This is a genomic window from Novosphingobium acidiphilum DSM 19966, from assembly GCF_000429005.1.
GTDB classification, from domain to species: domain Bacteria; phylum Pseudomonadota; class Alphaproteobacteria; order Sphingomonadales; family Sphingomonadaceae; genus Novosphingobium; species Novosphingobium acidiphilum.
Genome location: NZ_AUBA01000017.1, coordinates 1 through 56696 on the forward strand (window position 1 = coordinate 1; position 56696 = coordinate 56696).

Genomic DNA, 56696 nt, shown 5'->3' on the forward strand with positions numbered 1-56696 from the left:
GCCTACATGACGTTCCCCAAGGAACATCGGGCCAAGTTGCACAGCACGAATCCCATCGAACGCCTGAATGGCGAGATCAAACGCCGCACCGAAGTGGTCGGGATCTTCCCCAACGAAGGCGCGATCACCCGCCTGATCGGCGCCATCCTCATGGAGCAATCCGACGAATGGGCCGTCCAGCGCGCACGCTACATGACGCTTGAAACAATGGCGCCACTCAGCGACAATCCCATCGTCATGCTATCGGCTGTGCCCGGCGCATGATCGGCTCAAACTGACGCCGAAATCGGTGGTGGCCCCAATAAGCTACACCACGCCGTGGGACACGATCCAAATGTCCGTGTGATCGGTCATTGTGACTGCGCTGTGATTTCAAGCATCTGACACCGTCTCAAAACGCTGGTTTCCCAGCTGTCTTGAACCGTCTCAACCACTCCCTTCTCAGGTGTGTGGTCCGTTTGATTTTCAGTGTGTTAGACAACAAAAAACCCCGCCGGAGCGGGGTTTTTCAAGCGATGGTGGGCGTAGCAAGGATTGAACTTGCGACCCCTACGATGTCAACATAGTGCTCTACCACTGAGCTATACGCCCGGCACCATCGGCAGGTCCGGCACGGGTTGCGTGCCGGGAGCGGTCCTTTAGCCACGCCTTCACGGGCTGGCAAGGGGGATTCGTCGGGGCCTGGCTATCACATCGGGCGCGTGTTGCCCGCCACCGGATGATCTTCGAACAGGCGTTCGACTTCGAGCACCAGATCCTTGAGATGGAACGGCTTTGACAAGACCCGGGCCTGCGGCGCCTCGCGGTTGGCCTTCAGCGTAACCGCGGCAAAGCCGGTGATGAACATGACTTTGGTCGCCGGACTGATCTCGGCACAGCGCTGCGCCAGTTCGATCCCGTCCATTTCGGGCATCACGATATCCGACAGCAACAGGTCAAACCGCCGCTGTTCGAGAAAGGGCACGGCCGCGGTGCCCCGATCCACCGCAATCACTTCGAACCCGGCGTTTTCCAGCGCGCGCGACAGATAGGCGCGCATGGCTTCGTCGTCTTCGGCCAGCAGAATGCGAATCATGATCACCTTCTTGTTTTTCTTGCAGTTTTACAGGTCCGGTGGCGGCCGGTAACCGCACCGGCATGATCTCTATCACGCCGATCGCCCGATCATACGTCAGCCGGGTTAAAAAATGCGACCCGCAAGACCCGGCATGTCACCGTAACGAAACGAAATGCGGCCCGGCCATGGGGGTGCGCTGTCGCCGTTGCGGATTTGGTTCACACTTTGACACAGCCGCCGTTCGGTTGCAGCTTTTGTTTCATGTCGGGTTCCTGCGATCTTTCTGCCGATTCGCCAGGCCTTGCCGCGTGTGTGCGCGGCGGGACGATCCCTGGCGTGCCGGGCGTTGCGGCGTTTCGCGGCCGCGCGCCGGATCCGGCCTCGATCCCGGTGGTGCTGGCTGCGCCGCATGGCGGCCGGCGCTATCCCGATGCGGTCCTGTCCGCGCTGCGCGCGCCCGAACACGTGCTGCTGCGGCTGGAAGACCGGCTGGTCGACCAACTGGCCGAGGCGGTTGCGCGCGAAACCGGGGCCGCCTTCCTGGTGGCCGAGGCGCCGCGCGCGATGATCGACCTGAACCGCTCGGTTGAAGACCTGGACTGGGACATGCTGGCCAACCCGCCGCGACCGCTGCCGCATCGGTTTGGCGCGGCGCATGCGCGCGGGCCGGGGCATGGCGGCCATTCGGCGCATCGCGCGCGCAGCGGGCTGGGCCTGGTGCCGCGCCGGCTGCCGGGTATCGGCGAACTGTGGAAGGGACGCCTTGATTATGCCGATCTGGGACAACGGATTGCCCAGATCCACCAGCCCTATCACGAAACGCTGGCCGCAATGGTCGAACGCGTGCGGCAACAGTGGGGCGCGGTGTTGCTGATCGATCTGCATTCGATGCCGCCACTGCCAACCAACGGCGGCCCTGCGGCGCAGTTCGTGGTTGGCGACCGGTTTGGCACCGCGTGCGATGGCGAACTGGTGGCCGCGCTGTTTTCGTATCTTGCCGCGGCGCGGCGGCTGGTCGCGCACAACCGTCCTTATGCGGGCGGTTTCGTGCTCGACCGCCATGCCAGGCGGACGGCGGGTATCCATGCCGTGCAGATCGAGATCGATCGCACGGCCTATCTCGATGCCGCGATGGACCAGCCGGGCCCCGGATTCGAATCGGTCGTGTCGCTGCTGGTGGGTATGGTTCGCCAACTGGCCGATGATGTCGCGGGGCTGGGCCGCGATCGTCTGCGCTGGCGCACTGCGGCCGAATAGAACCCGCGCACTTCGGTGCAAAATGGCCACAGTCTTCGAAAAAACAGCCCATAAAAAACCACCTGGAGCAAAACTCCAGGTGGCCAAGGTTCAGGGAGGAGGTGCACCCAAGGGCGCACCAGCTGCTTCGGGCCATGAGGGGAGCACCGGAGCAGCCCACAAATAATAAGCAACTGCGCGCCTTTGCGCAAGATTTTTTGCGTGAACGGGGCAAAACCTGTCGTTCATCAGCGCGCAAGGTCTGACTGCCGGCAGATGCGGCAGTGATGCAAACCGGTTACAGGGCAAGAAAAAAGGGGCCGCCGACACTGTCGGCAGCCCCTTTGGCATTCCGGTGCGATCGGGCCGCGATCAGAATGTCGGCAGCGGCGGCACAGCGGCCTGCGGGCCCTTGCCCTGCTGCACCGCTTGCGCAAACACGCCGCTCATCAGTTCAAGCGAGAACATGTGGGCATAGATCAGCGGCAGCAGGCCGCTCTGTGCCCAGCCGCGCAGGACATCGCCGCGGATGTTGCGCAGCTTTTCCTGGTCGACCATCTGGAAGCCGCGATAGACGAACGGCTGCCCGCCATCCTGCGGCTGGATCGAAACTTCGCCTTCCATCAGCAGGTCATGCTTTTTCAGTTCTTCGACGAAGGCCTGCGTGCGCTGGCCGGCCTGTTCGAACTGTTCGCAGAACTGCAGCACGTTCTTGGTGGTTTCGCTGGCGGCGTCACCGTCGAACAGCGCCTGGCCGTCTTCGTATTCGCCAATCAGGCCCGAGCTGGGATCAAAGCACAAAGACAGCTCTTCCGAAGTGGGCTGCAGCTTGGCCAGCATGAACGGATAACGGCGGGCATAGGCCGGCAGATAGACGCTGTTCAGCACGGTGCCTTCGGCGTCGACGAACACGTTGACGCCCTCGTTCAGGCCCATCAGCGCAAGCGGGACAGTGTTGTCGCCGCTGGCAAACACGATGGGAAAATGACGCCCGGCCTGCGGAAATTCCTCGACCGTCAACGGCACAGCGTGCTGATTGACCAGCCACGGTGCCTTGTCGACACTGCGCGCACGCCAGGTGGCATGGTCGCGCGTGTTGAGCGGAACGAGGTCGTTGTAGAACAAGGGCAGGTTGGAAGGCGCGCTGGCCATCGGTTACTCTCCGTAAAACGCGGGCAAGGCATCCGTGCCCCCCGGCATAAGGGGGGCGTTTAGGGGACTGCGCAAGGTGGCGCAAGACCACCTCAACAGGTCAGTCAAGCACAATGCACGTTGCAAACCTGGTGTTCAGACCAGTTTGCCGGGGTTGAACAGTCCTTGCGGGTCCAGCGCAGCCTTGATCGCGCGCAACACGTGCAGCGCCGCCGGATCACCCAGCCGCGCCAGTTCGTCGCGTTTCAGCTGTCCGATGCCGTGTTCGGCAGAAATCGATCCGCCCCATTGCGTCACCAGATCGTGCACGCGGTGGCTGATCGCCTTGCCTTCGCCGCGTTCCCAGGCGGCGGCTTCGACGCCTTTGGGGGCGAGCACGTGGAAATGGATATTGCCATCGCCCAGGTGGCCAAAGCCGACTGCGGTGGTGCCGGGAAATTCGCGTTCGAACAGCGGTGCGGCAAAATCGATGAAATCGGCCATGCGATCGACCGGCACGCTGATATCGTGCTGCATCGCCGGGCCCTGTGCCCGTTCGGCGGGCGCAACCGAATCGCGCAGCCACCAGAATGCTTCGGCCTGCGCCTCATTGGCGGCAATCGTGGCATCGGCGACCAGGCCGGCTTCGAACGCGCTGACCAGCAGCGCCTCGGCCAGATCGGGCAGCGCATCAGCGCCACCGGCATCGGCCACCAGTTCGATCAGCACGTGCCAGGCATGATCGCCCTCCAACGGCGCGCGCGCCGTGGGCAGATAGTCCAGCACCGCATGCAACGAATGATGCGGCACCACTTCAAAACCTTCGAGCGCAGAGCCCGCCTTGTCCTGCGCGTGCAACAGCAGTGCGCGCGCGGTCTGCACCGAATCCACACCCGCCCACAGCACCGCGCGCGCCGCGATAGCCGGTTCAAGCTGCAGCGTGGCCGCGGTAACAATGCCCAGCGTGCCTTCCGATCCGATCAGCAGCTGTTTGAGATCAAAGCCACGGTTGTCTTTCTTCAAGGGCACCAGCTGGTTCAGCACCGAACCGTCGGGCAGCACCGCCTCCAGCCCCAACACCTGCGCGCGCATCACGCCATGGCGCAGCACTTGCGTGCCCCCGGCGTTGGTCGAAATCAGGCCGCCGACCGTGGCCGAGCCCTTGCCACCCAGCGTCAGGGGAAAACGCAGGCCTTCACGCTCTACCGCCTCATGCAGCGTCTGCAGGATGACCCCGGCTTCGCATTCGACCTGCCGTCCGGCGCGGTCGATGCGGCGGATGGCGTCCATGCGGCGCGTGTTGATCAGCACGGCATGGCCGCTGTCGTCGGGGGTGGCGCCGCCGCACATGCCGCTGTTGCCCCCTTGCGGTACGATCGGCACGCCATGGTCACCGCAAAGCCGCACCAGTGCCGCGATTTCTGCGGTGTTGGCCGGTGTGGCCAGGCCCAGCGCGCGCCCGAAATAGCGCCCGCGCCAATCGGTCAGCCAGGGGCCGACGATGTCGGGGTCGGTGGTAAAGCCCTTGGGGCCGAGCAGGGCGGTTGCAGCAGCAACAAAGTCTGCCGGGGCACCGCCGGAGCGCGCGGATTCGGGCGCCGGGATCGTTTCGGTGGTCATGATCGATCGCTACTGCCGCGTCCGGACCGGGGCAATGCATTTTTGCGGGTTATTTTTGGGACACAGGCGGGTTAAGCGGTCGTTCAATCGCGCCCGGCGACAAGGGGCATCGGGATTCGCTATCGTCCAGCAGTTGCCCATACCCTGGACCGGGAGATACACGACAATGCCATGCCCTGCGGACACAAGGTTTGCCAACCGTTGCAGGTTTCGACCCGCGCGGCGCGCAACCGCCGCCGGCGCGGCGCGCGCTGCGGATTGCGCATGAAGATCACCGGGTCATGAAGCGTACGGTATGGGGTCTGATTGCGGCGGGGCTGGCGGTGGCCGCGGTGCCCGTGGGGGCATGGGCGGTGGGAAGCTTGTATATTCCGATGGCGCAAACCGCGCACGATCTTGGCCATGACCTGTCGGGCGATGATTGGCACCAGGTGCGGATCGAACAGCACATCATCATTCGCATCACCCCGGGCGATCCTGCGATGATGCGCGACATGCCGCCTGCGCCCCAGCCTTTGCCCGAACGCCTGCGCGAACGGCGCATGCCGCCGTGCCTGCCGGTCGCGGCGGTGGCCGGGGTGCGGCCGCTGGCGGCCAACCGCCTGATGTTTTTCACGCGCGACCATCGCATGATCGGGGCCGACCTGTCGCGCAACTGCGCGGCGCGCGATTTCTATCTTGGCTTTTACGTCACCCCGACCAGCGACGGGATGCTGTGTGCCGGGCGCGACACGATCCATTCGCGCGCGGGTACGACCTGCATGATCGCGCAACTGCGCGAATTGGTCCCTGCCAACTGAACCCTGCGCGCCACGCGACAGAGCTTGGGCATTTCTTGACTTTGGCACGGATATCGGCTTAGCGCGGGTCAGGTTTCGGCCAGCCCTGTTTCGTGCCGGTCGGCACGGGCCGGGCAGGCCGGTTTGCGGGAGCGGTGAAAGCCGCATTCGGCCGGTTTTTCGAATGCATGTTCGAACGGCATTGCCGCCATCCCGCGAGCCGATCCATCCGGAACGGCTGCACCGAATTTGACTCCACATCTGCCGCAACAGGAATATCGTTTCGCATGAAATTCGCCGATCTCGGCCTGTCTGACGAACTGCTCCAGTCGGTGCTTGATGCCGGCTATGACGAGCCGACTCCGATCCAGGCGCAGGCCATCCCGTCGGTGCTGATGATGCGCGACATCATCGGCATTGCGCAGACCGGCACGGGCAAGACCGCCGGTTTCGTGCTGCCGATGATCGACATTCTGGCGCATGGCCGCCGTCGCGCGCTGATGCCGCGGTCGCTGATTCTCGAACCGACCCGCGAACTGGCCGCGCAAGTTGCCGAAAACTTCGAAAAGTACGGCAAGAACCACGATCTGCGCATGGCGTTGCTGATCGGCGGGGTCCAGATGGGCGATCAGGTCAAGGCGTTGTCCGATGGCGTCGACGTGCTGATCGCCACGCCCGGACGCCTGATGGATCTGTTCGAACGCGGCAAGATCCTGCTGACCGGATGCGAACTGCTGGTGATCGACGAAGCCGATCGCATGCTCGACATGGGGTTCATCCCCGATATCGAAACGATCTGCAGCAAATTGCCCGCCACGCGCCAGACACTGCTGTTTTCGGCAACGATGCCGCCGCCGATCAAGAAACTGGCCGACCGGTTCCTGTCGAACCCGAAATATATCGAGGTGGCGCGGCCGGCCAGCGCGAACATCAATATCGCCCAGTTCAAGGTGCGCGTGCCGGCACGCGCCAAGCGCGACGCGCTGCGCCAGATCCTGCGCAAGGATGACGTGACCACCGCGATCATTTTTGCCAATCGCAAGACCACGGTGCGCGATCTGGCCAAAAGCCTGAAGCAGGCGGGTTTTTCGGCGGGCGAGATCCATGGCGACATGGATCAGCCCGCGCGCAATGCCGAACTGCAGCGGTTCAAGGATGGCCATATCAACATCCTGTGCGCGTCCGACGTGGCCGCGCGCGGACTTGATATCAAGGGCGTCAGCCACGTGATCAATTTCGACACGCCCTGGCATCCCGACGATTACGTGCACCGCATCGGCCGCACCGGGCGCGGGGGCGCCACGGGCCAGGCCTTCACGCTGGTGTCCGACGAAGATGCCGAAGCGATTGCCAACGTCGAAAAGTTGACCGGAATGAAGATTCCGGAAATCACCTTGACGACCGGTGACGATGCCCGTGCCGATGTGCCGCGCGACAGCGCTGCGCGCGAACGGCCCGTGCGTGAACGCGGACGCAAGCGTGCCAAGGACAGCGAAGCCGCAGACGTGCGCGCCGACAGCGAAGGCGACACCGCCTTGGACACGGCACCGGCCGAGCCCGCACCCGCCAAACGCCCGGCACGCCGCGCGGCCGCAGCACCTGCAGCGCAACCCGCACCCGCACCCGCACCCGCTCCTGCTGTCCAGCGCCAGCCGGCGGCGGGTTCGCATGGCGATGCAGACCCCTGGAACGGACCGATTCCGGGCTTTTTGCACGTGTCGGCGCTGTCCGAGGCGGCCTGACCCGATCAAACTCGATCGGGGGTTAATGAATCTTTTGTAATCTTGTGCGAAATCCCCACCATGGATGGTAAGGGAAAGCCCAAGCGATGTCTGATATCTTGAAAGGTCTGAGGTCGATCCTGCGCGATCAGGCCGGTGCAACCGCGATCGAATATGGCCTGATGGCGGCACTGATTTCGGTGGCGGCCATTACCGCGATGGGGTCGCTGGGCAATTCGCTGGTCAACACCTTCAACTATGTGTCGAACCAGGAAACTGCGGCGCAGGCGGGCAAGCTTTGATCGTGTGTCGATCGGGGTCTTTCATGACCAATCGGCAATTAATCTGATATTTGCGTTTTATAAGTATGTTCCCTTAGCGGGGCCTGCCGGGGCGGGCGCGTGGGGACCATGACATGATCGAGCTGAATGCATTCTTGAACCAGCTGCGCCGCGATGACAGCGGTGCCACGGCGATCGAATACGGGCTGATGGCGGCGCTGATCTCGGTGGCGGCGATCACGGCCATGGGCGCACTTGGCAATTCGCTGGCGAACACATTCAACTTTGTCGAATCGCAGGAAGTTGCGGCGCAGAACGGCCAGTTGTAAACGGCGCGCCGATCGTCTGAAACGCGCCGCCTGCGCGTCTGGCAACAGCCGGGCGCTCAGGCCGGTTTGACGAAGCTGTCAATCACGCGTTTGCGGCCGGCGCTGTCGAAATCGATTTCCAGCTTGTTGCCGTCCTGTTCGGCCACCACGCCATACCCGAACTTTTCGTGGAACACGCGCAGGCCCACTGCAAGATCGGCGCGCGGCTTGGCCGCAAAGCTGGCTGCGCTGCGCGATGGTTCGGCAATCCGCCGCGGGATCACGTCGATGGGGGCGGCCGCAGCCCGTTGCCAGCCCGGCCCGCGGCTGGCAACGCGCGACGGATTGGTGCGCACGGCATCGGCAAAGGGATCGGCATGTTCGGACCAGTGCGCGCGCCACAACGACGCGCCTCCGGCCAGCGTGGTCTCTTCTTCCACATGATCGGCGGGCAATTCGCCGACAAAGCGTGACGGGATCGAACTGGTCCACTGGCCATAGATGCGCCGGTTGGCCGCGTGCAGGATGGTGCAGCGGCGGCGTGCGCGCGTGATCGCAACATAGGCCAGGCGCCGTTCCTCTTCCAGACTGGCCAGCCCGCCTTCGTCGAGCGACCGTTGCGAAGGAAACACGCCTTCTTCCCAGCCGGGCAGGAACACCTGGTCAAACTCCAGGCCTTTGGCCGCGTGCATCGTCATCAGCGTGATCTTGGCCTCGTCGGCATTGGCCTCGTTGTCCATCACCAGGCTGACATGTTCCAGGAAATCGGTCAGCGATTCATAGTCTTCCAGCGCGCGCACGAGTTCCGACAGGTTTTCCAGCCGGCCATTGGCCTCGGTGGTCTTTTCCGCCTGCAGCGCTGCGGTATAGCCGCTTTCATCCAGCACCGTGCGGGCCAGTTCGGCCGGGGTCATGGTGGACGCCGTGTCGCGCCAGCGGGCAAAATCGCGCACCAGCGCGATCAGCGTGGTGCGCGCGCGCGTGGGCAGTTCGTCGGTTTCGGCAATGTCATGCGCGGCGCGCAGCATCGGCATCGCCTGCGCGCGGGCAAAGCGGTGCAGCTTTTCCATGGTCTTGTCACCCAGGCCGCGCTTGGGCGTATTCCAGATCCGCTCGAACGCCAGATCGTCGTTGGGCGATGCAATCAGCCGCAGATAGGCCAGTGCATCGCGCACTTCGGCGCGTTCGTAAAAGCGGAAACCCCCGACGATGCGATAGGCCAGCCCGATCTGCAAAAACCGGTCTTCGAATTCGCGGGTCTGGAACTGCGCGCGCACCAGAATGGCAATGGCATCCAGCGGACACCCTTCGCGTTCCAGTCGCTCGATCTCTTCGCCCACGCGGCGTGCCTCTTCGGGGCCATCCCAGATGCCGACCACCCGGACGCGGTCGCCACCGTCGCGTTCGGTCCACAATGTCTTGCCCAGCCGTTCGGAATTTTCCGCGATCAGCCCCGATGCGGCGGCCAGGATATGCGGCGTAGAGCGATAGTTCTGTTCCAGCCGGATCACTTTGGCGCCTGGAAAATCTTTCTCAAATCGCAGGATATTGGCGACTTCCGCCCCGCGCCAGGAATAGATCGACTGATCGTCGTCGCCCACCACGCACAAGTTGCGCCGGTCTTGCGCCAGCAGCCGCAACCACAGGTACTGCACCGCGTTGGTGTCCTGGTATTCGTCGACCATGATATAGCGGAACCGGGTTTGCCACGATGCCAGAACATCGCGCTCACGACGAAAGATGTTGAGCATGTGCAGCAACAGATCGCCGAAATCGCAGGCATTGAGCGTGCGCAGCCGGTCCTGGTACAGCGTATAGAACCGTTGCCCCTTGCCATTGGCCCAGGCTTCGTTTTCCAGCGCGTCGAGATCGGCGGGGTTCAGCCCGCGGTTCTTCCATTTGTCGATCAGCCCGGCCAATTGCCGCGCAGGCCAGCGCTTGTCATCCAGACCTTCTGCCTGGATCAGCTGTTTCAGCAGGCGCAGCTGGTCATCGGTGTCGATGATCGTGAACGTCGCGGTCAGGCCGACCAGTTCGGCATGGCGGCGCAGCATCTTGGCCGCAATCGCATGGAATGTGCCCAGCCAGGGCATGCCTTCAACCGCCGGCCCTACCACCACGCCGACGCGTTCGCGCATTTCGCGCGCCGCGCGGTTGGTAAAGGTTACGCACAGGATCTCGCTCGGCCAGGCCAGCCGCTGGCGCAACAGCCATCCCAGGCGCGCGGTCAACGCCGCGGTCTTGCCGGTGCCGGCGCCCGCCAGCATCAGGACCGGGCCATCGGTGGTCAGCACCGCCTCGCGCTGCGGCGGATTGAGCCGTTCGATCCAGTCAGGCAGCGTTGCGGAGTCGCGCGAAGCGGGGGGGAGGGTTGCAGTCACCCGGAACAAGTAGGGAACTTGGCGCCGCTAGGCAACCGTTAGAACTCGCTCCAGTCATCGCTTGGGGTGGCCTTTACCGCCAGATTGCCCTGGCTGGCCGCAACCGCCCGGGCGCGCGGCACTGGCACTGCTGCAGGCGCGGTCCGTTGCGCGGACGGGCGTTCGGTCAGGCGGAACCGGGAAACATTGCCCGCCAGGCGTCCGGCCTGATCCGCCAGGCTTTGTGCGGCGGCGTTGCTTTGTTCGACCATCGCCGCGTTCTGCTGTGTCATGATGTCCATCTGCGTCACGGTGGTCGAAACCCCGGACAGCATGTCGACCTGCGTCTGCGCCGATTGGGCGATGGATTGCACCAGGTTGGACACTTCGCCCACGCGCGTGACGATCTGGCCCAGCGCCTTGCCCGTGGCGCCGACCAGATCGACGCCTTGTCCGACATGCTGGCTGCTGGTGTTGATCAGATCCTTGATCTCGCGCGCGGCGTCCGCGCTGCGCTGCGCCAGCGCACGCACTTCGTTGGCAACCACGGCAAACCCTCGGCCGGCATCGCCTGCGCGCGCGGCCTCGACCCCGGCGTTCAGCGCCAGCAGATTGGTCTGGAACGCGATGCCATCGATCACGCTGATGATCTGGCTGATTTCCTGCGAAGAATGCTGGATCTTGGTCATCGCGACCACCGCATCGTCGACAATCTGCCCGCCCTGGGATGCCTGCTTGTGGGTTTCGGCAATCGACTGGTTGACCTCGATGACGAAGGTGGTGTTGCGTTCGACCAGCGCGGTCACGTTCTTCATCGCGCTGTTGGCATCCTGGATGGCGGCGGCCTGCTGTTCGGTCCGCTGCGCCAGGTCGTGCGAGGCAGAGCGGATCTCGGCCGAAGCGTTGGCGATCGAATGCGACGTCTGCGCAACCACGGCCAAGGTGTCCGCAAGCGTGGAAACCGCCTGGTTGAATTGCTGGCGCAAGGCTTCTGCCTGGCCCGGCAGCTGTTCCGACATGCGATAGGTCATGTCCGAATCGGCCAGGCGCGACAGGGCGACGTCCAGTGCGCCGACGATATGTTCCTGTTCAGACCGGATTTTCGCCACGGCCAGGGCATTGGCGCGAAACACATCCATGGCCCGGACCATCCGCCCGACACAATCGGTATGTTCGCCAAAGGCAGTCGGGCTGTCGAGATCGCCGGCAGCCAGCCCCTCCATGCGCATGACGGTACTGACATAAGGATCGCAGATCATCCGCGCGGCGCCAGTCATGGTGATCAGCGCACCGACCAAGGCCAGCCCGGCCAGAACCTCAGGCACTATGGCGCCGCCGCCATGGCTTGCCCAGACCGTTGCTGCCAGGGCGAAGGCCGCCCAAATTCCCATTATCAGTCGCAGAGCGAAGAACTTTTCGCGGATCGGGGCGTGCTGCCCAAACCAGTCAAACATGATTGCGAGCCTTTGGCGTGATCGGGGGTCGTGTGGTTCCTTGTCGGTAAAACCGCTTAAGTCAGGGCTCTTTGCAATCGTTGAACCGGCGATTAGGTACCAGTGCGGATGACCTTGTGCATGGCGCGCAGGCCCACACGACGACAGTGAACGGAAAGGTCCGGGGGACAACCATGACAGCGCAGCGGACCCATCCCGTGCGGCAACACGCGCGCATCCTGATTGCCAGCCTGGTGGGCACGGGGGTCGAATTCTATGACTTCTACATTTACGCCACCGCCTCGGCGCTGGTGATCGGGCCGCTGTTCTTTCCCGCGCAATCGGCAACCGCGCAGACGCTGCTGGCGTTCATGACCTTCGGCCTGGCCTTTGTCGCGCGGCCGGTGGGTGCCATCGCCTTTGGCCATTTCGGCGATCGCATCGGGCGCAAGTCCACGCTGGTCGCATCGCTGATGCTGATGGGGGCATCGACGCTGCTGATCGCATTTTTGCCGACGTATGCCGTGGCCGGGCCGATCGCGCCCGCGCTGCTGTGCATTTTGCGGTTTGGCCAGGGCTTTGGCCTGGGCGGCGAATGGGGCGGGGCAAGCCTGCTGGCCGTGGAAAACGCGCCGCAAGGGTGGGAGGCGCGGTTTGGCGCCGCGCCGCAGCTGGGTGCGCCGATCGGTTTTCTGTTTGCCAACGGATTGTTCCTGATCCTGGCCTATGCGCTGTCGCCTGCGGCGTTTACCGCGTGGGGCTGGCGTATTCCGTTCCTGGCGAGTTCGGTGCTGGTGTTGCTGGGTCTGTGGGTGCGGCTGAAAATCGGCGAAACCGCCGCGTATCGCGCCGCAATCGAGGCTGCGCCGCCGCCGCGCGTGCCGGTCGGGCGGCTGATCGCCGATCATCCCGGCGCGGTCGTGGCGGGCATGGCCGGTGTCGTGGCGTGCTTTGCGATCTTTTACCTGTCGACCACGTTCGCCTTGTCGTTTTCGGGCAAGCTTGGGTATTCGCGGCAAAGCTTTCTGGCGGTGCAGCTGATCGCCAATTTCGCGCTGGCGGCGGGGATCGTGGTGGCGGGATATTGGGCCGATCGCTCCAGCGTGGCGCGCGTGCTGGGCACGGGTGCCGCGTTGACCATGGTGTTCGGGCTGGTGTTCGGCAGCGGGCTGGCCTCGGGCGCTTTGCCGCTGGTGCTGCTGACGCTGGCGGTGGGCCTGTTCGTAATGGGGCTGACTTATGGGCCGCTGGGGGCATGGCTGCCCACGCTGTTTCCGACGCCGGTGCGCTATACCGGGATATCGATCGCGTTCAACGGCGGGGCGATACTGGGCGGGGCGCTGGCACCGTTTGCCGCCAGTTCGCTCGCGCTGGCGGGCGGGGTGGCCTATGTCGGGCTGTTCCTGACGGTGGCGGGCGCGGTCACGCTCGCCGGGGTCAGGCTGGCTCCGCGTCTGCGCTGACGTCAAGCCGCAGCAGGGTCAGCCGGGCCTTGCCCACCTTGCGGGTTGCATCGATCACGAAGCGCTGGATTGCGACATCTTCGTTGCCGGCGGTTTCCAGGCTGATCCAGGTGGCCGGGCCGATCCAGCCCAGCCGGGCCAGCTTGTCGAGCGCGACAATGCCCGCACCCGTGCGATAAGGCGGGTCGATCAGCAACAGGTCGAGCGGGCTTCGCGCCGGGCCCAGCGCCAGCACCGATCCGGCGCGCACCGTGGCGCGAGCCCCGGCATCGAGCGTGCGGGCGTTGGCGCGGATCGCGTCCAGCGCCTTGGCATCCTGTTCGACAAACAGCGCGGTGGCCGCGCCGCGCGAGAGCGCCTCGAACCCCAACGCGCCCGAACCGGCAAACAGATCGCCCACGGCCAGGCCTTCGAAACTGCCCAGCCGGCTGGTCAGCATCGAAAACAGCGTTTCGCGGGTGCGGTCGGCGGTGGGCCGGGTGGTATCGCCAGCCGGCGCGACCAGTTTGCGGCCGCGCCAGGCGCCGGAAATGATCCTCATTTCTTCAGCGCTTTGCGAAAGGTTTCGACATCGCTCTGGCGCACTTCGATCACGGCGCCACGCGGGATATCGCCAAGCGGGAACGGGCCATAGGCGGTGCGGATCAGGCGCGAGGTCTGCAGGCCCAGGTGTTCAAGCACGCGCCGCACTTCGCGGTTCTTGCCTTCGGTCAGCGTCAGTTCGATCCACTGGTTGCGCCCGGTGCGGCGTTCCATGTTGGCGTTGATCGGGCCATAGCGCAGCCCCTCGATCTCGATCCCCTGCATCAGTTCCTCGAGCCGGGGCTGGCTGATGTCGCCGAACGTGCGTGCGCGATAGGTGCGCGGAATACCCGTTGCGGGCAGTTCCATCGCCCGTTTCAGTTCGCCGTCGTTGGTCAGCAGCAAAAGACCTTCGGTGTTGAGGTCAAGCCGCCCGATCGGCATCACGCGCGGCGTGCCCGCGGGCAGTGCATTGACCAGCGCATTATAGATGGTCGGCCGGCCGGCGGGGTCGCGCTCGGCGGTGATCAGGCCCTCGGGCTTGTGAAACCGGAACAGGCGCGGCGGAGCGGCGGCACCCACCGCTTTGCCGTCGACCGTCAGGCCCCTGAGGTTTTTGAGCACGGTTGCGGGCGTGGTGACGACCACGCCGTCGATGCTGACGCGCCCTTCGGCGATGATCCGTTCGACTTCGCGGCGGCTGGCAACACCGGCGCGCGCAAGCAGCTTGGCAATGCGTTCGCCTTCGCGCGGCGGCGCGTCGGAACTGGGGGTGGCGGGTACGCGCGGACGCGGTGCGTGGTTAGCGGCGGGCCGTCGCGGGGGGCTGCTACCAGGTTTCAGGGGTCGAGACATTGCGCGCCCATACGCTGCATGGGGCCGCGCGTCACCCCCCGCTTGCAAAGAGGCTGGCGCTGGGTGTGGGGGCCGCCTAGGAACGGGATCGACGGGGCCAGGACAAAACAGGGCGACAATGGCGGAAAAACTCAAAGGCTGGCGGCTGTTGCGCGTGGCATTGGCCAGCCGCAAGGCGGGGATCATGCTGGCGCTGGGGTTTTCCTCGGGCCTGCCTTACGCGCTGCTGATCGGTACGCTCAACGCCTGGCTGGGCGATGTGCATGTGGCGATGGCAACCATCGGCGTGCTGGCGTGGATCGGGCTGGCCTATTCGTTCAAATTCCTGTGGTCGCCGTTGGTCGATCGCCTGAACCTGCCCGTGATCGGCGCGCTGGGTCGGCGCAAGGGCTGGATCCTGGGCTGCCAGGCGGTGCTGGTGGCGGCATTGCTGGGGCTGGCGTTGACCAATCCCGTAATCGCGCTGGGCCGGTTTGCGCTGATCGCGCTGGTCGCCGCGCTGGCGTCTGCCACGCAGGATGTGGCAATCGACGCCTGGCGGATTGACGTGGCTGACGATGCGGTGCCGGTCGAACTGCTGTCGTCGCTGTATCAGTTCGGCTATCGCCTGGCGGCGCTGGTGGGCGGTGCGTTTGCGCTGGTCCTGGCGGCGCGGCTGCCCTGGCCCGTGGTCTATGCGGTGATGGCCGCGATGCTGGCGATCGTGGCGCTGATCACGCTGGGTGCGCCCGATACGCCGCGCCCGGTTGTCGACGACGCAACCGCGATGGCCGATCAACCCGCGCCGCTGCTGCGCGCGGGCGGCCTGGTGGTGGTGGCGCTGGGTTGGGGTTGGGCCATCGGCAGCATCGGCCTGTTCATGGCGGCGATGCTGGGCCCGGTCGCGCCCGGCGCGGTGCGCCCGTCGGTGGCGGATTTCACGCGCGGTCATGCGCCGCTGATCGTGCTGGCAACAGTTGGCCTGCCGCTGCTGGTGGCGGCGCTGACCAATCGCGCGCGGGTCGGCGAAGGTGTGCGGGGCAGTGTGCCCGCTGCCGACCACTTGTGGCTGGCGCTGGTGGCGCCGTTGGCCGAATTGTCGGGGCGGCTCGGCTGGCGGGTGCTGATCACGATCGGCATGATCCTGACGTATACGCTGTGCTATAACGTGTGGGGCAGCTTTGCGCTGCCGTTCTACCTCGATTTCCTGCACTATTCGAAGGACGAGGTGGCCTTTGCGTCAAAGATCTTCGGCATTTTCATGACCATGGCGGGGATCGCGCTGGGCGGGGTGCTGTTTGCAAGGCTGGGGCGCATGCCGACGATCCTGGTCGGCGCGGTGCTGCCGATGCTGGGCAATTTCGTCTATGCCGATCTTGCACAGGGCGCGGTGCAGATCGATGCGCTGGCGCGTGCCAGCGGCCTTGGCGCGATCGCTGCGGGCATCGGCATTGATGCGCGCATGCTGCGCCTGCTGGTTGCGATCAGCGTGGAAAACATTTCTACCGGAATTGCTGGCGCCGCCTTTGTCGCCTTTCTGTCGACCAAGGTCAGCCGCAGCCACACCGCGGTCCAATATGCGCTGCTGTCGTCGATGACATTCCTGATCGGATCGCTGGGCAAGGGCATTGCCGGGGATACCATCGACCACCTGGGCTATGCCACGATGTTCCGCTGGACTGCGGTCGCCGGGCTGGTTGCGGTGGGCTTTGTGCTGTTGGAATGGGTGACGGCGCGCCGCGATCCTTCGCCAAACGGGGCGGGCGACCGCGCATAGCGCGGTGGCGGCGGCGGCGCCTTGTGGCATCGGGTCGATCCGGCGCGTGCATGATCGGGCGGCGCACAGGGGCAGGACCCTCCACCACCGTTCCGGCGGTTTGCCGCTCCGTTTCGGTTAGGATGGGACGGTCAGTCGGGAATTTCGCCATTTCGGCGCAGCACGTCGCCCGCCAGGTACAGCGATCCGGTGATCAGCACATCGCCGCCTGCGGGCAGCGCGGCCAGTGCGGCGGCAACATCGGGCGCGCTTGAGATCGGCGTCGCGCTGAACGGGGCAAAGGCCGTGGGCGCATGCGCGTCGTGGCCGGGGGCGGGCACGATCGTCACCGACAGCGCGTGCTGTCCCAGGGGCGCCAGAATGGCTGCCGGGTCCTTGTTGGCGAGCATGCCCATGATCACGTGCACCGGCGGCTTATCGGCCAGGTGGCGGGCAATGGCCAGGCCTGCGTCGGGATTGTGTCCGCCATCCAGCCAGATGGTGCGCCCCGGTGCCAGCGCGGTCAGCGGGCCATGGTCCAGCTTTTGCAGCCTTGCGGGCCAACGTGCGGCAGTGATGCCTGCGGCCATCGCCGCGGACGAGACGGTGACGGCCGTCTGGTGGCGCAGCATCGCCACCGCCAGCGCGGCATTTTCGGCCTGGTGCAGGCCCGGCAGCGCGGGCAGCGGCAAATCCAGCGATCCTTGCGCATCGCGATAGGCGATTGTTGCCCCGACTTCGGCATGCCAATCGCGCCCGCGCGTGATCAACCGTGCGCCGATCGCGGCGGCAGTATCGGCCACCGCGCGGGCGGCCAGATCGGGATAGGCCTGCGTCACCAGCGCCACGCCGGGTTTGGCAATGCAGGTCTTTTCGAACGCGATCCGCGCCAGCGGCTCTGGCGGCACGCCCGCCTCGGGGATCAGCAGGAATGCTTCGTGATCGATGCCCAGCGTGGCGATGCCGCACACCGACGGCGCATCCACCACATTGGTCGCATCGAACCGCCCGCCCAGCCCGGTTTCGATCACGCAGGCATCCGCCGGCACGCGGGCAAAGCCCAGGAACATCGCCGCCGTGGTCACTTCGAAAAAGCTTGGGGCCAGGTCTTCGCCCGCATCCAGTGCCTCGGCCAGCAGGCTGGCCAGCAGATCGTCGCTGATCAGGCGTCCTGCCAGCCGGATGCGTTCGTTGTACCGCACCAGATGCGGCTTGGTCGCGGTGTGCACGGTCAAACCCTGCGCTTCGAGCATGAAGCGCAAATAGGTGCAGGTCGAACCCTTGCCATTGGTGCCCGCCACATGGAACACCGGCGGCAGGCGCCGTTCGGGATGATCCAGCCGCGCCAGCAGCGTGCGGATCGTGTCCAGACCCAGCCGGCCCTGCGGCACCGACAATGCGCCCAGCCGGTCAAGCTGTGCCTGCACCGCCGGATGCCCGGAAATCGCGAAATCCTTCATCGCGTCGGGCGGTTACGCGGCGCGGGCTGCGGTCAGGTAATCGATCAGGTTGGCCAGCGTCGCCTTCATGTCGCGGCGGTGGACGACCATGTCGATCATGCCGTGATCGTACAGGTATTCGGCGCGCTGGAACCCTTCGGGCAGCTTTTCGCGGATGGTGTCCTGGATCACGCGTTGCCCGGCAAAGCCGATCAAGGCGCCGGGCTCGGCAATCTGGATATCGCCCAGCATGGCGTAGCTGGCGGTGACGCCTCCGGTGGTGGGATCGGTCAACAGCACGATATAGGGCAGGCCGGCGGCGTGCAGGCGGCCGATCGCCACCGTGCTGCGCGGCATCTGCATCAGCGACAGGATGCCTTCCTGCATGCGCGCGCCGCCCGCCGCGGTCACCGCGACATAGGCGCACTTTTCGCGGATCGCCAATTCGATCCCGGCGATAAAGGCATTGCCCACCGCCATGCCCATCGATCCGCCCATGAACCCGAAATCCTGCACGCCCACGACTGCGCGCTTGCCCTCGATCGTGCCATAGGCATTGGTATAGGCATCGTTGTGCGGGTTGTTCGCGCGTGCCGCCTTGATCCGGTCGGCATATTTCTTGGTGTCGCGGAATTTCAGCGGATCATCGCGCACCACCGGCGCCGGCAGCAAGGCAAAGCCGGGATCGAGCAATTGTGCCAGCCGCGCATCGGTGCCGATGCGGCCATGGTGCTGGCAGCGCGGACAGACCGACAGATTGTCCTGGTATTCCTTGATGAACAGCATTTCGCTGCACCCGGGACACTTGATCCACAAGGTGTCGGTGGTGTCGCGCTTTTGAATGAACGACAGCGAATTGCGAACTTTGGTCAGCCAGCTCATGCGGCTACGCTCCTTGCATGGTGCACTGCGTGCGCCAGTTCGGCCACCAGTGCGCGCACCGGCCCGGCCGCAGCAGCACCGTGTGCCGCCACCAGATCGACGATTGCCGATCCCACCACCACGCCATCGGCGACGCGCGCGATCGGCCCCGCCTGTTCGGGCGTGCGCACGCCAAACCCGACCGCGATCGGCAGATCGGCCGTCAGCTTGAACCGTGCCACCGCTTCTTCGATCGAAGTCAGCGCGGCCGACTGCTTGCCGGTGATGCCGGCAACCGACACGTAATACAAAAAGCCCGATGACCCGTCGAGCACCGCGGGCAGGCGCGCCGCATCGGTGGTCGGCGTGGCCAGGCGGATCGGGCTGATACCGCGTGCGCGCAATGCCGGGCCAAGCTCGGCATCCTCTTCGGGCGGAATATCGACACAGATCACGCCATCGACGCCCGCACCGGCGGCCGCATCGGCAAACCAGTCGGCCCCGCGCACGGTCATCGGATTGGCATAGCCCATCAGCACCAGCGCGACATCGGGGTGGCGTGCGCGAAAACCGCTGGCAATCGCCAGAATGTCCGCGGTGGTCGTGCCCGCACCCAGTGCGCGCAGATTGGCGGCCTGAATCGCCGGGCCATCGGCCATCGGATCGGTAAACGGCATGCCCAGTTCGATCACGTCGGCGCCGCCTTCGACCAGCGCGTCGAGGATGGCGGGCGTCGCCGCAGGGGTCGGATCGCCCGCGGTGACAAAACACACCAGCGCGGGGTGGCCCTTGGCAAAGGCTGCCGTCAGCCGCGCACTCACAGGGTCACCCCCAGGTGGCCGGCCACGGTGAAGATGTCCTTGTCGCCGCGCCCGCACAAATTGGCCAGGATGATCGCATCCTTTGGCATGGTCGGCGCGATTTTCTGCACCGCGGCGATCGCGTGCGCGGGTTCCAGCGCGGGAATGATGCCTTCGGTCCGGCACAGCAGCTGAAACGCAGCAAGCGCCTCGACATCGGTAACCGAGGTGTAATCGACCCGGCCGTTTTCCTTGAGCCAGGCATGTTCAGGGCCGATGCCGGGGTAATCGAGGCCCGCGCTGATCGAATGGCCTTCGATGATCTGGCCATCGGCGTCCTGCAGCAGATATGTCTTGTTGCCGTGCAGGATGCCGGGGCGTCCGCCGGCCAGGCTGGCGGCGTGGTCCTTGTCCAGACCGTATCCTGCCGCTTCGACGCCGAGCATTTTTACGCTGGGATCGTCGAGGAACGGATGAAACAGGCCGATCGCGTTCGATCCGCCACCGATCGCCGCCACCAGCACATCGGGCAGGCGCCCGGTGCGCGACAGCATCTGCGCGCGCGCCTCGCGCCCGATCACGCTTTGGAAATCGCGCACCAGTTCGGGATAGGGATGGGGTCCTGCGGCGGTGCCGATGATGTAGAACGTGTCGTGCACGTTCGCCACCCAGTCGCGCAGCGCTTCGTTCATCGCATCTTTCAGCGTTTTCGCCCCGGCCTGCACCGGGATCACCTCGGCGCCCAAAAGCTTCATGCGGAACACGTTGGGCTGCTGCCGTTCGACATCGGTCGCGCCCATGTAGATCACGCAAGGCAGGCCGAACCGCGCGCACACCGTCGCGGTCGCCACGCCATGCTGGCCGGCGCCGGTTTCGGCGATGATCCGCGTCTTGCCCATGCGCATGGCCAGCAGGATCTGGCCGATGCAATTGTTGATCTTGTGCGCACCGGTGTGGTTCAGTTCGTCGCGTTTGAACCAGACTTGCGCGCCGCCGAGTTCCTCGGTCAGGCGCGGCGCGAAATAGAGCGGGCTCGGCCGGCCGACGTAATGTTCCAGAAGATCGTCGAATTCCGCCTGGAATGCCGGATCGGCCTTGGCCTTGCGGTATTCGGTTTCCAGATCGAGGATCAGCGGCATCAGCGTTTCGGCAACATAACGCCCGCCAAACTGGCCAAAATGGCCGCGTTCGTCGGGCTGGTTACGGAAACTGTTGGGGGTTTGCGCGGTCATGCCTTGGCCTTTAAACCGCGCTGCCAAATTGTCCAGATGGCCCCTTCTGCCATTGCGCGCGCAGGTGATTATCCGCCAGGGCGTCTGTTCATCTGTCTGAAAGGCAAGCTAGTCTAAGCCGACCAGGCAACGTCGTGAAGGCGGTCCTGTTTCGGCAGGGCCGCCTTTTGCCCCCCGGCCGAAAATCGCGGGGGGCAAGGCAGGCCACCGGGCGGGTGGCAGGCCTATCCCGCAGGCGGGGTCGCGGCGTTGTATGGGGCTGGTTCAACCATCTGAAAAAAAGGAACTTGTCATGCGTCATTCCCTGTTTGGGCCGGGCTTTGCCTGCATCGGCGCCGCCCTGGCGCTGGCCACGCCGGCGCACGCGGATGAAACCCGGGTCGAAGTCAACACATCGGGCAATTTCTATGGCGGGGATTACCAGCAATCGATCGGTGTGGCCGCCGGGCACGATTTCAATCTGGTGCCAGGCGTGTTTGCCGGTCCCGAAGTCTCGCTCGACAAGACCTTGGCCGCCAACACGCTGACCGCGTTCGGGATCAGCGGGCGGGTCGGTGCGAATCTGGGCCCAGCGGGCAAGCTTTATGCCGTTGGCGGCTGGGCAACGCAGCCCTATCACGGCGGCAATCCCGACTGGGATATCGGTGCGGGGTATCAGCACAGCCTGCTGCCCGGCACTTATGGCAAGCTGGAATACCGCCACTTCACCACGTCAGCCAATGGCATCACGCCCGCGCGCGATGCTGTCACCGTCGGCTTTGGCGCGCATTTCTAGGCGCGAACGGCCTGACAGAATGCATGGATGCGCGCCGGGTCCTTGACCCCCGGCGCGCTTTCCACGCCCGAGGATACATCGACCGCAGGCGCGCCGGTGATCGCGATCGCTTCGGCCACATTGTCAGGGTCCAGCCCGCCTGCCAGCATCCATGGCAGGGCAGGGCGCACGCCTTTGAGTACGGCCCAATCGATGCGCAAGCCATTGCCGCCGGGCAAGTCCGCACCCTCGGGCGGTTTGGCATCGAACAGCACGCGTGCCGCCGCACCGGCAAAGCGGTCTGCGGCTGCCAGATCCGCGCGGGTCTTTACGCCAAGCGCCTTCCACACCGGCACCCCGTGGCGCGCGGCGGTGGCGGCAACCTGTTCGGGGGTTTCGCGCCCGTGCATCTGGATCACGTCGAGTGCCACCGTCGACAACACCTGGGCCAGATAATCGGGCGTGGGATCGACCATCAGGCCGACGACCGTCACGCGTCCCGCGGCGCGCGCGGCGAGTGCGGCGGCCTGCGCCGGATCGAGATGTCGCGGGCTTTTGGCAAAGAACACCAGCCCGATGAAATCGGCATGCGCTGCCAGCGCCGCATCCAGCGCATCGGGGCTGTTGATCCCGCAGATCTTGATCAGGGGGGCAGGCATGCGGTCAGGCCAGGTCCCGTTCCAGCACAACCATGGCAAACGGATGATCGCCCGGCACCGGAAACGGCCGGGTCTCGCCATGAAACGCATAGCCGCAGCGCTGATACCATGCGATCAGTTCGGCGCGCCTGTCGATCACGGTCATTTCCATGACATGCGCACCAAATTCATCGCGCGCCACGCGCTCTGCTGCGGTGATCAACGCGCGGCCCAGCCCCGCGGCCTGCAATGCAGGATCGACGCACAACATGCCAAGATACGCGCGGCCATCGCCGCGGTTGCTGGTGGTCACCGTGCCGATCAGCGTGCCGTCGGCTTCGGCCAGGATCACCCGCGCCGCCGCGTCGGCGATCGTGTGCGCCAGGGTTTCGTGCGAGGTGCGTTCGTCATCCAGCAGGTCGGCCTCGTGCGTCCATCCGGCACGCGCGGTGTCGCCGCGATAGGCGCGTTCGACCAGCGCGCGCAACCGCGGCACATCGGCCGTGGTTGCCGTGCGGAATGCGGGCGTCAGCATCGCGCGATGACCCTTACAGCGTGCCTTCGATCGCGCGCGCGGCCGCGACAGGATCTTCGGCGCGCGCGATCGGGCGGCCGATCACCAGCACGCTGGCGCCGGCATCGCGTGCGGCGCGCGGGGTAACGGTTCGCTTTTGATCTTCCTTGCTGCCTTCGCCGGCGGGGCGCAGCCCGGGCACGACCAGGTATCCGCCTTTCCAGCGGCGGTGCACGGCCGCCACTTCGTGGCCCGAACACACGATGCCGTCGAGGCCCGCCTCTTGCGCCAGATCGGCCAGGCGCAGGACCTGGTCGTGCGACGATCCGCCGACGCCGATGCGCGCCAGATCGGCATCGTCCAGGCTGGTCAGCACGGTGACCGCAACCACGCGGGTGTTTTCCCCCGCGGCAGCCTTGGCATCCTCCATCATCGCGCGCCCGCCCGACGCGTGCACCGTGACGATCGCGGGTTGCAGCACGTGGATCGCCTGCATTGCCGCGGCCACCGTGTTGGGAATGTCGTGCAGTTTCAGATCGAGAAAGATCGGCAGGCCGATCTTGGCCACTTCGTGCACGCCGTGATGGCCATGCGCACAAAAGAATTCGAGCCCCAGTTTCAGCCCGCCGATATGGCTGCGCACTTTCTGGGCCAGCGCCATTGCGCTGTCGAGGCGGGGCAGATCAAGCGCAAGATAGATCGGGTTGCTCACAGGTCTGGTCAGTCCTTGCTGTCGAATGCGTCGTGGCGTGTGCTGGGCTGCTCGGCGGCATGAGTCAATGCATGGGCCTGGGCCGCCAGCGTCGCCTCAAGCGTGGCGATGCGCCGCCCCATGCTCCAGCGCGTGGCGCGCAGCATCAGCGATGTCGGCACAAATCCGATCAGCAGCGCGACGATCACCAGCACCCACGGCTTGGTATCGACGCTGATGCCCGGCCAGATATGGACGGTGATATAGCTGTCGTTGCCATAGGTGAACGCGAACAAGGCCGCCACCACCACGATCCAGAAAACGGTTTTCAGCGCGCGCATTGTGGTCTTTCCGCTAGGCAGCCACCCCAATGGCCGACCCTAACGCATCGGGGGCACATGTGAAGTGCTATTCCCCGAACACCCGCGCAAACGTCGTGTCGATGCCCTTGAAGTGATAGTCCAGGTTGAACCGGTCTTCGATCTGTTCGGGCGTCATCGCCGCGGCCACTTCGGGATCGGCCTTCAGCAGTTCGAGCAACGACAGCGCGCCATCCGATTGCCACACCTGCATCGCATTGCGCTGCACCAGGCGATAGGCGTCATCGCGGGTCAGCCCGGCCTGCGTCAGCGCCAGCAGCACGCGCTGCGAATGGACCAGCCCGCCCATGCGGTCGAGGTTCTTCTGCATGCGCTCGGGATAGACCACCAGCTTGTCGATCACCGAGGTCAGCCGGGCCAGCGCGAAGTCGAGCGTGATTGTCGCATCGGGGCCGATGAAACGTTCGACCGAGGAATGCGAAATGTCGCGTTCGTGCCACAGCGCCACGTTTTCCAGCGCCGGGGTCACCGCGCTGCGCACGACGCGGGCCAACCCGGTCAGGTTTTCGGTCAGCACCGGGTTGCGTTTGTGCGGCATCGCCGACGAACCTTTTTGCCCGGGCGAAAAATATTCCTCGGCCTCAAGCACTTCGGTGCGTTGCAGGTGGCGCACTTCGGTCGCGAGCCGCTCGATCGAGCTGGCCACGACGCCCAGTGTCGCAAAGAACATCGCGTGGCGATCGCGCGGGATCACCTGGGTCGACACCGGCTCTACCGCCAGGCCCAGGCGGTCGGCCACGTGTTCTTCGACCGCGGGATCGATATTGGCAAATGTGCCGACTGCGCCCGAAATCGCGCAAGTGGCAATTTCGGCGCGCGCCGCCACCAGCCGGGCGCGGTTGCGCGCAAATTCGGCAAAGGCTTCGGCCAGCTTCTTGCCAAAGGTGGTCGGTTCGGCATGGATGCCGTGGCTGCGGCCGATGGTCGGCGTATACTTGTGTTCCAGCGCGCGGCGCTTGATCGCCGCCAGCAGCGCATCGACATCGGCAATCAGCAGATCGGCCGCGCGCGCCAGTTGCACGCTGAGCGTGGTGTCCAGAACGTCGCTGCTGGTCATGCCCTGGTGCATGAAGCGTGCTTCGGGGCCCACTTGCGCCGCCACCCAGTCAAGGAACGCGATCACGTCGTGCTTGGTCACCGCTTCGATCGCATCGATCGCGGGCACATCGATCACCGGTTCGGTCGCCCACCAATCCCACAGCGCCTTGGCCGCGCTGTGCGGCACCACGCCCAGATCGGCCAGCTTGTCGGTGGCGTGCGCCTCGATCTCGAACCAGATGCGATACCGCGCGGCGGCATCCCAGATCGCGGTCATCTGCGGGCGGGCGTAACGGGGAACCATGGCGGACCTTTCGGCGGGGAATGCTCCTCGCGCCGCTAGGCCGTGGGCACGGCAATGGCAAGCCCGAACCCCGCGGTTGATCCTTCCGCGATCGGCGATGACGCGGGACCTATGCCGCCTGCCGTGCGCGCATGGGGCTGCCGCCAAGCCCCTTGTCGACAAACCCGATATCGAATTGCCTGACCAGTCCGCTCAATCCATTGGCCTCGGTGGACAACGAGCGCGCGGAGGCGGACGACTGTTCGACCAGCGCGGCGTTCTGTTGGGTGGTGCGGTCCATATTCGACACCGCGCTGTCCACCTGCAAAATCGTATTCGACTGTTCGCGCGATGCAGCTGCGATCGTTTCGATCATGTCGGACAGTTCCTGCGTGCTGATAACGATCTGCGCGAGCGCGGCCTGGGTCTGGCCGATCATGGTCACACCTTGCGCGACGTCCCTGCCGCTCGACTTGATAATGTCGGTGATGTCCTTGGCCGCGTCGGAACTGCGCTGGGCCAAGGCCCGCACTTCGGTTGCGACGACCGCGAAGCCCCTGCCAGCTTCACCCGCGCGCGCGGCTTCAACCCCGGCGTTCAGCGCCAACAGATTGGTCTGGAACGCGATGCCTTCGATCAGACCGACGATTTCTTCCATCTTCTGGCTTGAAGCAGCGATCTGGTTCATTGCCTCGACCGTCTGGTGCATTGTCTCTCCACTGCCTTTGGCGCTCGCCTGCGCGGCGCGTGCCAACGTGCTTGCCTCTGCCGCGGTCTGGGCGGTGCTCGTGGCTGAATGGGTCAATTCGCGTACAGCGGCGGAGGATTCTTCCAGGCTCGCCGCCTGCCCTTCGGTGCGCGCCGCCAGATCGGCGGCGGCGGAAGAAATTTCGTTGGCCCCGTTGCTGACCGCATGGGCCGCGGTGGTCACATCGCGCATCAGATCGGCCATCGTGGCGATCGTCGCATTGAAATCGGCACGCAACTGCTCGTAATCGCCGGGGAAAGGTTGATTGATCGAAGCGGTCAATCGGCCCGCCTTCAACGCCGCCAGACCTTCGCCAAGCGCACCCACCACCTGGCGCTGCATCGCCGCCTGGCTGTCGGCCGCCGCGCGGCTGCGCGCGGCAACGCTGTCCTTGATTGACACCAGCGCGCGTCCGATATCGCCCACTTCGTCGGTGAGGGTCGCGCCCGGGATATCGCGATCAAGATTGCCATTTGCCATGTCCTGCATTGCAGTGGCCAACTGCACCAGCGGAGATGACAAACGGTGGCGTATCAGCAGGATGACCGCCAGGACCAAGCCCAGCACTCCGCCAATGAGCGCTTGCGCCAGCGTCTTGTCGGCTTTGGCCTCGGCCATTCCGGCATCGCTTTCGCGCTTTCCGAGTTCGGCATTGTAGGCAATCTCGATATCCAGCATCTTGCCCATGGCATTTGCACGCGCAGTCGCGGCGACAGCCACGCGTTGCATGGCATCGCGTTGCGCCAATGTCAGGGTTTGCAAGGGTTTGGCTTGATCCTTGAAGCCAATCCAGGCTTCGGCCACGTCGTTGTATTCGGCCCGCTCGTGATCATCCGAAATCAGCGCGCGATAGGCAAGCAGCTCGGCATCGACATCGCTGCTGCGCGCGGTCAGCGCGTCGTGGTATTTGCGCAACTCGGTATCGCTTTGGGCGATGCCCGCAAGCGCCGCGGCGTGCGCCGCTTCAAGCGCGTTGCCGCGAATTTTGTCGAGCGCTTGCAGGCTGGGGACGATATTGACCGTGTCATAGTCGAGGTGGGCGCTCAAGGTGGTCGCGGTGTTCAGCACGATCGCGGAACTGGCAATTGACAGCGTTGCCAAAGTGGCAATGCCGGCAAATGTGACAGTCGTAATTCGAAACGTGCCTAACATCGCCATTGGTGTGCTTCCTGCAATGTGGTTCATGCTTTTCGAACAGCCCGCGCATTGTGGCGTGAACATTCTCGATAGTGCGGTTTTTAATGAATTCGGCTGAATCTTCGGATTCGGCGATGCTAGGTATTGTGGCGTATATTGTGCGCAATTCCGGGCCCTTGGGGTGCCCAGCAACGGCCGGGTGCGGACCGTCGGGCGTCAGAACCGCTGCGACAGGCCGGTGTAGATCTGCGCCGCCGGCACCACGCCGCCCAACTTGAAATTGGCCCCGGCATCCCATTGCAACCGCGGTGTAATGGCCCATGCGACCGCCGTGTCGAGCGTATAGACACGGCTGTCGCCGCGTTCAAACGATCGTGTGGCGAAAGCTTCGGCATAGAGTGTCCAGCGCTTGCCTACTGGATGACTGAGATTTGCCAGGATATTTGCAGAGCGGTGATATCCGCGTGCTTGCGCGTTGTGGAGTTCGTCGATCTCGGGACTGAGCACCAGGGTGAATGCCTGCGGCAACGCGATGCTGATCGGCGTGATCAGGCCGCCTTCGACCGCGCCGTTGCCCAATGCGGAGCGCGCGGTCGGGACTTTGACATAGGGCATCACCGCAATCGCCAGCGTGCCGCCATCGTTGCCGATCAGATTGATCTTGAGCCGTACGACGCTGTCGGAGCAGCCCGAGACTGCGCTGCGACGGGATCCGGTACGGATAACCGCGCCTTCAAACGGCGTTGCCTGCACTTCGATGTCGATCGCGTGGGTCAGGCCAAGCTTCAGTGTGGGATCGACAATGGTCCACGTGCGAATGTCTGCGCCATCCTGTCGTGCCACGGCATAGACAGCCAGATCGGTCTCGTACTGGAAATGGCCTTGATCGACGGTATAGGGCACGTAGGATTTGGTTGGCCGGTCGGTGCTGAAGCTGCGCGTTGTCGATGCGGGCATTGGCGTGGCCGGCGCGGCCAGTGCGGCGTCGGCCGCGGTCTCGGCAGCTGGCGGCGCAGGACCGGGGTCGGCTTGCGCTGCGCCGGATGCCAGCATAACCCCCAGCGTGGCGCCCGCAATCGCAATCCGACTGCAGACGCGGCGGACTTGAACCATAGTGGCGATTTTTCCCGCGTTGTCGCAAGCCAGGGTTCTGGCTGCTGCGGAGGCTTATCGCTGGCATTGCATGGTCATTGGGTAACATCGATACTATGGTTCAATACATAGCGATCACTCCGCAAACACGTCGATCGCGCGCGCCAGCGCCACATCGCGCTGCGACAACCCGCCTGCGTCATGCGTGGTCAGGCGGATTTCAACGCGGTTGTAGACGTTGAACCATTCGGGGTGGTGGTCGGCCTTTTCGGCGACGATCGCCACGCGGGTCATGAAACCGAAGGCCTGGGCAAAGTCGTCGAACGTGATCGTGCGGGTGATCGCCAGCGCGTCGTCGCTCAGGGCCCAATGGGGCAGGGTGGTCAGCGCGGCAGCGCGTTCGTCGGGGGTCAGTTGGGCCAGGGCCATGGCGCGTCCTTTGCAAACTTGTTCGGGGCCCTCGTTTCCCCTATCGGCTGGGGGGATGCAACCGTGTCGTCTTGTCGCCGATGATCTTGCCTGTCGCCGGGGCGACCGCGTGTTGTTGCGCGGTGTCGGCTTTGCGCTTGATGCGGGCGACGCACTGCACCTGGCCGGGCCCAACGGGATCGGCAAATCCAGTCTTATGCGGATACTGGCCGGATTGGCGCGGGCCTGTGCGGGCACCGTAACGGCCACCGGCACGGTTGGCCTGATGGACGAACACCTGCCGCTCGACGGCCATCGGCCGCTGGACGCGGCGCTGGCATTCTGGCGGCGGATCGACGGTGGCGTGGCACCGATCGCCGATTTCGGGCTGGACGATCTGGCCGATGTGCCCGTGCGGTATCTGTCCACCGGACAGCGCAAGCGCGCGGCGCTGGCGTGCCTTTCGGCAAGCGGCGCCGGAATCTGGCTGCTGGACGAGCCGTTGAACGGTCTCGACACGCATTGGACCGGGGTGGCGCATGCCGCGATCGAGGCACATCGCGCGCGCGGCGGGATTGCGGTCGTCGCCTCGCACCAGCCGCTGGCTCTGGCTGGGCTCGGCGTGCTGCCGTTGCTGCCGCATGTGCCGGCGGGCGCGGGCGATTGACGGCGATGGCGCGCACCCCGACCAAGCTGGCACTGATTTTCGTGCGAGATTGCACGATCCTGCTGGGCGGCGCGCGCGGGCGGGGCGGGGCTGTCTTGCCGTTGCTGTTCTTTCTGGCGGTGGCCATGCTCTATCCGTTTGGCGTGGGGCCCGATGCAAAGCTGCTGGCGCGCACCGGCGCCGGGGTGATCTGGGTCGCGGCGTTGCTTGCGGCGATCCTGCCGCTCGATCGGCTGGTCGAGCCCGATCTTGAGGCGGGGTTTTTCGACCAGTGGGCGCTGCGCGGGTTATCCGAAGAGGCGGTGATGCTGGTGCGGATCGTGGCGCATTGGCTGTGCTTTGGCGTGCCGCTGATGCTGGCCACGCCGATCGCCGCGGGGCTTTTGGCGATCGATGGTCATGCGCTGATCGTGCTCGAACTGGGGCTTCTGGCGGGAACGCCGGGGCTGGCCGCGATCGGGGTGACGATTGCGGCATTGACCGCCGGATTGCGCGCGGGCGCAGCGCTGGGCGGATTGTTGCTGATCCCTCTGGCGGTGCCGCTGCTGATCTTTGGAGCAGGGTCGTTGCAGGCGGGCGGCGAAAATGGTCTGTTGCTGCTGGCGGCGGCCAGTCTGGTGGCGGTGGCGGTGGCGCCGTTCGCCGCAGGTGCCGCGATCCGCGCGGCGCGGGACTGAGACGAGAACGGGCAGGGGGGGTGCCATGGCGCGGCCGTTGAAATCGACTGGGCCGGAGGGCCCCATTATCCTGAGCATATTCGGCGCGATCTGGGCCATGGTCGGGCTGGGCTATGCCGGGGTGTCGCCGCTGGTGTGGCTGGTACCCGTGGCGCTCGGCATCGGCCTGATCGGGGTCGTGCTGCGGCGCAGCAGGGGCCTGATCCCGCCGCCGCCGCAAGAAAGGCGCCGGATCGGCAGGCTGGTCGGCATCTGGAGCGGTGTCGAAGGCGTGGTGATCTTCGTGGCGGTCAATCTGTGCATCAATCTGGGGCACCCGGAATGGATCGTGTCGTCGATCTGCCTGATCGTGGGGCTGCATTTCTTTCCGCTGGCACGCGGATTGCCGGTGCGGGTCTATTATGTGTCCGGCACGCTGCTGTCGGCGCTGGGTCTGGCCGGGCTGACCGACCGCATCCCGTTTGCGCCCTCGGTGGTGGTGGCGCTGGGCGCGGCGCTGGTGCTGTGGGGCACGGTGGTGGCCATTTCGGCGTGATCGGGCCTTTCAAGCGGACAATACTTTTTGCGTTGCCGTAACGCCGGGTCTTTCCTACCTGACAGGTCATGACCATGACCCAAGCGCTTCCCGACACGCTATCGCTTATCGGCAACACGCCGCTGGTCCGGCTGCGTGGTCCGAGCGAGGCTGCGGGGGCCGAGATTTACGGCAAATGCGAATTTGCCAATCCCGGCGCCTCGGTCAAGGATCGCGCTGCGCTGTGGATCGTGCGCGATGCCGAACAACGCGGCACCCTGCGGCCCGGCGGCACGATTGTCGAAGGCACCGCGGGCAATACCGGGATCGGGCTGGCGCTGGTGGCCAATGCGCTGGGGTACAAGACGGTGATCGTCATGCCCGAAACCCAGTCGCGCGAAAAAATGGACACCTTGCGCGCGTTGCGCGCCGAACTGGTGCTGGTGCCGGCAGCGCCTTTTTCGAACCCCGGCCATTTCGTTCACACCAGCCGCCGCCTGGCCGAAGAGACGCCAGGGGCGATATGGGCCAACCAGTTCGACAATATCGCCAACCGCCGGGCGCACATCGAAAGTACCGCGCCCGAATTGTGGGCGCAGATGGACGGCAGGATCGACGGGTTTACCTGCGCCGCGGGCACTGGCGGCACGCTGGCAGGCGTAGGGCTGGGCCTGAAGGCGTTTGACGACGATGTCACCATCGCGTTGACCGATCCGCACGGTGCGGCGCTGTACAACTATTACGCCTGCGGCGAATTGCGTGCCGAGGGCAGCTCGGTCGCCGAAGGGATCGGCCAGGGGCGGATCACCGCCAATCTCGAAGGCGCGCCGATCGACACCCAGTGCCGTATTTCGGACGAGGAAGGCCTTTACTGGGTCAGCCGCCTGTTGGCCGAGGAAGGGTTGTGCCTGGGCCTGTCGAGCGGGATCAATGTGGCAGGCGCAGTCGCGCTGGCGCGCCGGCTGGGGCCGGGCAGCCGGGTTGCGACAATCCTGTGCGACACCGGTTTTCGCTATCTGTCGTCGTTGTACAATCCGGCCTGGCTTGAAGCCAAAGGCCTGCCGGTCTTTCCCTGGCTGATCGCTTAGGGTATATGCCCCGGCCATGGCGCTATTCAGCAGGACATCGGAACGGCTGAAACGAATGGGCACGCGACCAGGCGCGTTCGCCGAAGCGACCAACACCCCCGTCAACGTCCAACCCGGATCGCGCGAAATGCGTGCGCAGGCGGTGCACCGCCTGCAGGTCGGCATGTTCGGCCTGGCTGCCATGCTGTTGCTGGTCAGCCTGGCCAGCGTGATCATGCAGCGCGTGGCCACCGCCGATCGCAGCGTGGTTGCCACCGAACCCTCTGGCAGCGCCAGTGGTGCCCCCGGCAGCGACCCGCTGGTCGACCTGGGTGTAGCCCCCGAAGTGCCCGTGGCCGGCAATGCCGCACCCCATGCAAAGGTGAAGCCGGCGCATTGATTGCGTGGGTTGCGGGAAACAACGGGACAGCGTGTCCCAACAACGGCGTTTTCCCCGCGATTGCTGGTGTTTGCATAGTGCGAATCGCCGCAAAACAGGCAAATGGCGGCGCGCAACGCAGTAAGGGTTCATACGCGAAAGCCTTGCCGGGCGTTTCTATTGGTATGGCATCTTTTCATTATTTAACAGATATTTGTTTGGTTAATGCGTTGCTTGGCGCAGGGCGCGGTGTCGGCGTAGACTGTGCATCAGTCGCGGAAAATCGCGCTTTTTACCGCCTTTTCCCGTAATTTCCCGTTGTAGCCCGTCCAATCCCACGATATGAACCGGATATCGGGACTGAATCCTTGTCGCATCCATCGTGGATGAACCGCCGTGCATGGCAGCGCGGCGGGCAGAGAGGCTTTTGTCGCGTCAGGTTGGGGGCACGGGGTGGCGGGATTTCCGTCAAATTACTTTGGCAACGGCTTTTCGCCTCGCGGCGACAAGAGCCGCTTTGTCCTGCCCACCGACTTTCGCACCACCGTCCAGGCCGCCTCTGATGCACAGATCCTGTGCCTTGATCTGCACCACAAGCTGCCCTGCATGGTCGGGTTCGGGCTGTCGCGCGCCAACGGCTTTGGCGACCAGATCCTGCACGAGGAACGCGTTGCGCTGGAACGCGGCGAACCGTTCGATCCCGATGAACGCGCCGCCCAACTGTTCGGCTTCCTGCGCACCAAATTCGATGATTCCGGGCGGTTCATCCTGCCCGAACACCTGGCCGAACAGGCGCGGGTGGGCGATTCCCTGTATTTCCATGGCGGCGGCAGCCATTTCACGATCTGGGCGCCCGAAGTGCTGTTCACGATGGGTGCCGGCTGGGACAGCGCCAAGGCGACCTGTCGCGCGCTGATCGCCGACGGCGGCGGACGGGGGCGGCGCAAATGACCGCCCTGCATATCCCGGTCCTGCTTGACGAAGTGATCGCCGCACTTGCGCCTGCGCCCGGCATGATCATGGCCGACGGCACCTTTGGCGCAGGCGGCTATACCCGTGCCATCATCGCAGGCGGCGCGCGCGTTCATGCTTTCGACCGCGATCCCGATGCGATTGCCGCCGGCCGCACCCTGGCCGAGGCGAACGGCGCCGATCCTCTGCTGATGCTGTACCACGCGCGTTTTTCCGATCTGGCCGACGCGTTGCGCGACGGCGGGGTAGGGCAAATCGATGGCGTTGTGTTCGATATCGGCGTCAGCTCGATGCAGCTGGACCAGCCCGAGCGCGGCTTTGCCTTTTCCACCGATGGACCGCTTGACATGCGCATGGGCCGCGACGGGCCCAGTGCTGCCGATTTCCTGAATCTGGCGGCCGAAGCCGATATCGCCGATGTCTTGTTCCGGTACGGCGAAGAACGCCAGTCGCGGCGTATTGCGCGCGCCGTAGTCGCCGCGCGTCCGCTGACCACCACGCGCCAGTTCGCCGATGTGGTGCGTCGCGCGCTGGGCTGGCACCCCGGCATGCCCAAGGACCCGGCCACGCGCAGCTTTCAGGCGGTGCGCATTCATATCAACGGCGAACTGGACGAACTGGCCGCAGGCCTTGCCGCCGCCGAAGCCGTGCTGGCCCCTGGCGGGCGGCTGGCAGTGGTGACGTTCCACAGCCTGGAAGACCGCATGGTCAAGCAATTCCTGCGCGAAGCGTCGGGCATGGTGCCCGCCGGATCGCGCCATATGCCCGAACCCGTGCGCAAGGCTGCGCCGGCGTTTGAAAAACCATCGTCCGCCATCCGCCCGGGTGATGCGGAAATTGCGCGCAACCCCCGCGCGCGTTCAGCCACTTTGCGTTGGGCCGTCCGTAGCGACGCCCCGGCCCGTAACCAGAGGGATCTTGCCGCATGATCGTCACTGCGGGGCGTTTGCGCTCGATGGGATGGATCGCCGTCCTGGTGGTCTGTGCCGCATTGGTGATGGTGCTGGCGTTTCGCGTCAACGCCTTGCGCAGCCAGGTGCACCAGTCGCAGGCGCGGATCGTCGCCCTGAAGCAGGAGACGATGTATCTGGAAACCGAATTCGAAACCCGCGCCAACCAGCAACAGCTGAAAGCGTGGAACGACGTTGAATTCGGCTTTGTCGCGCCGGCATCGACCCAGTACCTGGATAACGAACGGCAGCTTGCCTCTTATGCCAAGCCGATCGAGCCCGGCGCGCCGGCACCGGTGCGCGTGGCCAGCGCGGATGACACAGCGGCCCCCTATCCCGCCATGGTGTCGCCCCTGACCGGCAAGGCGATGGGCGAAGCGGCGGACCACGCCAAGGTCACGCGGGCCAGCGTCAGCGATGACAGCGACGATGCACCAGTGGCAAAGCGGTCTGCCAAACTGGTTCCGGCGGTGGCGACGGTCACACTGGCCGGGCTGGGTGACCGGCTGTCGACCGTGCGCCACGCAAGCCACGACAAGCCGGCGCACGACAAAACCGCCAAGGACAAACCCGCCCACGACAAGTCGGCCAGGGACAAGGCCACCGCGCACGCAGCGGGCAAAGATGCCAAGACGCATGATACCACGGTCCGCACGGCCAAGGCCGGCGAAACCAAGCCCAAGGCCCACCTGGCCAGTGCCGACGATGCGCACCACCGCGCCCCTGCGGGCAAGGCGTCGGGTTCGGCGCCGATCAGGCTGGCGCTTAAGGATGCAAAGGCGATCAAGTGAACGCCGGGGTCCCTCCGTCGCAGTTTTCCGGCGCCAGCCCGGCCCGGGTTCTGGCCGGGACATTGACGACCGGTCGGCGGCATTATGCCAATTTGCGCGCGCGTTCGCTGCTGACTGCCAAAATGCGCCTGCTGTGGGTGATCGTCGGGTTCGTGTTTTTCACGCTGACGGCGTTTGTGCGTATCGGGCAATTGGGCATGGCGGCCCAGACCCCCGATCGCGGTGCTGCGGCGGATGCGCTGGTGCCGCCGCGCGCGGAAATCACCGATCGCAACGGCGTGCCGCTGGCCCGCGCGTTTCCTTCGTATTCGCTGTGGTTCAATCCCAAGGCGCTGGGCGCCAAGGGCCTGCCGCTGGTCAAGACGCCCGAAGAAGTTGCCCGCGCGCTGGTGCAGATCTTTCCAGCCGAAGACTACGATGACCTGCTCGACAAGCTGAAGACGGGCAAGCCGACCTATCTGCGCCGCCGGGTCCTGCCGGAAGAAGCGAACAAGGTGTTTGCGCTGGGCGAACCGGCGCTGGAATTCCCGCGCGAAACCCAGCGTTTCTATCCGCAAGGTACGCTGGCCGCGCATGTGCTGGGCTTTGTCGATGCCGATGGCCACGGCAAGCTGGGGATGGAGGAATATCTCAACACCCGGCTGCTCGATCCGCGGCGCCGGGCCGAACCCGTTTCGCTGTCGATCGATTCGCGCGTGCAGGGCGCGGTCGAAGACGAACTGTCGCACGAAATGCTCGAAACCCATGCCAAAGGCGCGGCCGGGATCGTGCTGGATGTCGACACCGGCGAAGTGATCGCGCTGGCATCCCTGCCAAGCTTCGACCCCAACCGCAGCGATCTGGCCGACAACGACCACGTCAAGAACCGCGCAACCAACGAAGTCTATGAACTGGGATCGGTGTTCAAACCGTTTACCATCGCCTCTGCGATCGATGCCGGGGTGATCACCGATATGGCGGTGCGGTATCCGGCCAGACCCCTGCCGGTCGATCACTATATCATTCACGACAGCCATGATTACGGCGCATCGCTGAACGTGCCCGAGGCGCTGATCCATTCGTCGAACATCGTCACCGCGCAGATTGCCGACAAACTGGGCGGGCAGAAACTGCGCAATTCGATGATCGCGCTGGGCATGAACCAGCGCGCACGGATCGAACTGCCGGCCAAGGGATTTCCGATCTGGCCCAGGGGCGAATGGCCGCGCCTGCGCACGATGACCGTGGGGTATGGCCATGGCCTTGCGGTGACGCCGCTGCATCTGGCGCAGGGTTATGCCGCGCTGGTCAATGGCGGGATCTGGCGCCCGGCCACGCTGTTCAAGGTCGATCCGGCGCATGCCTCGGCCGGACAGCGCGTGTTCCAGGCCTCGACCAGCGCACGCATGCGTCAATTGCTGCGCCTGATCGTGGTTGACGGCACGGGCAAATCGGCCGGTGCCGCAGGCTATCGCGTGGGCGGCAAGACCGGCACGGCCGAAAAAGCGGGCAGCAACGGATCGGGTTACAAGAACAAGCACGCGGTGATTGCAACGTTTGCCGCCGCGTTCCCGATGGACAAGCCGCGCTTTGTGGTGATCGCGATGCTGGATCAACCCCAGGCGACGCAGGCGACATCGGGCCAGCGCACCGCGGCGTTCAACAGCGCGCCGGTGGTCGGCCACCTGGTTCCGCGCATCGGCCCCTTGCTTGGCGTGGTGCCCGATGGCAAGCGCGATGTCGACGTAACCGACCTGACACCGCTGGTCGCCAACGGAGACGGGGAATGAAGCTGGCCAGCCTGACCGACATTGCGTTGCCGATGGGTGCGGTGAATGTCACCGGCTTTGCCATCGACCATCGCAAGGTCGCGCCGGGCACGGTATTCGGCGCGTTTCCCGGCACGCGTTTCAATGGCGAAGATTTCATCGCCGATGCCATTGCCGCAGGCGCCGTGGCGGTGGTGGCGCGGCCCGAGGCACAGGTTGCAGGCGCGGTGCATCTGTCCGCCGACGAACCGCGCCGCCTATTTGCGCAGATTGCCGCGCGGTTCTTCACCCCGGTTCCCCCGACCGTGGTTGCGGTGACCGGCACCAACGGCAAGACTTCGACCGTTGAAATGACGCGTCAGATCTGGCGCATGGCCGGGCACCGGTCGGCTTCGATCGGCACGCTGGGGGTGACCACTGCCGATGAAAGCGTGTCGACCGGTCTGACCACGCCCGATATCGTCACGTTTCTGGCAAATGTGTCAGGCCTGGCGCGCGAAGGGATCAGTCACCTTGCCTATGAGGCGTCGAGCCACGGGCTGGACCAGTTTCGCAACGAAGGGCTGCCGGTAACGGCGGGCGCCTTTACCAATCTGTCGCGCGATCACCTGGACTATCACCCGTCGATGGAGGCCTATTTCGCGGCCAAGATGCGCCTGTTTGACGAAGTGGTGATCGACGGTGGCGCCGCGGTCGTGTGGGCCGACGATGCGTGGAGCGCGCAGGCCATCGCCCATGCACAGGCGCGCGGATTGCGGCTGATCACGGTGGGGGAACATGGCGCGACGCTGCGCCTGCTGCGCCGCACGCCCACATTGCTCGGCCAGACGCTGGAGATCGAACACGACGGCGCAACGCGCACGATCACGCTGCCGCTGATCGGCGCGTATCAGGCGGCAAATGCGCTCGTCGCCGCAGGTCTCGTCATCGCCACCGGCGGCGATCCGGCGCGCACGTTCGAGGCGCTGGCGCGGTTGCAACCGGTACGCGGGCGGCTGGAACGCGCGGCGATCACCGCAGCCGGTGCGCCGGTCTATGTTGATTACGCGCACACCCCCGATGCGTTGACCGCGGCGTGTGCGGCGCTGCGCCCGCATGTCGGCGGGCGACTGATCCTGGTGTTTGGCGCGGGCGGCGATCGCGATCCGGGCAAACGCGCGCCGATGGGCGCTGCGGCCTGCGCCGGCGCCGATTGCGTGATCGTGACCGATGACAATCCGCGCGGCGAAGACCCGGGCGCCATCCGCACGGCGATCCTGGCGGGGTGTTCGGCCAAGGCGCGCGAAGTGGGCGACCGGCGCACCGCAATCGCCGCCGGGCTGGCCGAGGCCGGCGCGGGTGATATCGTGCTGATCGCGGGCAAAGGGCACGAACAGGGGCAGATCGTCGGGCGCGGCGATGCCACGCGCGTGCTGCCGTTCGACGATGTGGCAGTCGCGCGGGAGTGGTCGGCATGAATGCTGTGCTGGAATGGCCGGTCGAACCCGATGATGCGTTGGGCACCGCGCTGTGGACTGCCGGGGATATTGCCCGGGCAACCGGGGGCCACGTGGAAGGCGGCGAATTTGCGGTGGCGGGCGCCACCACCGACAGCCGCGAAGTCATGGAAGGCGATCTGTTCATCGCGCTGAAGGGCGAAGGCACCGATGGCCACCGCTTTGTCGATGGCGCACTGTTGCGCGGTGCAGCGGGCGCACTGGTGGCGCAGCCGATCGCCGCGCCGCACGTGCTGGTCAGCGATACGACCGCGGCGCTCGACGCATTGGGGCGGGCGGCCCGCGCGCGGTTGTCAGACGAGGCACAGGTGATCGGCGTGACCGGCTCGGCAGGCAAGACCGGGGTGAAAGAGGCATTGTTTGCCGCGCTCGACCGGTCAAGCCGTGGTCAGGCGCACCGTTCGGTCAAAAGTTACAACAACCATGTCGGAGTGCCGCTAAGCCTGGCGCGCATGCCCGCACGCACGCGGTTTGGCGTGTTCGAGATGGGCATGAACCATGCAGGCGAACTGTCCGCGCTGACCCGGCTGGTGCGCCCCCACGTGGCGGTGGTCACCACGATCGCGCCCGCGCATATCGGGCATTTTTCGGGCGAGGCCGCTATCGCTGCGGCCAAGGCGGAAATTTTCGAAGGGCTTGAGCCCGGCGGCACTGCGATCATTCCGGCCGACAACCCGCATGCCGAACTGCTGGCACGCGTTGCCGCGCAATACGCGGCACGGGTGATCCGGTTCGGCACTGCGGCCGATGCCGATGTGCGGCTGATCGATGCCCTGCCCACGACCACCGGCGGCACGCTGGTCACAGCCGAATTCAGCGGCGCTGCGGGTATGCAGCGCAAGCTGTGTTATACCGTATCGCAGCCCGGCGCGCACTGGGCGGTCAATTCGCTGGCGGTGATGGCGGCCGTGGCCGCGGTCGGTGGCGATCTGGGCGCGGCCGGGCTGGCATTGGCCGAATTGCCCGATCTGGCCGGGCGTGGCGCACGCCATCGTGTGGTGGCGCCAGCCGGCGATGGATCGGGCCGCGCGCTGCTGATCGATGAAAGCTACAACGCCAACCCCGCGTCGATGCAGGCGACCCTGGCGCAACTGGCGGCAACGCCGGCGCGGCGGCGGATTGCAGTGCTGGGCGCGATGAAGGAACTGGGCGCAGGCAGCGATGCCTATCACGCCGAACTCGCGGCGCCGATCATCGCGGCAGACATGGCGCACGTGCTGCTGGTCGGCGCGGAAATGGCGGCATTGGCCGTTGCCTTGGGGAAAACACCGCCAGGCCCGCTTGCCGCCGCGATCGACTTCGTCCACGTGCCCGACGCTGCTGCGGCTGCCGAGATCCTGGCGACAGGGGATTGGGCGCCGCAAGGTGGCGATGCAATCCTGATCAAGGGTTCGAATTCGGTCGGATTGGGGGCGCTGGTCAAGGCGCTGACCCGGCCCGAACCAACCGCACGGGAAGGTCGGACGCCGACCGGAGACGTTTGAATGCTGTATATCATCGCACAGTGGCTGCATTTCGAAGGCCTGACCAACCTGATCCGGTATCAGTCGTTTCGTTCGGGCGCAGCGCTGCTGACCGCGCTGGTGATCGGCCTGATCATCGGACCGCGCTTTATCAACATGCTGCGCATGCGCCAGGGCAAGGGGCAGCCGATCCGCGCCGACGGGCCGCAATCGCACCTGGCCAAGCGCGGCACGCCGACCATGGGCGGGCTGATGATCGTGATCGCGCTGTCGATCGCGCTGCTGCTGTGGATGGACCTGAACAGCCGCTATGTCTGGGCCTGCCTGGTGGTAACGCTGGGCTTTGGCCTGATCGGGTTTCTCGACGATTACGACAAAGTGACCAAGTACGCGCACAAGGGCGTTCCGGCAAAGTTGCGCCTGCTTGGCGAATTTGTCGTGGCCGGGATCGCGGTCTGGCTGGTGGCCGGTGAAACCAATCTGTACCTGCCGGTGCTGAGCAATGTCTATCTGCCGCTGGGGCCGTTCTATTACCTGTTTGCGGCATTCGTCATCGTGGGTGCGGGCAATGCGGTCAATCTGACCGATGGGCTGGACGGTCTGGCGATCATGCCGGTGATCATCGCGGCCGGCACCTTTGCGATCATCGCCTATCTGGCGGGCCGCGCCGACTATGCCCATTATCTGGGCATTCCGCATGTGCCACGGGCAGGCGAGCTGGCTATATTCTGCGCCGCGGTGATGGGTTCGGGGCTGGCGTTCCTGTGGTTCAATGCGCCGCCTGCAGCGGTGTTCATGGGCGATACCGGCAGCCTGGCACTGGGCGGCACGCTGGGCGTGATCGCGGTGTCGATCCACCATGAAATCGTGCTGGCGATCGTGGGCGGGCTGTTCGTGATGGAGGCTGTCTCGGTCATCGTGCAGGTGCTGGTGTACAAGCGCACCGGCCGGCGGGTGTTCCGCATGGCCCCGATCCATCACCATTTCGAACAACTGGGCTGGCAGGAATCGACCGTGGTGATCCGGTTCTGGATCGTATCGATCGTGCTGGCGTTGCTTGGCCTTGCGACGTTGAAAGTGCGGTGAACAGCGCATGATCACTTCGCCACGCTTTGCCGGCCAACGCTTTGCGGTGCTGGGTCTGGCCCGATCGGGCCTGGCCAGCGTCGAAAGTCTGCTGGCCGGCGGCGCCGAGGTGACCGCGTGGGACAGCCGCGAAGATGCGCGCGCCGGGCTTGAAGGGCGTGTCACGCTGGTCGATCCGCTGACCATCGACCTGGCCGGCTTTGCCGGCGTGGTCGTTTCGCCCGGGGTGCCGTTGAACCGCCATCCGATTGCCGCGCACGCGGACGCCTGCGGTGTACCGGTGATCGGCGATATCGAACTGTTCGCGCAGATCCGTGCCGATCTGCCCGCGCACCGCGTGGTGGGCATTACCGGCACCAATGGTAAATCGACCACGTCTGCGCTGGTCCATCATCTGTGCCTTGCCGCCGGGATACCGGCGCAACTGGGCGGCAATATCGGGCTGCCGGTGCTGGGCGAAGTGGCGCTGCGCGCGGGTGGTGTCTATGTGCTGGAACTGTCGAGCTATCAGATCGACCTGACCCGCACGCTTGCCTGCGACGTGGCCGCGCTGATCAACCTGAGCCCCGATCATCTCGATCGCTATGACGGGTTTGCGGGCTATGCCGCGGCCAAGGCGCGGTTGTTTGCCATGCAACATGCGCACCAGCACGCGGTGTTTGGCCGCAGCGATCCGCACACCGCGGCAATCGCCGCCGATGTCGGTGCCGGCCGCGATGCCGCGTTGGTGCATTGCCCCGATCCCGCCATGCTGACAGGTCAGGCCGGGTGGCCCGCGCTGCAGGGGCCGCACAATCTGGAAAATGCCGCCATCGCCATTGCCATTGCGCAGGCGCTGGGCATTGCCGAGACGGTGTGGCGCCCGGCGCTGGCCAGTTTTGGCGGGCTGCCGCATCGCATGGAACGTGTCGCACAAGCAGGCGGCGTGCTGTTCATCAACGACAGCAAGGCAACCAATCCTGCCTCGACCGCGCCCGCGCTGGCGGCATATCCGCGCGTCCACTGGATCTGCGGCGGTTTGCCCAAATCGGATTCGCTCGATGAATGCGCAGGCGCCTTCGGCCATGTGGTGGCCGCCTATGTGATTGGCGAGGCCGGGCCGCGTTTTGCCGAGATCCTGTCGCCGGTCATGCCCGTCACGCGCAGCGAGATGCTGTGCGATGCGGTACGCCAGGCGATGGCGGCAGCACAGCCGGGCGACGTGGTGATGCTGTCACCCGCCTGCGCCAGTTTCGACCAGTTCCGCGATTTCGAGGCGCGTGGCGACGCGTTTCGCGATATCGTCCTGTCGCTGCTGGGCGATCGCGTCGCGCCGGCACAGGCCGCGACCTGATGGCCAGTTCGCCCGATTCGATCAGCCGCGCCGTGCCGGTGCCCACCCGCGATGGCGGGGTGCGTGTGGTGGGCCGTGCCAACCGCTATCGCCGCAGCCGCCGCAGCGAACTGGTGATCTGGTGGCGCGAAATCGATCGCGTGCTGCTGTCGCTGGTCATGCTGCTGGTGGTGATCGGCGCGATCGCGGTGGCGGCGGCATCGCCCGCCAGCGCGCACCGCCTGTCGACCCCGCAAAAGACGCTGAGCGATCTCTATTTCTTCTGGCTGCATCTGCGCTGGCTGGTGGTCGGGCTGCTGGTGATGTTCGTCGCTTCGATCCTGCCCAAGGAGACCGCGCGGCGTCTCGCGATCCTGCTGGCCGCGGCCATGATCGTGGGGCTGGTGCTGGTGCCGTTGGTCGGGTCCGAAGTGAAAGGCGCGCGGCGCTGGCTCAACCTGGGGTTCAGCCTGCAGCCTTCGGAATTTCTCAAGCCCGGCTTTGCCATCGCGCTGGCCTGGATTTTGTCGTGGCGCGTGCGCGATCCGCGGATCCCGGTGATGGGTCTGTCGATCGGCCTGATGGCGCTGGTCGGCACGTTGCTGATGCTGCAGCCCGATTTCGGGTCGACCGTGCTGTTTCTGGCGGTGTGGTTCGTGCTGGTGCTGTTGTCGGGCCTGTCGGTGAACCGGATCGCGTGGAGTGTGGGGGGCGGGGTGCTGGTCTTGGTGCTGGCCTATTTCTTCTATCCCAACGCCACCCATCGCATCGATGCGTTCTGGTCGGGCGGCAGCGAATTCGACCAGGTCGATCTGGCCATGCGCACATTGTTGAACGGCGGCTGGGGTGGCACCGGGCTGTGGCTGGGATCGCGCAAGATGGCGCTGCCCGAGGCGCATACCGACTATATTTTTTCGGTGATTGGCGAAGAGTTCGGCCTGATCATGTGCGGCGTGATCGTGCTGTTGTATTGTGCGATCGTGCTGCGTGTGCTGCTGCGCCTGCTGGACGAGGACGACCTGTTTACCGTGCTGGCCTCGGCCGGGCTGACCGCGCAATTGGCAGGGCAGGCGTTCATCAACATCCTGGTCAATCTGCAACTGTTTCCGTCAAAGGGGATGACCCTGCCGTTGATCAGTTATGGCGGGTCTTCGACGATCGCGCTGTTGCTCGGCGTCGGCTTCCTGCTCGCCATCACGCGGCGCAATCCCTATCTGTCGCGCGAAACGTTCGATCCGAAGGAACGCCTTGCGCCATGACCCTGTCCCGCCATTTTGTCCTTGCCGCCGGGGGTACCGGCGGTCACCTGATCCCCGCCTTTGCGCTGGCGGCCGAACTGGAACGGCGCGGCCACCATGTGGCGCTCGTGACCGATGCCCGGGGCGCGCGCATTCCGGGAAAGCCCGATTTTCTGCCCGCGCATGTCCTGCCGGCGGGCCGGCTGGGCAAAAACCCGGTAACGCTGATCAAGGGGCTGCGCGCGATCTGGCAGGGCCGGGCGATGGCGCTGCGCCTGTTCGAAAGCTTTCAGCCCGCCTGTGTGGTCGGATTTGGCGGTTACCCTGCGCTGCCCGCGCTGCTGGCGGCGCAAGCGGTGCGCATTCCGACAGTGATCCACGAACAGAACGCGGTGCTGGGCCGCGTCAATCGCCTGCTGGCCCGCCGGGTCAATGCCATTGCCACGGCCTATGTCGATGTCGATCGGCTGGACAAACGCCTGGCCGACAAAGTGGTGCAAGTCGGCAATCCCGTGCGCGACGATGTGCTGGCTTTGCGCAAGGAGCCGTTTCCCCCGCTTGACGAACACGGCCTGCTGCGCGTGCTGGTCACCGGGGGCAGCCAGGGCGCCTCGATCCTGTCGGAGGTGGTGCCCGATGGCCTGGCGATGCTGCCGCCTGCGCTGCGCCACCGTTTGCAAGTGACCCAGCAATGCCGCCCCGAAGATCTCGACGCGGTGCGCGCACGCTATGCCGCGCATCAGATCCCGGCGGAACTGGGCAGCTATTTCGAGGATATGGCCACGCGGCTGGCCGAAACGCACGTGTTCATCGGGCGTGCCGGTGCCTCGACCATTGCCGAGCTGACCACGGTGGGCCGGCCTGCGATCCTGGTTCCGCTGCCGATCGCCACCGACGATCACCAGGCTGCCAACGCGCGCGAACTGGTGCGGATGGGCGGCGCGCGCGCCATTCGCCAATCGGGCTTTACCCCCAAGGAACTGGCCAAGCAGGTGCAGGCAATTGCGCTCAATCCCGATGCACTGGCCAATGCCGCGCATGCCGCATGGAACTGCGGACTGCCGCATGCGGCCAGCGATCTGGCCGATCTGGTCGAAAGCTTTGGCGGGGTGCCGCTGCAGGATGTGATCCGCGTCGGGCGCGAAGCGGGACATGGGGCGATGGCCGCCCAACCGGCCGCGGCCACCCGGGCTGTCCGGTCATGAAGGGTGTCGGCGTGGACATCGGCACGATCCATTTTGTCGGCATCGGCGGGATCGGCATGTCGGGCATCGCCGAAGTCATGCACAACATGGGCTATGTGGTGCAGGGCTCGGACATTGCCGAAGGCTATGTGGTCGAAGGGCTGCGCACGCGCGGCATCACCGTGATGATCGGACACGACGCGGCCAATGTGGCGGGTGTGTCGGTGGTCGTAACCTCCACCGCGGTGCGGCGCGACAATCCCGAAGTGATCGCAGCGCTCGAGGCGCGCATCCCTGTGGTCCGGCGCGCCGAAATGCTGGCCGAACTGATGCGGCTGAAAAACACCGTTGCGGTGGCCGGCACGCACGGCAAGACCACCACGACCTCGATGGTGGCCTGCCTGCTTGATGCAGGCGGGGTGGATCCGACCGTGATCAACGGCGGGATCATCAACAGCTATGGATCGAACGCGCGGCTTGGCGACAGCAACTGGATGGTGGTCGAAGCCGACGAGAGCGATGGTTCGTTCCTGCGGCTGGACGGCACGATCGCGGTGGTCACCAATATCGATCCCGAACACCTTGATCACTATGGCAGTTTTGACCGGGTGAAGGCGGCCTTTGTCGAATTCATCGAAAACGTGCCGTTCTATGGCGCAGCGATGCTGTGCATCGATCACCCGGTCGTCCAGGCGATCATCCCGATGGTGCGCGATCGCCGTGTGATCACCTACGGTTTTTCGGCGCAGGCCGATGTGCGCGGCGAAAACGTGACCCCGGTGCCTGGGGGCAACCGCTTTACCGTGGTGCTGCGCCGCCGCGACGGTTCGTTCCACCGCATCGAAGACATCGGGCTGCCGATGCCCGGGCGTCACAATGTGCAGAACGCGCTGGCCGCGATCGCGGTGGCGCGCGAAATGGGCGTGCCCGACGATGTCATCCGCGATGGCTTTGCCAAGTTCGGCGGGGTCAAGCGGCGCTTTACCAAAGTGGGCGAAGTCGCACTCGAAGATGGCAGCGTGACCGTGATCGACGATTACGGCCATCACCCGGTGGAAATCCGTGCGGTGCTGGCCGCGGCGCGCGAAGGCGTGCGCGGGCGGGTGATCGCGGTGGTTCAGCCGCACCGCTTTACCCGGTTGCGCGATCACATGGAGGAATTCCAGGGCGCGTTCAACGATGCCGACATGGTCTATGCCGCGCCGGTCTATGCCGCGGGCGAGGCCCCGATCGAGGGTGTGGATTCGGCGGCCATGGTCGAAGGGATCAAGGCACGCGGCCACCGCAGCGCGCATGTCATCGCCGGTGCCGATGCGCTGGCCCGCGAACTGGCGCTGCAGGTGCGCGCCGACGACATCGTGGTGTGCCTGGGCGCGGGCGATATCACGCGTTGGGCCGCTGGCCTGGCCGATGCGATCCGGCGCGCGCGGGACGCGGCATGATCACCCCGCGTGGCAAGCTGACCCCGCAGGCGCCGCTGGCACCGCTGGTGTGGTTCAAGGCCGGCGGCACGGCGCAATGGCTGTTCGAACCCGCCGATGCCGCGGACTTGGGCGCATTTATGGCGGCACTTGCCCCCGATGTGCCGGTGATGGCGCTTGGGCTGGGGTCAAACCTGATCGTGCGCGACGGCGGCGTGGCGGGCGTGGTGGTGCGGCTGGGCAAGGCCTTTGCCGGGGTGCGCACTGTCGATCCGGTCGTGCTCGATTGCGGTGGCGGGGCGTCGGGTGTGCTGGTGTCTTCGACCGCGCGCGATCACGGCATTGCCGGGCTGGAATTCCTGCGCTCGATCCCAGGCACGGTCGGCGGATTCGTGCGGATGAATGGCGGAGCCTACGGCTGCGAGGTCAAGGACGTGCTGGTGGATTGCGATGTGGTGCTGCGTTCGGGCCAGGCGGTCACGCTGACGTGCGCCGATCTGCACTATGCCTATCGCCATTCCGATCTGGCCGACGGCGCGGTCGTCGTTGCGGCGCGGTTTCGCGGGCGCCCCGGCGAACCGGCGGCAATCCAGGCCGAGATGGACCGCATCGCCGCAGCGCGCGAAGCATCGCAACCTTTGCGCACCAAAACCGGCGGTTCGACCTTCAAGAACCCGCCGGGGCACAAGGCCTGGGAACTGGTCGATCGGGCCGGGTGTCGCGGGCTGACCCTGGGCGGCGCGCAAGTCAGCGACAAACACACCAACTTTCTGATCAATATGGACAATGCCACCAGTGCCGAGATCGAGGCGCTGGGCGAACTGGTGCGCGACAAAGTGCGCGCCGCATCGGGCGTGGATCTGCAATGGGAAATCAAGCGAGTGGGCAACAAGGCGTGACAGGTCCCAAACTACATGTCGCGGTCCTGATGGGCGGCTGGTCGAACGAACGCCCGGTTTCGCTGATGAGCGGCAACGGCGTCGCCGACGCGCTTGAGGCGCGCGGCCACCGCGTGACGCGGATCGACATGGGCCGCGATGTGGCGCAGGTGCTGGCGCAGACCGCGCCCGATGTCGTGTTCAACGCGTTGCACGGCACGCCTGGCGAAGACGGCACGGTACAGGGCATGATGGATCTGATGGGGCTGACCTATACCCATTCGGGTCTGGCCGCCTCGGTCATCGCCATTGACAAGGAACTGACCAAACAGGCGCTGGTGCCGCACGGTATTCCGATGCCCGGCGGTCGCGTGGTACGGGTTTCCGAAATTTACCGCCACGATCCGCTGCCGCGCCCTTATGTTCTGAAACCCGTCAACGAGGGATCGTCGGTGGGTGTGGCGATCGTCACCGACGGCGGCAATTACGGCAATCCGATCGCGCCGAGCGTGCCGGGGCCGTGGCAACAGTTCGACACGTTGCTGGCCGAACCGTTCATCCGCGGACGCGAACTGACCACGGCAGTGCTGGGCGACCGCGCGCTGCTGGTGACCGAGCTTAAGACAAAGTCCGAATTTTACGACTTTGACGCCAAATACACCGACGGCATGACCGATCACATCTGCCCGGCGGATATCCCCGAGGATGTGGCCGAGGCCTGTCGCGATATTGCCTTGCGCGCGCACCGCCTGCTGGGCTGTCGCGGCACCAGTCGCAGCGATTTCCGCTGGGACGACGAACGCGGGATCGACGGGCTGTTTCTGCTCGAGGTCAACACCCAGCCGGGCATGACCCCGCTCAGCCTCGTGCCCGAACAGGCGCGGGCATTGGGCATGGATTACGGCGAACTTGTCGAAGCGATCATCGCCGAAGCGCTGACGCAAACAAAGGAGGCGCGCTGACATGGCCCAGACCATCCGTCGCAGTGGCAAGGGCGTGCGGCGCGCGACTGCCACGCGCAACGCGCGCACCAAAGTCGCCACCGCGCGCAAGCAGACCGGCAACATCGTCGACCAGGCAATGCGCTGGCTGCCGTTTTCGGACGAGACGTTGCACCGCATGATGATCGTGGCGATCATCGGTGGCGTGGCGGGCGTGGCGGTGATCAGCGCAGAAGTGGCGGGCGTTCCCGCCATGGCCGAACAGCATCTGGCGGCCCTGTCGGGGCAGGTCGGGTTCAAGGTAAAGCGCGTCGAACTGCGCGGCGTCAACCGCATGAACGAACAGGCGGTCTATGAAAAGGTGCTGGGCCAGACCGACCAGGTGATGTCGCGGGTCGATCTGGCGGCCTTGCGCAGCACGCTGCTTGGCCTGTCATGGGTCAAGGATGCTCGCGTGTCGCGGCAATTGCCCGACACGCTGGTGGTCGACATCGTTGAACGCAACCCGCACGCGGTGCTGCGCAACGGCGATCGGTTGGTGCTGATCGATGAAACCGGCCACGAACTCGAACCCGTTGCACCGACGCGCGCCAAAGGCATGCTGGTGCTGCAGGGCCCGGGGGTCGACACCCAGGTCGGCGCGCTGGAAAAGCTGCTCGATGCCGCACCCGCGCTGAAAAACCAGGTGGCAGAGGCCGAATGGGTCGGCAACCGCCGCTGGAACCTGACATTCCGCACCGGGCAGGTGCTGGCGTTGCCCGAAGGCGATGACGAAGGTGCTGCCGCCTTGCTCAGCTTTGCACGGATGGACGGCGTTGACCGATTGCTGGGGGGCAAAGTCGCGGCGTTCGACATGCGCGTGCCCGATCGCGTCTATTTGCGCGTGCCCGGGCATGCCGAAGCAATTTCTGCCGAAGCCCGCGCTGCGGCCGTGGCCAAGGCGGCAAAGGCCGCCGGCGCCGACGGCCCGGCCAGGCCCGTACCCCATGCGGATCATGGATCATCCGCCAAACCAGCGACGGCGCACAACTGAATCATGGCCATACCACGCATCACCAAAGTCTTTGCTGCCGTCAACATCGGTTCGTTCCGCACCTCGGCCATGATTGCCGGGCTTGCCGAGACGGGCGACCTGGTCGTTCTGGGATCGGGCTATCGCGCCTCGGCCGGGATCAAACGCGGCTATGTCGTCGACATGGTTGCCGCCACGCACTGTGTGCGCGATGCGATCGAGCGCGCCGAAAAGGCCGCAAGCGCCAGCGTGCAATCGGTGTGGATCGGCTGTGCCGGTGCGGGGCTTGCCAGCACGACCGCGCGGGTCGAGGTGGATATTGGCGGTCGGCGCATCGAACAGGACGATATCGAGCATCTGCTGATTTCGGCGCGCGAAGTGATCCAGCCCGACGGGCGGCAGGTGCTGCATGCCCAGCCTGCGCATTACACGCTTGACGGGGCGCACGGCGTGCCCAACCCCAAGGGGCTGCATGCCGAACGCCTGGCGGTCGATATTCACGTGATGCTGGCCGATGGCGCGCCGATCCGCAATCTGAAGGAAACCGTCGAACAGGCGCATCTCAAGGTCGAGGCTGTGGTCGGATCGCCCGTTGCCACAGGCCTTGCCTGCCTGACGCCGGAAGAACGCGAAATTGGCGTCGCACTGGTCGAATTCGGCGCCGAAGTGACCACCATATCGGTCTATGTTTCGGGCATGTTGCTGGGGATGCAGGTCATCCCGTTCGGATCGGGCGACATCACCGATGCCATTGCATCGGCGTTCGGCATTCGCCGTTATCACGCCGAACGGTTGAAATGCATGTCGGGGTCGGCGATCGCCAGCCCCGCCGACCACCGTGAAATGATCCCGGTCAACGCGCCCGGCGATCCCGACGGGGCCGGGCCGGTGGCACGCCACGCCGATGACAAGAACCGCATTCCCCGCGCCGAACTGATCTCGGTCATTACCCAGCAGTTGGGATATTTCACCGAAGAGGTGGCCAAGGCCCTGAAGGCCATGGGTTTTACCGGACAGCGCGGGCAGCAGGTGGTGCTGACCGGCGGGGGCGCGCAGCTTCCTGGCCTGGCCGATTTTACCCAGGGCGCGTTGGGCCGTCCCGTGCGCATCGGATCTCCGCCGACGATGCTCGGCCTGCCGCCCGGCAATGCCACGCCCAGTTCGTCGACCCTGGTCGGGCTGCTGCTGTATGCGGCGGCAGAGCCGGTCGACATCCGTGCGATCGGTCCCAAGACAAGGCCCGAAGGCCCGTTGCGCGGATTTGCCCTGGTGGCGCGAATCTGGCGCGCCTGCCGCGAATATTTTTGATCGATGGCTGGCGGTTTGCCAGGGTTTATGCGCATGATTGCCGGCGCGGCTTGCAAAAACCGCACGTTTTGGCGGGAATCTGGTGCTGCAACTGTGGAAAAGCCCAGTTTGACTCTGATTAGACAAATCGATCCGTGCCAAAGCTGACCGCAACACACTTTGTCATTTTGCAGGGGCTGACCCTGAACCGTACCGGGAGACCGACATGAGCATCAACATCGGACCGCCGTCGATCGATGAACTGCGGCCCCGTATCACGGTGATCGGGGTTGGTGGCGCCGGCGGCAACGCCATTGCCAACATGATCCGCGCCGGGATCGAAGGCGTCGACTTCGTCGTGGTCAACACCGATGCCCAGGCGTTGAACAATTCGATCGCCGATACGCGCATCCAGCTCGGGCCCGCAATTACGCAGGGCCTGGGCGCAGGTGCGCGCCCCGAAGTGGGGCGTGCCGCCGCCGAAGAGACAATGGCTGAACTCGAACGCGCGCTCGAAGGCGTGCACATGGTGTTCATCGCCGCCGGCATGGGTGGGGGCACCGGCACGGGCGCCGCGCCCGTGATCGCCGAAGCCGCGCGGCGCAAGGGCGTGCTGACCGTCGGCGTGGTGACCAAGCCGTTCCTGTTCGAAGGGTCGCGGCGCATGCGGTCGGCCGATGCCGGGATCGAGGAACTGCAAAAGCACGTCGATACCCTGATCGTGATTCCCAACCAGAACCTGTTCCTGGTGGCCAAGGCCGAAACGACTTTCAAGGAAGCGTTTGGCCTGGCTGACGAAGTGTTGCAGCAGGGCGTGCGTTCGATCACCGACCTGATGGTCATGCCGGGCCTGATCAACCTCGACTTTGCCGACGTCCGTTCGGTGATGGGCGAAATGGGCAAGGCGATGATGGGCACCGGCGAAGGCGAAGGCCCCAACCGCGCGCTCGATGCGGCCGAACGCGCGATTGCCAATCCGTTGCTCGACGGCGTGTCGATGCAGGGCGCCAAGGGCGTGATCATCTCGATCATCGGCGGCGATGACATGAAGCTGCTCGAAGTCGACGAAGCGGCCAATCACATCCGCGAACTGGTCGATCCCAACGCCAACATCATCTGGGGTTCGGCATTCAACCCCGATCTGGATGGCAAGATCCGCGTCTCGGTGGTGGCCACCGGCATCGAACAGACCAACGAACAGGCCGAAATCGCGTCGCGCCCGGCGGCAGTGGGCGGCACCCGCGGCCCGGCATTCCCGGGCGGTGGCCTGGCCGCGCCCCAGGGCATCGCGCCGCGTCCGCCCGAAGTGCCGCAGTCGGCAACCGCTGAACCGGTTGACCCTTCGCCTGTGGCCGAAGAACCGGTGGCACAGGCCGCGCCCGAACCCGAACCCGAACCACAGCCCTTGCAGCAGGATGCGCCGCCGCCTGTGGACGACGAACCCTTCGACCTGACGCTTGATCTCAGCGAAGAACCCGCGCCAAGCCCGGGCATGCCCCGCTTCGGCCGGGTTGGTGCCACATCCGAACCGGTCGAGCCTGCCCCGCGCCCGGCACCGGGGGGATCGACCCTGTTCGAACGCATGGCCAGCCTGTCGCGCGGGTCACGCCCGGCCGACGAAGAATCGACCGACGAAGAGGGCAAGGCGCTTAATATTCCGCGTTTCCTGGGGCGTCAGAACAACCAGTAAGCAGTTCATCGTCCTGGCGCCATGATCCGTCGCACGATCGCGCCAGGACCGGAATTAAGCGTTAGAGCGTGCTGACAAAACGTGGGAACCGGGTTTTTGTCAGAGAATCGTGCGATATTGACTGTGCTTGACGAAATGCTGCGCGCCCGGCGGGCAACCGGCCTGCGTTGCGCGCTGGCTGTGGCGATGGTGTCGTTGGCCGGTCCGGTGCGCGCCACGCCACAACAGTCGTCCGATGCGGCGGCCGCGCCGGTCAGCGTATCGCACCCCGTGGTCGAGCCCACCGCGCCCAGCGCGGGCAAGGCTTTGAATGCGGCCCTGGGGCAACTGGCCAAGGATCCGCGCGATATCGATGCGCTGCTTGCCGCGGGTGACGCTGCAAATGCGCTGGGCGACAACGCCGCAGCGCTGGGTTTTTACAGCCGCGCCGATCAGCTTGCGCAGACCGCCGCGCCGGCCAAGGCGGGCAAGGTCAAGGCCGCGATCGCAGGCGCGCGCCTGCATCTCGACGATCCGGTCGAAGCCTTGCGCTGGTATGCAGACGCCGAAAGGGCCGGGGCCGATCCGGTGGTGTTCGCGGCGGATCGCGGGTTGGCCTACGACCTGGTCGGCGACAATGCGGCCGCAGTGGCGCAATATCGGCTGGCGCTTGAACGCAGCACCGACACCACCTTGCGCGATGAAGTGACGCGTCGCCTGGCGTTGAGCCTGGCCATCGGCGGCGACCGGCGGGGGGCAGAACGCGTGCTCTTGCCGTTGCTGCAACGGCAGGACCGCTCGGCCTGGCGCACGCACACCTTTGTTCTGGCCGTGGCCGGGCGCAGCGACGAGGCGGTCGGCGTGGCACACGCGACGATGCCTGCCGATCTGGCCGACGCGATTGCACCCTATCTGCGTTTCATGGTCCGGCTGACCCCGGCGCAACAGGCGGCGGTGGCAAGCCTGGGCACATTCCCCCGCGCTGCCGACATTGGTCGCGATGATCCGCGCGTGGTGGCCTATGCCGCGGCGCATCCTCGCGTGCCGCTGACCCCGACAACACCGGCCAGCGCGGCGCTGGCCCAGGCCGCCGTGGCTGCACCGACCGACACCAGGGCTGGCCATGCCAAGCGCCGCCGCGCCAATGGCCCGGCGCCGGTACAACTGGCCAGCGCGGCGCCGGCCCAGGCCGAGCCCGACATCGCGCTGCCGCCCCCGCCGCCGCCTGTCATGATGGCCGGCGCTGGCGGGCCGCCCGCCGCGCCGATCGCCAGCCGCACCACCACTCCGGCGCGCGGCGGCTTTGATCTGGCGCAAGTGTCGGGAAGCAACAGCAAGGCTGCGACCGCATCGGATGCATCGGGCACCGCGCCGGCCGTGCCCACTGCACCGGTGGTGCCGCGGCCCGTGGTGCTGTCCCGGCTTGACATGCCGGCGTCGCCGCGTCGCACCGCGCTGCAGGCACCAGCCCCGCAGCAACCGGTGCCTGCGCCGCAGGCGACGCCGCCACGCGTCGCCACGCCGCAACCCGCCCCGGCTGCGCTGGCGCCGCCCGCGCCCGCGCCCGTCCCCCAGCCTGTGCCAACGCCGGCCATTACGCCTTCGGTTTCTGCAGCGCCCGACAGCGTCACCATGACCAGCCATCCGGTGATCGAGGCGACCCCGCCGGCGCCCGAAAAGCCGCGCGAGACACCGGTGATGGCGCCGCCCGCTGCGCCCCCTGTGGTCAGCGATGGCGCCAGCAAGACCATCGCGGCAAAGGATGGCGTGGCAAAGGACAAGCCGACGCCTGACAGGACGGCCAGGACCAAGCCTGCAAAACCGCACGACAAGGTGCCGGTGGCCGAAGTATCGCACAGTGCAAAGGACAAGGCGGCGGACAAGGCGCCCGACAAAGGCGCGCACGCCAAGGCCGCGCATGGCAAGGCTGCCAAGGACGAGGCCGACGACTCCGCGCTGCCGCCGTGCAAGCCTGTGGCCGCGGCGAAGGGGCACAAGGGCAAGGGCGCCAAGCCCGATCATGCAGCCGCGCCCAGCGCGCGATCGCACCATGGTCGCAAAGGCAAGTCGGACGCGAAGGACAACGACACTTGCGCGCCGTCGGCGCGGGGCGATCGTCCCGATGGCCCGGGCGGCGTGTCGCGCGATGCCGACAGCGATGACAGCGGCAAGGCCAGGACCAAAGGCAAGACCAGGAACAAGGGCAGCGACAGCGACAAGCCCGCCGAAAAGGGCGGACGCCATGCGCGCTATGCCAGCCGGATCTGGGTCGAAGTGCTGACCGGGGCCGATCGGGACAAGATGCCCAATGAATGGCTGAAGCTGGTGCACAAGTCGCGGCTGCTGAAAAAGCACAAACCCTATCTGACGCCCTGGCGCAGCAATGTCCGGCTTTTGACCGGCCCGTTCGACAGCGATGCACAAGCGCAGGACTTCATTGCCGAATTGCGCAAGGACGGGGTGCCCGGATTTGAATGGACCAGCCCGGCCGGACAGGCGGTCGACAGTCTGCCCGTCCCCTGACCCGCACCGGCACTGTGTCAAAAAGACGTCGTGAAACCGATATAGGGAATAGACCGTATTTTCCTGTCATGCGATCTTGACCGGCATGTCCACAGGTTTTGCACAGTCTTGTCGAGTTTTGCGCAAGGGGGTGGCCGCCTGTCATTGCCGATCACCGGCAGCTTGGCGATGGGTCTGTGCAAGCGACGTCGGAACCCGGTCGCCGTGATGGGCATGGTCAGCAGGCCTGCCCGCCACGACCGGTCCGATGTACTGGAGTGCCGATGATGCGGACTGCCCAAGACAATGGTGAACGCGAGGATGCCGCGCCCGTCGACATGCTTGCCTCATTGTTCGAGGCGCGTGGCTGGCCGTTCGAATTTGTATCGGACGACGAGATTCACGGGGAAATTCAGGGTTCGTGGGCCAATTATCAGGTCCGCTGCATCTGGCGCGAAGAAGATCACGTGTTGCAGATGCTGTGCCTGCCCGACATTCGTGTGCCCGATGACAAGCGCTCGGCGGTGCACGAAGTCATGGCCCTGATCAACGAACAGGTCTGGGTCGGCCATTTCGACATGTGGTCCAATGGCGGTGTGCTGCTCTATCGCCACGGGCTGATGCTGGGTGACGAAGGGCTGCTCAGCCTGGGCCAGGCGCAATCGGCGATCGAGGCTGCGGTGGACGAATGCGACCGGTTCTACCCCGCGTTCCAGTTCATCCTGTGGGGCGACAAAAGCCCGGCCGATGCCTTGGCCAGCGCGCTGGTCGATGCCGTGGGCGAAGCTTAGGATTTCGATCTTGCGCGTTTTCCAGTTCGGTTGTGGCAATATGGGTGGGGCAATGCTGGCCGGATGGCTGGCAGGCGGGTTCGATCCTGCTGCATTCACCGTGATTGATCCTTATCTGGCGCAGGCGCCTGCCGGCGTGCGACTGCTCGATGCCGCGCCGCAGGGCGAACCTGCCGCCGAAGTCGTCCTGCTGGCGTTCAAACCCCAGCAGTTGCCCGCCGCTGCTGACGCGATCGCCGCGCTGGTGGGCCAGGGCACGGTGGTCCTGTCGGTGCTGGCAGGGGTTGATCTGGCCACGTTGCGCGCCACGTTTCCCGCGGCGCGCGCAATCGTGCGGGTCATGCCCAATCTGGCCGCAGCGCTCGGCAAATCGCCGATCGCGCTGTTTGGCGATGCCCAAGGGGCGGCACGTGCTGCGACCGAGGCACTGATGGCGCCGCTTGGCCCGGCCGAATGGCTGGAGGATGAATCCGCGATGGATCTGGTCACCGCGCTGGCCGGATCGGGCCCGGCATTTGTCTATCGCGTGATCGATGCGCTTGCCACCGGGGCCACGGCGCTGGGCCTGCCGCGCGACCAGGCCGACCGGCTGGCCATGGCCATGGTCGAAGGCGCCGTGCAACTTGCCGTGGCATCACCGCACAGCCCGGCAGAACTGGCGCGCCGCGTTGCCAGCCCGGGGGGCACGACGCAGGCGGGGCTCGATGTGCTGGACGCGGACGGCCGGCTGGCCCGCGTGATCGAAGACACGCTGCGTGCCGCGCGCGATCGCAGCGCCGAAATGACCGCAGAGGCAATTCGCCGAACAGTCGGCTGAGCCCGATTGCCGTTCAGCGATCCGCAAGGGACCTGTCGATACAACAATTTTCGCCGGTTGGCTTGAAAGCGGGCGCAAGCGGCGCGATATTGCATGCGTCGGGCCCCATGCCGGGCCTTTCACACGGAGTTTTTAAGCACATGGCAAACTGGAACGACCAACGCCCCTCGCAGATGGGCTTCGGCGCGGCTCCTGGCCTTTCGGGCGACTGGGGCCGTAGCTCGGTCATTGACGCCGGGCTGCGCCGACATATGCTTGCAATCTACAACTACATGGCTTCGGGCATTCTGCTTTCGGGGATCATTGCGCTGGGTTTTGCCCAGTCGGGTCTGGCCGAGGCGCTGATGCATTCGCCGCTGCGCATCGTGGTTGCCCTGGCTCCGCTGGCGTTTGTCATGGTGATGAGCTTCGGGATCAACCGCCTGTCGACCGCCACGATGCAGGCGCTGTTCTGGGCGTTCAGCGCGGTCATGGGCATGTCGCTGTCGTCGATCTTCTTTGTCTATACCGGTTCGTCGATCGCGGTGACGTTCTTTGCCACCTCGGGCGCGTTCGCCGGGCTTAGCCTGTTTGGCTATACCACCCGCAAAAGCCTGTCGGCGATGGGCACGTTCCTGATCATGGGCCTGTTCGGCATCCTGATCGCGTCGGTCGTCAACATGTTCCTGCAGTCAGGCGGGCTGGCCTTCGGGATCAGCTTCCTCGGCGTGCTGATCTTTGCCGGGCTGACCGCCTATCACACGCAGATGCTGAAGGAACAGTACGGCTATGTGCGCGGCACCGACATGGCGGGCAAGGCCGTGATCATGGGCGCGCTGCAGCTGTATCTCGATTTCATCAACATGTTCCTGATGTTGCTGCGCTTCATGGGCGATCGTCGCTGACGCCGGCCGATCCGCCGCTTCCGCGTCGGGTCATCGCAAATCAATCACACCCGGTGGGATCGGATCCCGCCGGGTGTTTCCTTTTCCGGATCGCGCTGGCATGTGTTAACCGCGGTTGACAAGGCCACGGTAACCGATGCCCTGTCATCCATTCCAAGCACCCGTGCCAGGAGCAAGACCGACCGTGAGGCTGCGCGATCGATTGATGGTTGAACGCTGTGTATCCCGCCCCCCCGCGCGCGGCACATGGGGCAAGGTCTTTGGCCTGGCGCTTGGCCTGATGCTGGCCGCCTGCGCGCACAAGTTGCCGCCGCCGCCCCCGCCACCACCCCCGCCGCCGCCGCCGGTCGAAGTGATCCCGCCGGTTCCCACGCCGCCCGATGGCGCTGCGCCCAACATGATCACCCCGCCGGTCGACGCGCAGGGCCAGCGCG

Annotated in this window: 55 protein-coding genes and 1 tRNA gene (1 of these 56 running past the window's edge); 36 read left to right on the forward strand and 20 right to left on the reverse strand. The window is 65.5% G+C overall.

Going from position 1 to position 56696, the window contains the following annotated elements; genetic code table 11:
* The coding region (locus G404_RS19120; RefSeq protein WP_028641541.1) for a transposase at positions 1 to 264 on the forward strand (264 nt) is incomplete at its 5' end.
* Between the two features lie 252 nt (positions 265 to 516).
* Here G404_RS19120 and G404_RS0113865 read toward each other — a convergent pair.
* Positions 517 to 591, reverse strand: a tRNA-Val gene (locus G404_RS0113865).
* A gap of 97 nt (positions 592 to 688) precedes the next feature.
* A complete protein-coding gene (gene cpdR / locus G404_RS0113870) occupies positions 689 to 1075 on the reverse strand; it encodes a cell cycle two-component system response regulator CpdR (protein WP_028641624.1) in 387 nt (128 codons plus the stop codon).
* 243 nt (positions 1076 to 1318) lie between these two features.
* Here cpdR and G404_RS0113875 point away from each other — a divergent pair, with 243 nt between their 5' ends.
* A complete protein-coding gene (locus tag G404_RS0113875) occupies positions 1319 to 2314 on the forward strand; it encodes an N-formylglutamate amidohydrolase (protein ID WP_028641625.1) in 996 nt (331 codons plus the stop codon).
* 351 nt (positions 2315 to 2665) lie between these two features.
* Here G404_RS0113875 and G404_RS0113880 read toward each other — a convergent pair whose 3' ends face one another.
* A complete protein-coding gene (locus G404_RS0113880) occupies positions 2666 to 3445 on the reverse strand; it encodes a SapC family protein (RefSeq protein WP_028641626.1) in 780 nt (259 codons plus the stop codon).
* Positions 3446 to 3580: 135 nt separating this feature from the next.
* Positions 3581 to 5044, reverse strand: coding sequence for an FAD-binding oxidoreductase (locus tag G404_RS0113885; RefSeq protein ID WP_051280713.1), 1464 nt, complete (start codon positions 5042 to 5044; stop codon positions 3581 to 3583).
* A 281-nt stretch (positions 5045 to 5325) separates the two neighbouring features.
* On the opposite strand from G404_RS0113885, the gene G404_RS19125 reads away from it, so the two are divergent.
* From G404_RS19125 to G404_RS0113910, 4 genes are all read left to right on the forward strand, one after another.
* Positions 5326 to 5844, forward strand: a complete 519-nt coding sequence (locus G404_RS19125; protein ID WP_156906304.1) for a hypothetical protein — start codon at positions 5326 to 5328, stop codon at positions 5842 to 5844.
* 266 nt (positions 5845 to 6110) lie between these two features.
* A complete protein-coding gene (locus tag G404_RS0113900) occupies positions 6111 to 7565 on the forward strand; it encodes a DEAD/DEAH box helicase (protein ID WP_028641628.1) in 1455 nt (484 codons plus the stop codon).
* Between the two features lie 86 nt (positions 7566 to 7651).
* Positions 7652 to 7846 carry a Flp family type IVb pilin gene (locus tag G404_RS0113905; RefSeq protein WP_425411650.1) on the forward strand — a complete coding sequence of 65 codons (195 nt, stop codon included), beginning with the start codon at positions 7652 to 7654 and terminating at the stop codon, positions 7844 to 7846.
* Positions 7847 to 7959: 113 nt separating this feature from the next.
* Complete coding sequence (locus tag G404_RS0113910) at positions 7960 to 8154, forward strand: Flp family type IVb pilin (RefSeq protein ID WP_028641630.1); 195 nt, start codon at positions 7960 to 7962, stop codon at positions 8152 to 8154.
* A gap of 56 nt (positions 8155 to 8210) precedes the next feature.
* On the opposite strand, the gene G404_RS0113915 is transcribed toward G404_RS0113910, so the two are convergent.
* Complete coding sequence (locus G404_RS0113915; protein ID WP_028641631.1) at positions 8211 to 10514, reverse strand: ATP-dependent helicase; 2304 nt, start codon at positions 10512 to 10514, stop codon at positions 8211 to 8213.
* A gap of 38 nt (positions 10515 to 10552) precedes the next feature.
* Positions 10553 to 11947, reverse strand: coding sequence for a methyl-accepting chemotaxis protein (locus G404_RS0113920; RefSeq protein WP_028641632.1), 1395 nt, complete (start codon positions 11945 to 11947; stop codon positions 10553 to 10555).
* Positions 11948 to 12120: 173 nt separating this feature from the next.
* Between G404_RS0113920 and G404_RS0113925 the strand changes: the two genes are divergently transcribed.
* A complete protein-coding gene (locus G404_RS0113925) occupies positions 12121 to 13389 on the forward strand; it encodes an MFS transporter (protein ID WP_028641633.1) in 1269 nt (422 codons plus the stop codon).
* On the opposite strand, the gene rsmD is transcribed toward G404_RS0113925, so the two are convergent.
* Both rsmD and G404_RS0113935 read right to left on the reverse strand, forming a co-directional pair.
* Positions 13364 to 13930, reverse strand: a complete 567-nt coding sequence (gene rsmD, locus G404_RS0113930; RefSeq protein WP_028641634.1) for a 16S rRNA (guanine(966)-N(2))-methyltransferase RsmD — start codon at positions 13928 to 13930, stop codon at positions 13364 to 13366. The two genes, G404_RS0113925 and rsmD, sit on opposite strands and share 26 nt — an antisense overlap.
* Positions 13927 to 14766 carry a pseudouridine synthase gene (locus G404_RS0113935; protein WP_028641635.1) on the reverse strand — a complete coding sequence of 280 codons (840 nt, stop codon included), beginning with the start codon at positions 14764 to 14766 and terminating at the stop codon, positions 13927 to 13929. Before G404_RS0113935 ends, rsmD begins: the two co-directional genes overlap by 4 nt.
* Before the next feature lie 118 nt (positions 14767 to 14884).
* Between G404_RS0113935 and G404_RS0113940 the strand changes: the two genes are divergently transcribed.
* Entirely contained in the window at positions 14885 to 16522 is a 1638-nt protein-coding gene (locus G404_RS0113940; protein WP_028641636.1) for an AmpG family muropeptide MFS transporter, read from the forward strand.
* Positions 16523 to 16653: 131 nt separating this feature from the next.
* Here G404_RS0113940 and G404_RS0113945 read toward each other — a convergent pair whose 3' ends face one another.
* The 4 genes from G404_RS0113945 to trpB are packed head-to-tail and all read right to left on the reverse strand — an operon-like array spanning position 16654 to position 20833.
* Positions 16654 to 17961, reverse strand: a complete 1308-nt coding sequence (locus G404_RS0113945; protein ID WP_028641637.1) for a bifunctional folylpolyglutamate synthase/dihydrofolate synthase — start codon at positions 17959 to 17961, stop codon at positions 16654 to 16656.
* A 12-nt stretch (positions 17962 to 17973) separates the two neighbouring features.
* The gene (gene accD / locus G404_RS0113950; protein ID WP_028641638.1) at positions 17974 to 18822 is read right to left on the reverse strand and encodes an acetyl-CoA carboxylase, carboxyltransferase subunit beta; all 849 of its coding nucleotides are present in this window, start codon (positions 18820 to 18822) and stop codon (positions 17974 to 17976) included.
* On the reverse strand, positions 18819 to 19622 hold the full coding sequence (gene trpA / locus G404_RS0113955) for a tryptophan synthase subunit alpha (RefSeq protein WP_028641639.1): 804 nt from the start codon (positions 19620 to 19622) through the stop codon (positions 18819 to 18821). The genes accD and trpA overlap by 4 nt, the downstream gene beginning before the upstream one ends.
* A complete protein-coding gene (trpB, locus tag G404_RS0113960; RefSeq protein WP_028641640.1) occupies positions 19619 to 20833 on the reverse strand; it encodes a tryptophan synthase subunit beta in 1215 nt (404 codons plus the stop codon). The genes trpA and trpB overlap by 4 nt, the downstream gene beginning before the upstream one ends.
* A 292-nt stretch (positions 20834 to 21125) precedes the next feature.
* On the opposite strand from trpB, the gene G404_RS0113965 reads away from it, so the two are divergent.
* Positions 21126 to 21608 carry an outer membrane beta-barrel protein gene (locus tag G404_RS0113965; RefSeq protein WP_028641641.1) on the forward strand — a complete coding sequence of 161 codons (483 nt, stop codon included), beginning with the start codon at positions 21126 to 21128 and terminating at the stop codon, positions 21606 to 21608.
* Here G404_RS0113965 and G404_RS0113970 read toward each other — a convergent pair.
* The 6 genes from G404_RS0113970 to G404_RS19130 form a co-directional block, all read right to left on the reverse strand.
* A complete protein-coding gene (locus G404_RS0113970) occupies positions 21605 to 22246 on the reverse strand; it encodes a phosphoribosylanthranilate isomerase (RefSeq protein ID WP_028641642.1) in 642 nt (213 codons plus the stop codon). The genes G404_RS0113965 and G404_RS0113970 overlap by 4 nt on opposite strands.
* Before the next feature lie 4 nt (positions 22247 to 22250).
* The gene (locus tag G404_RS0113975) at positions 22251 to 22760 is read right to left on the reverse strand and encodes a GNAT family N-acetyltransferase (RefSeq protein ID WP_028641643.1); all 510 of its coding nucleotides are present in this window, start codon (positions 22758 to 22760) and stop codon (positions 22251 to 22253) included.
* Positions 22761 to 22773: 13 nt separating this feature from the next.
* Complete coding sequence (gene pyrF, locus G404_RS0113980) at positions 22774 to 23451, reverse strand: orotidine-5'-phosphate decarboxylase (protein ID WP_028641644.1); 678 nt, start codon at positions 23449 to 23451, stop codon at positions 22774 to 22776.
* An 8-nt stretch (positions 23452 to 23459) separates the two neighbouring features.
* A complete protein-coding gene (locus G404_RS0113985; protein WP_028641645.1) occupies positions 23460 to 23771 on the reverse strand; it encodes a hypothetical protein in 312 nt (103 codons plus the stop codon).
* A 67-nt stretch (positions 23772 to 23838) separates the two neighbouring features.
* Positions 23839 to 25152, reverse strand: coding sequence for an adenylosuccinate lyase (gene purB, locus G404_RS0113990; protein WP_028641646.1), 1314 nt, complete (start codon positions 25150 to 25152; stop codon positions 23839 to 23841).
* Positions 25153 to 25261: 109 nt separating this feature from the next.
* Positions 25262 to 26947 (reverse strand): methyl-accepting chemotaxis protein, encoded by a 1686-nt coding sequence (locus G404_RS19130; protein WP_211230790.1) that lies wholly within the window; start codon positions 26945 to 26947, stop codon positions 25262 to 25264.
* Here G404_RS19130 and G404_RS20675 point away from each other — a divergent pair.
* A complete protein-coding gene (locus G404_RS20675; RefSeq protein ID WP_169719712.1) occupies positions 26937 to 27134 on the forward strand; it encodes a hypothetical protein in 198 nt (65 codons plus the stop codon). The two genes, G404_RS19130 and G404_RS20675, sit on opposite strands and share 11 nt — an antisense overlap.
* Positions 27135 to 27232: 98 nt before the next feature.
* Here G404_RS20675 and G404_RS19135 read toward each other — a convergent pair whose 3' ends face one another.
* A complete protein-coding gene (locus G404_RS19135) occupies positions 27233 to 28069 on the reverse strand; it encodes a transporter (RefSeq protein ID WP_169719713.1) in 837 nt (278 codons plus the stop codon).
* Positions 28070 to 28243: 174 nt separating this feature from the next.
* A complete protein-coding gene (locus tag G404_RS0114005) occupies positions 28244 to 28537 on the reverse strand; it encodes a 4a-hydroxytetrahydrobiopterin dehydratase (RefSeq protein ID WP_028641647.1) in 294 nt (97 codons plus the stop codon).
* Positions 28538 to 28592: 55 nt separating this feature from the next.
* Here G404_RS0114005 and ccmA point away from each other — a divergent pair, with 55 nt between their 5' ends.
* From ccmA to G404_RS19150, 26 genes are all read left to right on the forward strand, one after another.
* Entirely contained in the window at positions 28593 to 29183 is a 591-nt protein-coding gene (gene ccmA, locus G404_RS0114010) for a heme ABC exporter ATP-binding protein CcmA (protein ID WP_028641648.1), read from the forward strand.
* A gap of 5 nt (positions 29184 to 29188) precedes the next feature.
* Complete coding sequence (gene ccmB / locus G404_RS0114015) at positions 29189 to 29860, forward strand: heme exporter protein CcmB (RefSeq protein ID WP_036521504.1); 672 nt, start codon at positions 29189 to 29191, stop codon at positions 29858 to 29860.
* Positions 29861 to 29885: 25 nt separating this feature from the next.
* On the forward strand, positions 29886 to 30395 hold the full coding sequence (locus G404_RS19140; RefSeq protein ID WP_156906305.1) for a hypothetical protein: 510 nt from the start codon (positions 29886 to 29888) through the stop codon (positions 30393 to 30395).
* Between the two features lie 68 nt (positions 30396 to 30463).
* On the forward strand, positions 30464 to 31462 hold the full coding sequence (locus G404_RS0114025) for a cysteine synthase A (RefSeq protein ID WP_028641650.1): 999 nt from the start codon (positions 30464 to 30466) through the stop codon (positions 31460 to 31462).
* A gap of 55 nt (positions 31463 to 31517) precedes the next feature.
* Entirely contained in the window at positions 31518 to 31841 is a 324-nt protein-coding gene (locus G404_RS0114030; RefSeq protein ID WP_245584535.1) for a hypothetical protein, read from the forward strand.
* 432 nt (positions 31842 to 32273) lie between these two features.
* Positions 32274 to 32771 (forward strand): division/cell wall cluster transcriptional repressor MraZ, encoded by a 498-nt coding sequence (locus G404_RS0114035; protein WP_028641652.1) that lies wholly within the window; start codon positions 32274 to 32276, stop codon positions 32769 to 32771.
* On the forward strand, positions 32768 to 33721 hold the full coding sequence (gene rsmH, locus G404_RS0114040; protein WP_028641653.1) for a 16S rRNA (cytosine(1402)-N(4))-methyltransferase RsmH: 954 nt from the start codon (positions 32768 to 32770) through the stop codon (positions 33719 to 33721). Before G404_RS0114035 ends, rsmH begins: the two co-directional genes overlap by 4 nt.
* The gene (locus G404_RS0114045) at positions 33718 to 34533 is read left to right on the forward strand and encodes a hypothetical protein (protein WP_028641654.1); all 816 of its coding nucleotides are present in this window, start codon (positions 33718 to 33720) and stop codon (positions 34531 to 34533) included. Before rsmH ends, G404_RS0114045 begins: the two co-directional genes overlap by 4 nt.
* A 50-nt stretch (positions 34534 to 34583) precedes the next feature.
* Positions 34584 to 36302, forward strand: coding sequence for a peptidoglycan D,D-transpeptidase FtsI family protein (locus tag G404_RS0114050; protein WP_028641655.1), 1719 nt, complete (start codon positions 34584 to 34586; stop codon positions 36300 to 36302).
* Positions 36299 to 37738, forward strand: a complete 1440-nt coding sequence (locus G404_RS0114055) for a UDP-N-acetylmuramoyl-L-alanyl-D-glutamate--2,6-diaminopimelate ligase (RefSeq protein ID WP_028641656.1) — start codon at positions 36299 to 36301, stop codon at positions 37736 to 37738. The genes G404_RS0114050 and G404_RS0114055 overlap by 4 nt, the downstream gene beginning before the upstream one ends.
* Positions 37735 to 39261, forward strand: a complete 1527-nt coding sequence (locus tag G404_RS19145) for a UDP-N-acetylmuramoyl-tripeptide--D-alanyl-D-alanine ligase (RefSeq protein WP_051280725.1) — start codon at positions 37735 to 37737, stop codon at positions 39259 to 39261. Before G404_RS0114055 ends, G404_RS19145 begins: the two co-directional genes overlap by 4 nt.
* Positions 39262 to 40326 carry a phospho-N-acetylmuramoyl-pentapeptide-transferase gene (gene mraY / locus G404_RS0114065; protein WP_028641657.1) on the forward strand — a complete coding sequence of 355 codons (1065 nt, stop codon included), beginning with the start codon at positions 39262 to 39264 and terminating at the stop codon, positions 40324 to 40326. It abuts the gene before it with no gap.
* Positions 40327 to 40333: 7 nt separating this feature from the next.
* A complete protein-coding gene (gene murD, locus G404_RS0114070) occupies positions 40334 to 41659 on the forward strand; it encodes a UDP-N-acetylmuramoyl-L-alanine--D-glutamate ligase (RefSeq protein ID WP_028641658.1) in 1326 nt (441 codons plus the stop codon).
* Positions 41659 to 42897 (forward strand): FtsW/RodA/SpoVE family cell cycle protein, encoded by a 1239-nt coding sequence (locus tag G404_RS0114075; RefSeq protein ID WP_084601354.1) that lies wholly within the window; start codon positions 41659 to 41661, stop codon positions 42895 to 42897. Before murD ends, G404_RS0114075 begins: the two co-directional genes overlap by 1 nt.
* The gene (murG, locus tag G404_RS0114080) at positions 42894 to 44081 is read left to right on the forward strand and encodes an undecaprenyldiphospho-muramoylpentapeptide beta-N-acetylglucosaminyltransferase (RefSeq protein ID WP_028641660.1); all 1188 of its coding nucleotides are present in this window, start codon (positions 42894 to 42896) and stop codon (positions 44079 to 44081) included. The genes G404_RS0114075 and murG overlap by 4 nt, the downstream gene beginning before the upstream one ends.
* A complete protein-coding gene (gene murC, locus G404_RS0114085; RefSeq protein ID WP_028641661.1) occupies positions 44078 to 45502 on the forward strand; it encodes a UDP-N-acetylmuramate--L-alanine ligase in 1425 nt (474 codons plus the stop codon). Before murG ends, murC begins: the two co-directional genes overlap by 4 nt.
* On the forward strand, positions 45499 to 46380 hold the full coding sequence (gene murB / locus G404_RS0114090) for a UDP-N-acetylmuramate dehydrogenase (RefSeq protein ID WP_028641662.1): 882 nt from the start codon (positions 45499 to 45501) through the stop codon (positions 46378 to 46380). The genes murC and murB overlap by 4 nt, the downstream gene beginning before the upstream one ends.
* Positions 46377 to 47321, forward strand: coding sequence for a D-alanine--D-alanine ligase (locus G404_RS0114095; protein WP_028641663.1), 945 nt, complete (start codon positions 46377 to 46379; stop codon positions 47319 to 47321). Before murB ends, G404_RS0114095 begins: the two co-directional genes overlap by 4 nt.
* 1 nt (position 47322) lies before the next feature.
* Positions 47323 to 48333 (forward strand): cell division protein FtsQ/DivIB, encoded by a 1011-nt coding sequence (locus tag G404_RS0114100; protein WP_028641664.1) that lies wholly within the window; start codon positions 47323 to 47325, stop codon positions 48331 to 48333.
* A gap of 3 nt (positions 48334 to 48336) precedes the next feature.
* Complete coding sequence (gene ftsA, locus G404_RS0114105; RefSeq protein ID WP_028641665.1) at positions 48337 to 49620, forward strand: cell division protein FtsA; 1284 nt, start codon at positions 48337 to 48339, stop codon at positions 49618 to 49620.
* A gap of 205 nt (positions 49621 to 49825) precedes the next feature.
* Positions 49826 to 51289 carry a cell division protein FtsZ gene (ftsZ, locus tag G404_RS0114110; RefSeq protein WP_028641666.1) on the forward strand — a complete coding sequence of 488 codons (1464 nt, stop codon included), beginning with the start codon at positions 49826 to 49828 and terminating at the stop codon, positions 51287 to 51289.
* A gap of 123 nt (positions 51290 to 51412) precedes the next feature.
* Positions 51413 to 53791 carry a tetratricopeptide repeat protein gene (locus G404_RS0114115; RefSeq protein WP_425411651.1) on the forward strand — a complete coding sequence of 793 codons (2379 nt, stop codon included), beginning with the start codon at positions 51413 to 51415 and terminating at the stop codon, positions 53789 to 53791.
* A gap of 266 nt (positions 53792 to 54057) precedes the next feature.
* Positions 54058 to 54561, forward strand: a complete 504-nt coding sequence (locus tag G404_RS0114120; protein ID WP_028641668.1) for a type III secretion system chaperone family protein — start codon at positions 54058 to 54060, stop codon at positions 54559 to 54561.
* On the forward strand, positions 54542 to 55378 hold the full coding sequence (proC, locus tag G404_RS0114125; protein ID WP_211230791.1) for a pyrroline-5-carboxylate reductase: 837 nt from the start codon (positions 54542 to 54544) through the stop codon (positions 55376 to 55378). Before G404_RS0114120 ends, proC begins: the two co-directional genes overlap by 20 nt.
* A 140-nt stretch (positions 55379 to 55518) precedes the next feature.
* The gene (locus G404_RS0114130) at positions 55519 to 56262 is read left to right on the forward strand and encodes a Bax inhibitor-1/YccA family protein (protein WP_028641670.1); all 744 of its coding nucleotides are present in this window, start codon (positions 55519 to 55521) and stop codon (positions 56260 to 56262) included.
* 184 nt (positions 56263 to 56446) lie between these two features.
* Positions 56447 to 56696, forward strand: partial view of a hypothetical protein gene (locus tag G404_RS19150; protein ID WP_051280730.1) — the start only. Its footprint extends 536 nt past the window's final position; 250 of the gene's 786 nt are visible here — the first part of the coding sequence; its start codon is at positions 56447 to 56449; the stop codon falls past the right edge of the window.

Excerpts from the sequence above, each read along its gene's own strand:
- cpdR (WP_028641624.1), bottom strand. The coding sequence starts at position 1,075 with ATGATTCGCATTCTGCTGGCCGAAGACGACGAAGCCATGCGCGCCTAT.
- G404_RS0113875 (WP_028641625.1), top strand. The coding sequence starts at position 1,319 with ATGTCGGGTTCCTGCGATCTTTCTGCCGATTCGCCAGGCCTTGCCGCG.
- G404_RS0113880 (WP_028641626.1), bottom strand. The coding sequence starts at position 3,445 with ATGGCCAGCGCGCCTTCCAACCTGCCCTTGTTCTACAACGACCTCGTT.
- G404_RS0113885 (WP_051280713.1), bottom strand. The coding sequence starts at position 5,044 with ATGACCACCGAAACGATCCCGGCGCCCGAATCCGCGCGCTCCGGCGGT.
- G404_RS19125 (WP_156906304.1), top strand. The coding sequence starts at position 5,326 with ATGAAGCGTACGGTATGGGGTCTGATTGCGGCGGGGCTGGCGGTGGCC.
- G404_RS0113900 (WP_028641628.1), top strand. The coding sequence starts at position 6,111 with ATGAAATTCGCCGATCTCGGCCTGTCTGACGAACTGCTCCAGTCGGTG.
- G404_RS0113905 (WP_425411650.1), top strand. The coding sequence starts at position 7,652 with ATGTCTGATATCTTGAAAGGTCTGAGGTCGATCCTGCGCGATCAGGCC.
- G404_RS0113910 (WP_028641630.1), top strand. The coding sequence starts at position 7,960 with ATGATCGAGCTGAATGCATTCTTGAACCAGCTGCGCCGCGATGACAGC.
- G404_RS0113920 (WP_028641632.1), bottom strand. The coding sequence starts at position 11,947 with ATGTTTGACTGGTTTGGGCAGCACGCCCCGATCCGCGAAAAGTTCTTC.
- G404_RS0113925 (WP_028641633.1), top strand. The coding sequence starts at position 12,121 with ATGACAGCGCAGCGGACCCATCCCGTGCGGCAACACGCGCGCATCCTG.
- rsmD (WP_028641634.1), bottom strand. The coding sequence starts at position 13,930 with ATGAGGATCATTTCCGGCGCCTGGCGCGGCCGCAAACTGGTCGCGCCG.
- G404_RS0113935 (WP_028641635.1), bottom strand. The coding sequence starts at position 14,766 with ATGTCTCGACCCCTGAAACCTGGTAGCAGCCCCCCGCGACGGCCCGCC.
- G404_RS0113940 (WP_028641636.1), top strand. The coding sequence starts at position 14,885 with ATGGCGGAAAAACTCAAAGGCTGGCGGCTGTTGCGCGTGGCATTGGCC.
- G404_RS0113945 (WP_028641637.1), bottom strand. The coding sequence starts at position 17,961 with ATGAAGGATTTCGCGATTTCCGGGCATCCGGCGGTGCAGGCACAGCTT.
- accD (WP_028641638.1), bottom strand. The coding sequence starts at position 18,822 with ATGAGCTGGCTGACCAAAGTTCGCAATTCGCTGTCGTTCATTCAAAAG.
- trpB (WP_028641640.1), bottom strand. The coding sequence starts at position 20,833 with ATGACCGCGCAAACCCCCAACAGTTTCCGTAACCAGCCCGACGAACGC.
- G404_RS0113965 (WP_028641641.1), top strand. The coding sequence starts at position 21,126 with ATGCGTCATTCCCTGTTTGGGCCGGGCTTTGCCTGCATCGGCGCCGCC.
- G404_RS0113970 (WP_028641642.1), bottom strand. The coding sequence starts at position 22,246 with ATGCCTGCCCCCCTGATCAAGATCTGCGGGATCAACAGCCCCGATGCG.
- G404_RS0113975 (WP_028641643.1), bottom strand. The coding sequence starts at position 22,760 with ATGCTGACGCCCGCATTCCGCACGGCAACCACGGCCGATGTGCCGCGG.
- G404_RS0113985 (WP_028641645.1), bottom strand. The coding sequence starts at position 23,771 with ATGCGCGCGCTGAAAACCGTTTTCTGGATCGTGGTGGTGGCGGCCTTG.
- purB (WP_028641646.1), bottom strand. The coding sequence starts at position 25,152 with ATGGTTCCCCGTTACGCCCGCCCGCAGATGACCGCGATCTGGGATGCC.
- G404_RS19135 (WP_169719713.1), bottom strand. The coding sequence starts at position 28,069 with ATGCTGGCATCCGGCGCAGCGCAAGCCGACCCCGGTCCTGCGCCGCCA.
- G404_RS0114005 (WP_028641647.1), bottom strand. The coding sequence starts at position 28,537 with ATGGCCCTGGCCCAACTGACCCCCGACGAACGCGCTGCCGCGCTGACC.
- ccmA (WP_028641648.1), top strand. The coding sequence starts at position 28,593 with ATGCAACCGTGTCGTCTTGTCGCCGATGATCTTGCCTGTCGCCGGGGC.
- ccmB (WP_036521504.1), top strand. The coding sequence starts at position 29,189 with ATGGCGCGCACCCCGACCAAGCTGGCACTGATTTTCGTGCGAGATTGC.
- G404_RS19140 (WP_156906305.1), top strand. The coding sequence starts at position 29,886 with ATGGCGCGGCCGTTGAAATCGACTGGGCCGGAGGGCCCCATTATCCTG.
- G404_RS0114025 (WP_028641650.1), top strand. The coding sequence starts at position 30,464 with ATGACCATGACCCAAGCGCTTCCCGACACGCTATCGCTTATCGGCAAC.
- G404_RS0114030 (WP_245584535.1), top strand. The coding sequence starts at position 31,518 with ATGGGCACGCGACCAGGCGCGTTCGCCGAAGCGACCAACACCCCCGTC.
- rsmH (WP_028641653.1), top strand. The coding sequence starts at position 32,768 with ATGACCGCCCTGCATATCCCGGTCCTGCTTGACGAAGTGATCGCCGCA.
- G404_RS0114045 (WP_028641654.1), top strand. The coding sequence starts at position 33,718 with ATGATCGTCACTGCGGGGCGTTTGCGCTCGATGGGATGGATCGCCGTC.
- G404_RS0114055 (WP_028641656.1), top strand. The coding sequence starts at position 36,299 with ATGAAGCTGGCCAGCCTGACCGACATTGCGTTGCCGATGGGTGCGGTG.
- G404_RS19145 (WP_051280725.1), top strand. The coding sequence starts at position 37,735 with ATGAATGCTGTGCTGGAATGGCCGGTCGAACCCGATGATGCGTTGGGC.
- mraY (WP_028641657.1), top strand. The coding sequence starts at position 39,262 with ATGCTGTATATCATCGCACAGTGGCTGCATTTCGAAGGCCTGACCAAC.
- murD (WP_028641658.1), top strand. The coding sequence starts at position 40,334 with ATGATCACTTCGCCACGCTTTGCCGGCCAACGCTTTGCGGTGCTGGGT.
- G404_RS0114075 (WP_084601354.1), top strand. The coding sequence starts at position 41,659 with ATGGCCAGTTCGCCCGATTCGATCAGCCGCGCCGTGCCGGTGCCCACC.
- murG (WP_028641660.1), top strand. The coding sequence starts at position 42,894 with ATGACCCTGTCCCGCCATTTTGTCCTTGCCGCCGGGGGTACCGGCGGT.
- murC (WP_028641661.1), top strand. The coding sequence starts at position 44,078 with ATGAAGGGTGTCGGCGTGGACATCGGCACGATCCATTTTGTCGGCATC.
- murB (WP_028641662.1), top strand. The coding sequence starts at position 45,499 with ATGATCACCCCGCGTGGCAAGCTGACCCCGCAGGCGCCGCTGGCACCG.
- G404_RS0114100 (WP_028641664.1), top strand. The coding sequence starts at position 47,323 with ATGGCCCAGACCATCCGTCGCAGTGGCAAGGGCGTGCGGCGCGCGACT.
- ftsA (WP_028641665.1), top strand. The coding sequence starts at position 48,337 with ATGGCCATACCACGCATCACCAAAGTCTTTGCTGCCGTCAACATCGGT.
- ftsZ (WP_028641666.1), top strand. The coding sequence starts at position 49,826 with ATGAGCATCAACATCGGACCGCCGTCGATCGATGAACTGCGGCCCCGT.
- G404_RS0114120 (WP_028641668.1), top strand. The coding sequence starts at position 54,058 with ATGCGGACTGCCCAAGACAATGGTGAACGCGAGGATGCCGCGCCCGTC.
- proC (WP_211230791.1), top strand. The coding sequence starts at position 54,542 with ATGCCGTGGGCGAAGCTTAGGATTTCGATCTTGCGCGTTTTCCAGTTC.
- G404_RS0114130 (WP_028641670.1), top strand. The coding sequence starts at position 55,519 with ATGGCAAACTGGAACGACCAACGCCCCTCGCAGATGGGCTTCGGCGCG.